Origin of the sequence: Allorhizobium paknamense, assembly GCF_030815125.1 — a bacterium.
Taxonomy (GTDB): domain Bacteria; phylum Pseudomonadota; class Alphaproteobacteria; order Rhizobiales; family Rhizobiaceae; genus Allorhizobium; species Allorhizobium paknamense.
Genome location: NZ_JAUSWH010000014.1, coordinates 56,970 through 114,640 on the forward strand (window position 1 = coordinate 56,970; position 57,671 = coordinate 114,640).

The 57,671-nt window shown below is 61.9% G+C and carries 32 protein-coding genes and 1 riboswitch (2 of these 33 cut by a window edge); of the genes, 15 read left to right on the forward strand and 17 right to left on the reverse strand.

Annotated elements, in window-relative coordinates; translation table 11 throughout:
- Positions 1-828 carry the 5' portion of a flavodoxin-dependent (E)-4-hydroxy-3-methylbut-2-enyl-diphosphate synthase gene (gene ispG / locus QO005_RS18510; RefSeq protein ID WP_307159546.1) on the reverse strand. Its footprint begins 423 nt before the window's first position, so 828 of the gene's 1,251 nt are visible here — the first part of the coding sequence; the start codon lies at positions 826-828; its stop codon lies beyond the left edge, outside the window.
- Positions 829-1,132: 304 nt separating this feature from the next.
- Positions 1,133-2,329 carry an MFS transporter gene (locus QO005_RS18515; protein ID WP_307159547.1) on the reverse strand — a complete coding sequence of 399 codons (1,197 nt, stop codon included), beginning with the start codon at positions 2,327-2,329 and terminating at the stop codon, positions 1,133-1,135.
- A gap of 286 nt (positions 2,330-2,615) precedes the next feature.
- Here QO005_RS18515 and QO005_RS18520 point away from each other — a divergent pair, with 286 nt between their 5' ends.
- From QO005_RS18520 to QO005_RS18530, 3 genes are all read left to right on the forward strand, one after another.
- Positions 2,616-10,103 (forward strand): type I polyketide synthase, encoded by a 7,488-nt coding sequence (locus QO005_RS18520; protein ID WP_307159548.1) that lies wholly within the window; start codon positions 2,616-2,618, stop codon positions 10,101-10,103.
- A gap of 280 nt (positions 10,104-10,383) precedes the next feature.
- Positions 10,384-11,760, forward strand: a complete 1,377-nt coding sequence (locus QO005_RS18525; RefSeq protein WP_307159549.1) for an aminotransferase class I/II-fold pyridoxal phosphate-dependent enzyme — start codon at positions 10,384-10,386, stop codon at positions 11,758-11,760.
- A 7-nt stretch (positions 11,761-11,767) separates the two neighbouring features.
- Positions 11,768-12,562, forward strand: coding sequence for an SDR family NAD(P)-dependent oxidoreductase (locus QO005_RS18530; protein ID WP_307159550.1), 795 nt, complete (start codon positions 11,768-11,770; stop codon positions 12,560-12,562).
- A gap of 6 nt (positions 12,563-12,568) precedes the next feature.
- On the opposite strand, the gene QO005_RS18535 is transcribed toward QO005_RS18530, so the two are convergent.
- Positions 12,569-13,882 (reverse strand): capsule polysaccharide biogenesis protein, encoded by a 1,314-nt coding sequence (locus QO005_RS18535; protein ID WP_307159551.1) that lies wholly within the window; start codon positions 13,880-13,882, stop codon positions 12,569-12,571.
- A gap of 119 nt (positions 13,883-14,001) precedes the next feature.
- On the opposite strand from QO005_RS18535, the gene QO005_RS18540 reads away from it, so the two are divergent.
- The gene (locus tag QO005_RS18540) at positions 14,002-15,363 is read left to right on the forward strand and encodes a capsule polysaccharide biogenesis protein (protein ID WP_307159552.1); all 1,362 of its coding nucleotides are present in this window, start codon (positions 14,002-14,004) and stop codon (positions 15,361-15,363) included.
- Positions 15,364-15,649: 286 nt separating this feature from the next.
- Here QO005_RS18540 and purH read toward each other — a convergent pair whose 3' ends face one another.
- The 4 genes from purH to htpX form a co-directional block, all read right to left on the reverse strand.
- Positions 15,650-17,266 (reverse strand): bifunctional phosphoribosylaminoimidazolecarboxamide formyltransferase/IMP cyclohydrolase, encoded by a 1,617-nt coding sequence (gene purH / locus QO005_RS18545; RefSeq protein WP_307159553.1) that lies wholly within the window; start codon positions 17,264-17,266, stop codon positions 15,650-15,652.
- 165 nt (positions 17,267-17,431) lie between these two features.
- Entirely contained in the window at positions 17,432-19,105 is a 1,674-nt protein-coding gene (locus QO005_RS18550; protein WP_307159554.1) for a heparinase II/III family protein, read from the reverse strand.
- A gap of 121 nt (positions 19,106-19,226) precedes the next feature.
- Complete coding sequence (locus QO005_RS18555) at positions 19,227-20,630, reverse strand: RsmB/NOP family class I SAM-dependent RNA methyltransferase (RefSeq protein WP_370878108.1); 1,404 nt, start codon at positions 20,628-20,630, stop codon at positions 19,227-19,229.
- Positions 20,627-21,682 (reverse strand): zinc metalloprotease HtpX, encoded by a 1,056-nt coding sequence (htpX, locus tag QO005_RS18560; RefSeq protein WP_307159555.1) that lies wholly within the window; start codon positions 21,680-21,682, stop codon positions 20,627-20,629. The genes QO005_RS18555 and htpX overlap by 4 nt, the downstream gene beginning before the upstream one ends.
- Before the next feature lie 110 nt (positions 21,683-21,792).
- Between htpX and QO005_RS18565 the strand changes: the two genes are divergently transcribed.
- The 6 genes from QO005_RS18565 (at position 21,793) to QO005_RS18590 (ending at position 28,151) form a co-directional block, all read left to right on the forward strand.
- A complete protein-coding gene (locus QO005_RS18565) occupies positions 21,793-21,996 on the forward strand; it encodes a DUF1674 domain-containing protein (RefSeq protein ID WP_307159556.1) in 204 nt (67 codons plus the stop codon).
- A 119-nt stretch (positions 21,997-22,115) separates the two neighbouring features.
- Entirely contained in the window at positions 22,116-23,546 is a 1,431-nt protein-coding gene (locus QO005_RS18570) for a murein hydrolase activator EnvC family protein (protein ID WP_307159557.1), read from the forward strand.
- Positions 23,536-24,870 (forward strand): S41 family peptidase, encoded by a 1,335-nt coding sequence (locus QO005_RS18575; protein WP_307159558.1) that lies wholly within the window; start codon positions 23,536-23,538, stop codon positions 24,868-24,870. The genes QO005_RS18570 and QO005_RS18575 overlap by 11 nt, the downstream gene beginning before the upstream one ends.
- A gap of 100 nt (positions 24,871-24,970) precedes the next feature.
- Positions 24,971-26,143 carry a divergent polysaccharide deacetylase family protein gene (locus tag QO005_RS18580; RefSeq protein WP_307159559.1) on the forward strand — a complete coding sequence of 391 codons (1,173 nt, stop codon included), beginning with the start codon at positions 24,971-24,973 and terminating at the stop codon, positions 26,141-26,143.
- Positions 26,144-26,342: 199 nt separating this feature from the next.
- The gene (locus QO005_RS18585) at positions 26,343-26,861 is read left to right on the forward strand and encodes an RNA pyrophosphohydrolase (RefSeq protein ID WP_307159560.1); all 519 of its coding nucleotides are present in this window, start codon (positions 26,343-26,345) and stop codon (positions 26,859-26,861) included.
- 429 nt (positions 26,862-27,290) lie between these two features.
- Positions 27,291-28,151, forward strand: coding sequence for an RNA polymerase factor sigma-32 (locus QO005_RS18590; RefSeq protein WP_307159561.1), 861 nt, complete (start codon positions 27,291-27,293; stop codon positions 28,149-28,151).
- A 179-nt stretch (positions 28,152-28,330) separates the two neighbouring features.
- Here the strand turns inward: QO005_RS18590 and QO005_RS18595 are convergent, their stop codons facing one another.
- The 4 genes from QO005_RS18595 to thiB form a co-directional block, all read right to left on the reverse strand.
- Complete coding sequence (locus tag QO005_RS18595; RefSeq protein WP_307159562.1) at positions 28,331-29,848, reverse strand: M48 family metalloprotease; 1,518 nt, start codon at positions 29,846-29,848, stop codon at positions 28,331-28,333.
- Positions 29,849-30,115: 267 nt separating this feature from the next.
- Positions 30,116-30,838, reverse strand: coding sequence for a thiamine ABC transporter ATP-binding protein (locus QO005_RS18600; RefSeq protein ID WP_307159563.1), 723 nt, complete (start codon positions 30,836-30,838; stop codon positions 30,116-30,118).
- Complete coding sequence (gene thiP / locus QO005_RS18605; protein WP_370878111.1) at positions 30,835-32,475, reverse strand: thiamine/thiamine pyrophosphate ABC transporter permease; 1,641 nt, start codon at positions 32,473-32,475, stop codon at positions 30,835-30,837. Before thiP ends, QO005_RS18600 begins: the two co-directional genes overlap by 4 nt.
- Before the next feature lie 75 nt (positions 32,476-32,550).
- Positions 32,551-33,531: a thiamine ABC transporter substrate binding subunit gene (gene thiB / locus QO005_RS18610; RefSeq protein WP_307159564.1), complete on the reverse strand. Its 981-nt coding sequence runs from the start codon at positions 33,529-33,531 to the stop codon at positions 32,551-32,553.
- Between the two features lie 182 nt (positions 33,532-33,713).
- Positions 33,714-33,815, reverse strand: a riboswitch (TPP riboswitch).
- 207 nt (positions 33,816-34,022) lie between these two features.
- On the opposite strand from thiB, the gene QO005_RS18615 reads away from it, so the two are divergent.
- Together QO005_RS18615 and QO005_RS18620 are read left to right on the forward strand one after the other, a co-directional pair.
- Positions 34,023-34,742 (forward strand): hypothetical protein, encoded by a 720-nt coding sequence (locus tag QO005_RS18615; protein ID WP_307159565.1) that lies wholly within the window; start codon positions 34,023-34,025, stop codon positions 34,740-34,742.
- A 135-nt stretch (positions 34,743-34,877) separates the two neighbouring features.
- Entirely contained in the window at positions 34,878-36,653 is a 1,776-nt protein-coding gene (locus QO005_RS18620) for an ABC transporter ATP-binding protein/permease (protein ID WP_307159566.1), read from the forward strand.
- Between the two features lie 160 nt (positions 36,654-36,813).
- Here the strand turns inward: QO005_RS18620 and QO005_RS18625 are convergent, their stop codons facing one another.
- The 3 genes from QO005_RS18625 to QO005_RS18635 form a co-directional block, all read right to left on the reverse strand.
- Positions 36,814-38,643, reverse strand: a complete 1,830-nt coding sequence (locus QO005_RS18625) for an ABC-F family ATP-binding cassette domain-containing protein (RefSeq protein WP_307159567.1) — start codon at positions 38,641-38,643, stop codon at positions 36,814-36,816.
- Between the two features lie 4 nt (positions 38,644-38,647).
- Complete coding sequence (locus QO005_RS18630; RefSeq protein WP_307159568.1) at positions 38,648-39,301, reverse strand: thiamine diphosphokinase; 654 nt, start codon at positions 39,299-39,301, stop codon at positions 38,648-38,650.
- Positions 39,302-39,559: 258 nt separating this feature from the next.
- Complete coding sequence (locus QO005_RS18635) at positions 39,560-40,294, reverse strand: LuxR family transcriptional regulator (protein WP_307159569.1); 735 nt, start codon at positions 40,292-40,294, stop codon at positions 39,560-39,562.
- 259 nt (positions 40,295-40,553) lie between these two features.
- Between QO005_RS18635 and QO005_RS18640 the strand changes: the two genes are divergently transcribed.
- Positions 40,554-42,305 carry a glucan ABC transporter ATP-binding protein/ permease gene (locus QO005_RS18640; RefSeq protein ID WP_307159570.1) on the forward strand — a complete coding sequence of 584 codons (1,752 nt, stop codon included), beginning with the start codon at positions 40,554-40,556 and terminating at the stop codon, positions 42,303-42,305.
- A 261-nt stretch (positions 42,306-42,566) separates the two neighbouring features.
- Here QO005_RS18640 and QO005_RS18645 read toward each other — a convergent pair whose 3' ends face one another.
- Complete coding sequence (locus tag QO005_RS18645; RefSeq protein ID WP_307159571.1) at positions 42,567-43,730, reverse strand: M20 aminoacylase family protein; 1,164 nt, start codon at positions 43,728-43,730, stop codon at positions 42,567-42,569.
- A gap of 128 nt (positions 43,731-43,858) precedes the next feature.
- Between QO005_RS18645 and QO005_RS18650 the strand changes: the two genes are divergently transcribed.
- Positions 43,859-44,170: a hypothetical protein gene (locus tag QO005_RS18650; RefSeq protein ID WP_307159572.1), complete on the forward strand. Its 312-nt coding sequence runs from the start codon at positions 43,859-43,861 to the stop codon at positions 44,168-44,170.
- A 69-nt stretch (positions 44,171-44,239) separates the two neighbouring features.
- Positions 44,240-52,741, forward strand: coding sequence for a glycoside hydrolase family 94 protein (locus tag QO005_RS18655; protein WP_307159573.1), 8,502 nt, complete (start codon positions 44,240-44,242; stop codon positions 52,739-52,741).
- 65 nt (positions 52,742-52,806) lie between these two features.
- On the opposite strand, the gene QO005_RS18660 is transcribed toward QO005_RS18655, so the two are convergent.
- Together QO005_RS18660 and QO005_RS18665 are read right to left on the reverse strand one after the other, a co-directional pair.
- Positions 52,807-54,186 carry an MFS transporter gene (locus QO005_RS18660; protein ID WP_307159574.1) on the reverse strand — a complete coding sequence of 460 codons (1,380 nt, stop codon included), beginning with the start codon at positions 54,184-54,186 and terminating at the stop codon, positions 52,807-52,809.
- A gap of 45 nt (positions 54,187-54,231) precedes the next feature.
- Positions 54,232-57,671: the 3' portion of an NAD-glutamate dehydrogenase gene (locus QO005_RS18665; RefSeq protein ID WP_307159575.1), read on the reverse strand. 1,318 nt of this gene lie beyond the right edge of the window; 3,440 of the gene's 4,758 nt are visible here — the last part of the coding sequence; the start codon falls outside the window, past its right edge; it ends in the stop codon at positions 54,232-54,234.

The window sequence follows — 57,671 nt, forward strand, 5'->3', positions numbered from 1 at the left end:
GCCGTTCGGCTCCGGCGTCAAGGACACCCGGATGGTATCGCCGATGCCCTGTTGCAGCACATAGCCCATGGCAGCAGACGAGGCGACAATGCCCTTGGAACCCATGCCCGCTTCCGTCAGCCCCAGATGCAGGGCATGGTCCGAGCGTTCCGCCAGCATGGAATAGACGGCGATCAGGTCCTGCACCTGGCTGACCTTGGCCGATAGAATGATGCGGTTGCGCGGCAGGCCGATCTCCTCGGCCAGCTCCGCCGACAGCAGTGCGGACTGACAGATGGCCTCATGCATGACCTGCCGGGCCGAGAGCGGCGAGCCGTTCTGCTGGTTTTCGTCCATCAGCCGGGTCAACAGATCCTGATCGAGCGAGCCCCAGTTGACGCCGATGCGCACAGGCTTGTCATAGCGGATCGCCATTTCGACGATCTCGGCGAACTGCTTGTCCTTCTTGTCCTTGAAACCGACATTGCCGGGATTGATGCGGTATTTCGCCAGAGCCTCGGCGCAGGCCGGGTGATCGGCCAGAAGCTTGTGGCCGATATAATGAAAATCCCCCACCAGCGGCACATCGATACCGAGCCGCAGCAACCGCTCGCGAATTTTCGGCACGGCAGCGGCACTTTCATCGCGATCGACCGTGATGCGAACGATTTCCGAACCGGAGCGATGAAGGGCAGCCACCTGCGCAACGGTGGCATCCACATCCGCCGTATCGGTATTGGTCATGGACTGCACCACAACCGGCGCGCCGCCTCCGACAATGACGCCGCCCACATCGACGGCAACCGAGGCACGGCGGGGTTTGGGCTCATATTCTGCGGCAGACGCCATGATCCTGATCTCTTTGAGGGCTGTTTCTCCTTCAGGTGGATCAATCATGGCGGCTTGTCAACATCATGACAGCATCAGCCCTTATACCAAGCGTCATTGAAAATGACTCTTGGTATTCTTCTTTCGAATATCTCAAGCCACTGACGCAATTGAGATATTCGAAATTCTTTCAAGGCGAGGAGGCTGACGCATCTTCGAGCCTTGGTATTACAGCGCCGTGCGTTTTATCAAACGCACAAAGGACGCTGTAACACTTTAAAGCTGCTGCATAATTTTCACCTTAAATCCACTCCGATTTAAGGAATTATGCAGGAGCATGGGGCTCGGGCTTGAACGATGCCGCGCGCTTGTCCTCGGCCCGGTCCGCGTGGCGGGCAAGCCCCGACAACAGCAGCACCACGAGCAGCAGAAGCGGCAGCCCCCGGAAGACGAGGCCGAGCGAGGTATGCTGGGCAATGAAGCCGATCAGCGACGGTGCGACCAGAATGCCGGAATAGCCCATGGTGGTTACCACCGAAAGCCCCACCCCCGGCGCCAGCCCCGGCAGGTTGCCCGCCGCCGAAAAGGCGATCGGCACCAGATTGGAAATACCGATGCCTGCCAGCGCAAAGCCGAAGAGGCAGAGGATATTATTGTCGGCAAAGCCGATGATCAAAAGACCGGCCATGGCCGCAGCCCCGCAGCCCCGCAGCGTTGCCACGGCACCGAAGCGGTCGCGCACCAGATCGCCCGCAAAGCGCATGATCGCCATGGTCAGCGAAAACGCGGCATAGCCATAACCGGAAAAGACGACATCGGCACCGCGTTCCCGGCCAAGATAGAGCGCGCCCCAGTCCAGAACGGCCCCTTCCGGCACCATGGAAAACAGTGCCACGAGCCCGATCAGCCAGGGAAGCGGGGTCAGCGGCAGACGGCCCGCCGGCGTTTCCTCGCCCGGATGCGGCGCATCCGCAAGAATCATTGGCCAGGCGATCAGGAACAGGATGGCGGCAATGACGGTCACGGCCAGCACATGACCCAGCGGGCCTGCGGCGGTGATCAGCCAGCCGCCGAGACCCGCGCCAAACAGGCCGCCCAGGCTCCAGAAGGCGTGGCAGGATGACATGATCGAACGGCCCATGGCCTTCTCGGTCTCCACCGCATTGGCGTTCATCGCGACATCCATGGCTCCGGTCAGGCCGCCGAACAGAAACAGCGCCACGGCGGCAAGCGGAATATTCGGCGCCAGCACCGCCAGAAGCAATGTCGGCAGATAAAGGATGGTCGAAACGACGCTGACGCGCCGGGAGCCAAAACGGGCAATGCGGCTGCCAGCCACCGGCATCATGACGATGGAGCCGATGCCAAAGACCAGAATCATCACGCCAAGAATGCTTTCCTGCAGCCCAAGCTTTTCCGCAAACAGCGGAATCCGCGTTGCCCAGGAGCCCATGATGAAGCCGTTGAGGAGAAAAAGCAGCGAAACGGCAAGCCGTTCCCGTGTTACCAATGATGATGTCATGCTCTGCCTCCCTTTGGCCCCAAAAGCTAGCCAAACCGCTTTGGAAGACAAGTGTGCCCGCACCACATCATCATCACGTTTGATGTTGGACGGTTACGACAGGTCGTAAAAGGGGCAATCTCGGGACGTTCATCATGCGGAAGCAGCATTGGCGGCAGCCTCCAGAATGGCGAAGCGCAAGGTTGATGATTGACGCTTGCCGGGTGCTTCTCTAATTGGAGGCTTCAACTTGCGTAAAGTGCGTAATGTCCGGTTCTGCCCAGACTGCTGAAACCCGAAAGACCAGATGACGGTAGAGATTATTGGGCGCGCCTGCGCCGCGCCGGGAGCCGGATCTCCCGAGGAATTGTTCGAGCTTCTCAAGGCCCGCGCCTGCACGGTGACGACCATGCCGCGCGACCGGTGGGATATTGCCCGTTACTGGCACCCGGAGATCGGCACGCCCGGCAAGTATTATACCTTCGCCGCCGGTATTCTCGATGGCATTTATGATTTCGACCCGGGCCTGTTCGGCATGTCGCGGCGCGAGGCCTCCTTCATGGACCCGCAGCAGCGCATCCTGCTGGAACTGACCTGGCGTGCGCTGGAAGACGCCAATATCCCCGTCGCCAGCTTGCAGGGCGAAAATGTCGCCGTCTATGTCGGCGCGTCGAACATCGACCATGCCAATCTGGCTGCGGAAGACCCTGCCGGGCCTGGCCCGCATTTCATGACCGGCAACACGCTCTCGGTGATTTCCAACCGCATTTCCCACGTCTTCGGCCTGAATGGACCGAGCCTGACGGTCGATACCGCCTGCTCCTCCTCGCTGGTGGCGCTGGATCATGCGGTCAGGGCAATCAATTCCGGGCTGGTGGATACGGCCATTGTCGCGGGCGTGAACGTTCTGGTGCATCCGTTGCCCTTCGTCGGCTTCGCCCAGGCGCGCATGCTCTCCATCGACGGGCTGTGCAAGGCCTATTCCAATGACGGCATCGGCTATGTGCGCGCCGAGGGCGCCGCCGTGCTGGTGCTGCGCGCCAGCGACAAGGCCGCCCGGGAAAAGGACCGCAGCCACGCCACCATTCTTGCCAGCGGTATCAATGCCGCAGGCCGCACCAACGGCATTTCCCTTCCCTCCCGCGAGGCGCAGGCCGTGCTGCTGCGCGCCGTGTACGACGGCAACGGCCTGAACCCCGACAGCCTTGCCTTCATCGAAGGTCACGGCACCGGCACCAAGGTCGGCGATCCGGCGGAGGTCTGGTCGCTCGGCACCGTGATCGGCCAGCGCCGCCGCGAGCCCATTCTCGTCGGCTCGATCAAGAGCAATATCGGCCACTCAGAACCCGCTTCCGGCCTGCTGGGCGTGGTCAAGGCGATGATGGCCCTGGAGCAGGACTATCTGCCCGCCTCTCTGCATTGCGAGGAATTGAACGACGCCATCGATTTCGATGGCCTGAATGTTCGCGTTGCCCGGGAGCCGGTGACGCTTTCCCGTGGCGCGGAGCGGCGGCTTGCCGGGATCAACTCCTTCGGCTTCGGCGGCGCCAATGCCCATATCGTCATTGCCGATCCGCTTGCAGACGCGGCACCGGCCGCAGCAGCACCCGGCGAAACGGTGTTTCTCGCCAGCGCCCACACGGCTGACAGCCTGAAGCGGCTGCTTTCAGCCTATGCGCAAGCGCTGGAAACCGAAACGGACGCCGCCCGGCAGGCAAGCATGCTGGCAGCGGCGGCGGCAAACCGCACTCCGCAGCGGCATCGCTTCGTTGCCAAGGGCAGTGTCGAGAGCATTCGCGCCGCCATTTCCGAGCGGCTGCAAACGGGCAAGACCGGCGGCGAGACGGGTGAAAGCCTGTCGCGCCACGGCAAGCTGGCCTATGTGTTTTCCGGCAATGGATCGCAATGGGCGGGCATGGGGCTCGCGGCCTATCGCGCCAATGCCGGTTTCCGCGCAAGCTTCGACCGCGTCAGCGAACTCTTCAAGCGGCATTCGGCGGTCGACCTCGCAGAAGCCCTGCACGATGCAGCGCTTGAGGAGAAGCTCGGCGATACGCAACTGGCGCAGCCGCTGCTGCTGGCCGTTCAGGTGGCCTTGGCGGATGTGCTGACCGCAGGCGGTCTGGTGCCCTCGGCAACCTATGGCCATTCCGTCGGCGAAGTGGCCGCCGCCTATGCCGCCGGCGCGCTGACGCTGGAGGATGCTGTTGCCGTCATCGCCAAGCGGTCGCTGCATCAGGCAAGCCTTGCCGGTGAAGGCACGATGGCCGCCGTGAAGCTTGGGGAAAAGGCCGCCCAGGAACTGCTGGCCGAGCTTGGCTTCACCAGCCTTGTCGTGGCTGCCGTCAATGCGCCGAACTCGGTCACCGTCTCCGGCGACAGGCAGGAGATCACGGCACTGCGCGAAATGCTGCGCAAGCGCAAGGTGCCGGCCCAGGTTCTGGATATCAACTATCCGTTCCACCATCCGCTGATCGACAAGGCGAAATCCGCCTTCTTCGCCGATGCGCCGCAGATTGCTCCGCGCGATGGCGATATTGCCTTCATTTCCACCGTCACCGGCGGCGCGCTCGAAGGTCATACGCTGGATGCCGACTACTGGTGGCGCAATGTCCGCCAGCCGGTACAGTTCCATGCCGCCACCGAAGCGGCGATTGCGCTTGGCTGCAGCGTCTTCCTGGAAATTTCGCCGCGCGCCATTCTCGGCAGCTATGTGGCCGACAGCGCGCAGCAGGTGTCCGCGCCCATTTCCGTCGTGCCGACGCTCAACAAGGAAGAGGTGCCCGAGGGCGTCGATCCGGTTGCGCAATCGCTGGCGCGCGCCATTGCCCATGGCGCGGAGCTCCGCGAGGCCGCCGTCTTCGGCGCGCGCCGTGCGGAAATCGCACTGCCGGGCCTACCGCTGGAGAAGAGCACGATCAAGCCGGACCCCACCAGTGACCGGGCCGATCTCTACGGCCGCTTCGGCGACAACACCTACCGCCTCAATGGCTGGCGGGTCGATCTGCAGGCTCCGCATTGGAAAAACCATCTCGATGCCAAGCTTTTCCCGGATCTGGCCGAGCATGTGGTGGATGGCCGCGCCATCCTGCCTGGCAGCGGCTTCCTGGAGATCGCGCTTTCGGCGGCTCGCGCCTATTACGCCACGGACGCACTGGAAATCGCCAATGTCGAGATCCTTCGTCCGCTGGAACTGAGCGACAGCCGCATGGTCGAACTTTCGACGCTGATGTCGCCGGAAACCGGCGATATCCAGATCCGCTCGCGCGAGCGCCTGAGCGATGACGACTGGACGCTGCATGCGGTCGCCCGCGCCCGCAAGCTGACGGCATCGGAAGAGACCGAGCTTCCGGCCTTCGCCCTGACGAAGGAGCCCGTGGTTCTGGATGCAGAGGCGGCCTACCGCACGGCGCTGAGCTTCGGCCTGACCTATGGCCCGCGCTTCCGCCTGCTCGACAAGGCCTTCCTGCATGGCGAGCGGCTCGTAGAGGTCTTCCTGCATCCGGCAGCCCCGCCCGGCCATCCGCTGGTGGAATTCAACCTCAACCCGATGAGCGTCGATGCCGTGTTCCACGGGCTCGTGGCGCTGTTCGACCGTTTGAGCGGCGAGCGGGGCGGCGCGCCCTATATTCCGGTGCGCTTCGGCCGCGTCGTCAGCCGCAGCATGGGCGAGCCGGTGCATCGCGCCGTTATCGAAATCGAGCGGATCAGCCCCACCTCGATCAAGGCACATTTCCATCTGTTCGGACAGGACGGAACACATCTTGCCTCGCTGAAGGAAAGCCGCTTCCGCCGCACCTATCTCAAGCAGCACAAGACGCTGGAAAGCCTTGCCTTCCACTACGAGGCCGTTCCAGTGACAGCGCTCGATGCGCGCCCGGCCGACGCCATGCGCCTGACGCTGTCCGCTCCGGAATGTTTCGGCGTCGCCCGCCAGGAGGCGGATAATGCGACGCTGCTGATTCAGGCCGCCACGCTCAGCGCCATTCACGGTCTAGCCGGGCTGTTGCAGAAGGACGGCAAGGTGCACTTTGCCGATCTTCCCGGACAGGAACGGCTGCGCGCCTTCCTGGCCAACAGTCTGCATCTTCTCGCCGATGCCGGTTTTGCCAGCTTCGAGAATGGTCTCTGGTCCATCGATGCCGATGCGGGCCTGCCGCCGGTGGAAGAACTGTTACGGGAACTCTATCGCGATCATCCCGACCGCACGGTCGAGCTGGTGATGATCAACGATGTCTTCCACGCCGTCGCAGACGCCATTGAAACCCAAGGCGAAGACCCGGATTTTCCGCTCTCCGAGGCAACCGTCGAGCATTTTGCGGTGCATGCGCCCCTGGCGCGGGCGCGCATCGACGCGCTGCTGGCAGCCCTGCAACAGGCCCTCGACGCCTTCGAGGCGGAGGAGCCCCCGCAGGTGCTGGAACTGGGCGCCATTTCGGTGCATGTCAGCCGCAAGCTTTCGGAAGCGATCTGTCGCCAAGGCGGCATGCTGTCGATCTATGAGCCGGATGGCGGACGCCGTCGCAATCTTGAACTGGCCTTCGAGAACGATCCCGCCGTGCGGGTGCTGGGCGAGGCCGATCTCGACCGCCTGAACGGCATCGACCTCATCGTCAGCGGCAGTGAAGATCTGCGGGGATTGATCGAGGGCGACCAGCGCGTGCGGCTGGCCGCTGGAGCACTTGCCTCCGCCACCCGGCTTATAGCCGTGCAGCCCGCGCCGCAGGTCTTCGCCGATTTCGTCTTCGGTCTGGACGATGGCTGGTTCCTGGCGGGGGGACTGCCGGAATATCCCTTAAGCCGGATCGCCGATGCCGGAAGCTGGACGAAGCTTCTGGAAAATCTCGGCTTCGCCCCCGTCGAGGCAGAGGCCTTCGAGACAGCAGGGGGCAGCCTGATCGGGCTTGCCGCCTCGCGCGCCGGAACACAGAAGGCAGTCGATGCCGCCATCCTCTCTCATCTGAGCGGACCGGTGCTGGTGCTGCACGATGCGGCTGTGGAAACCTCGGCGCTGACGGCTGCCACACAGGCGCTTGCAGGCGGCACCCTTCAACCTCTGGCGATGACCGGGGATGCGCAAACGGATGGTGAAAGGCTGAAAACGGCCTTCGCTGAGGCCGGAGAAGCGCTGGCCGGGGCCGTGTGGCTGGCCGCCGAGCCCGCAAAGGGCCTGGAGGCGGCGGCAAGCGATCCTTCGCTGCTGTTGCAAAACCGCGTCCTGTCACTCAGCACGCTGGCGCTTGCCTGGAATGCCTGGCGCGAGGGCAAGGGCGAAAAACAGCTGAAGCTGGTTCTGGTGGCTCCGGGGGGTGCGCCGGTGACGGAAGGGGCAAGCCCGGTCAATGCCGGGCTCTGGACCTTCGCCCGCGTGCTGCGCAACGAATTCGACAGCCTCGACATGGGTGTTGTCGATACGGGACCTGCCCGCAACACCCCGGAAATCATGCTGGATCACGGCCTGAGATTGCTCTCGCAGGCCGCCAGCAATCGCGAATTCCTGGCCGATCCCGAAAGCGGCGCCTGGAAGGAACTGCGCGCCGTACCCGGCCCGCTTCCCCGCGCAAGCCGCCAGACGGTGTCCTACCCGGCGGCAACGATCCGCCAGCAGGTGCCCTCGCAAGTGACCAGCATCCGCTGGGAAAGCACGACGGTTCCTGAACCCGGCCCCGAGGATGTCGTGGTCAAGACCGCGGCCACCGGCCTCAATTTCCGCGACGTCATGTGGGCCATGGGGCTTCTGCCGGAAGAAGCGCTGGAGGATGGCTTTGCCGGTGCCTCCATCGGCATGGAGTTTTCCGGCGAAGTCGTGGCCACCGGCAAGGCTGTCACCGATCTTCAGCCCGGCGACAAGGTCATGGCCATTGCCGCCAGCGCCTTTTCCACCCATGTGCGGGTGGACCGCGCAGGCGTGGCGAAACTGCCGCTCGGCGTCGATGCGGTAGCTGCCGCCACCATTCCGGTCGTTTTCCTCACCGCCTATTACGCCATGCACGAGCTTGGCCGCATCCGGGCGGGCGAAAGCATTCTCATCCACGGCGCGGCAGGCGGGGTCGGCCTTGCGGCAATCCAGGTCGCCAAGCATTTCGGCGCCACGGTGATCGCCACCGCAGGGACCGAGGAAAAGCGTGCTTTCCTGCAAACGCTCGGTGCTGACCATGTCTTCGACAGCCGCTCGCTCGGCTTCGTGGAGGACGTGCTTGCCGTCACCGGCGGCGGGGGCGTCGATCTGGTGCTGAACTCGCTGTTTGGCGAGGCGATGGAAAAATCGCTGTCGCTGGTCAAGCCGTTCGGACGCTTCCTCGAGCTTGGCAAGCGCGATTATTATGCCGACAGCAAGATCGGCCTGCGGCCTTTCCGCCGCAATATCAGCTATTTCGGCATCGATGCCGACCAGCTTCTGGTGTTGCAGCCCACATTGTCACGGCGGCTGCTCGGCGAGATCGGCCAGCTCTTCGAACAGGGCGTGTTCACGCCGCTGCCGTTCCGCGCCTTCGAGCATGACGAGATCGGCGATGCCTTCCGGCTGATGCAGAATGCCGGACACATCGGCAAGATCGTCGTCCTGCCGCCGGTTTCCGGCAAGGACAGCGTGGTTTCGGCAAAACCGGCCCGGCTGGCTCTCGATCCCGATGGCATGCATCTCGTAATCGGCGGCATTGGCGGCTTCGGGCTGGCCGCTGCCGACTGGCTGGTGCAGCAGGGCGCGCGCCATGTGGCGCTCTCCACCCGCCGTGGCATTCCCGACGCCGAAACCGAGGCGGCCATCGCACGCTGGCGAAAGCTTGGCGTCACCGCCCATGTCCATGCCTGCGACGTCACCGAAGAGGCCGATGTGGAGGCCCTGCTGGCGAAGTTGCGCGCCGTCGCGCCGCTGAAAACGGTCATTCACGCCGCGATGGTTCTGGATGACGCCTTCATCAGCAACCTCAATCGCGACCGCAACCGGCCGGTTATCGACGTCAAGGCGGCAGGCGCGGTGTTCCTTGACCGTCTGACGCGCCAGGACAGGCTCGATCACTTCATCCTGTTCTCCTCCGTGACGACGCTGGTGGGCAGTCCGGGCCAGGGCAATTATGTTGCCGCCAACGGTTTCCTCGAAGGTCTTGCACGAGCCCGCCGGGCCGAAGGCCTGCCCGCGCTTGCGGTCGGCTTCGGCGCCATTGCCGATGCCGGCTATCTCGCCCGCAACAGCGAGATCAACGAGCGCCTGGGACGGCGCATCGGCAAGACGGCGCTGCAATCCCAGGAAGCTCTGGACAGCGTGGCCGCCTATCTGGCCCTGCAGCCCTTGAACGCCGATTCCGCCGTGGTGACGATTTCCGATTTCGACTGGGCCACGGCCCAGTCGCTGAGAGTGATCCGTGAGGATCTGTTCGAAGTGGTCATGCGCCGCGTCGGGCAGATGACGGCAGGCACCGAAGGCGGCGAAATCGATCTGGTGGCGCTGGTGGAGGGCAAGGCCCCCGCGGCGGCGCAGGAGGCGCTGTTCGCCATCCTCGCAGGCGCCATTGCCGAAACGCTGCGCGTGCCCAAGGAAAGCGTGGGACTGGACAGCGTGCTGAAGGAAATCGGCCTGGACAGCCTGATGGCGGTGGAGCTCGGCATGAATTTCGAGCAGATGACAGGCTTCGAAATTCCGCTGAGCAGCCTTGGCGATACTGCCAGCGTGGGCGACCTGACGCGGCGGCTTTACGAAAAAGTCAGCGCGCGAGGCCGCTCGGCAGGCGAAGACGGACCGGCAGAGGCAAAGATCATGGACGAATTGAGCCGCCGTCATACAAGCCAGGCGAGTTGAAACAGGCCTTCCGGGGCGTGGTTTGACGATTTGTCGTCGCAAATCGGTGCGTGCGCTGTTGCGCAACAGCAAAAAAAGCGTCACAACCGCGTGAAGCATGAAGAATTTTAAGAATGTCCGGACCTGATACAAAAGCTGGTTTGAGTCCGGACATGCAAAAGAACAATAAAACGCGTTTCGCACAAACGCGGAAACATTCGAATGTGGGCCGGGGGAACGGACGGACGAAGCGCCTTTTCGGGAAGAGAAAGGCCTTCATGGCAGGACAGGTTTGCTGCGAATGAATGAAAACAAGCGTCAGGATCTTCTGGCCCGCATGCGCGGCCTCAAGCAGAATGTGGAGCAGGGCCGCCAGTCGCGCAGTGAACAACTGCAGCAAAGCGTGATCCGCAAGCAGCCGGATTTTGCCGATCTTCCGGAATACAAGCAGGTCAGGATGCAGGAAATGGCCAGCCAGCAACTTGGCATGGCCAATCCCTTCTATCGCGGCCATGAGGGCACGAGTGGTGCAACCGCGCTGATCGGCAATCGCAGCTACGACAATTTCGCATCCTATGACTATCTCGGCCTGAACGGCGATGAGAGGGTGCAGAAGGCCGCCGCCCGCGCCATCGATCGCTATGGAATTTCCGCCTCCGCCAGCCGGGTCGTGGCCGGAGAGCGCACCATCCATGCCGAACTGGAACGGGCGATCGCCGAGAATTACCGCACCGAAGCCGCCGTGTGCTTCGTCAGCGGCTATCTCACCAATGTCGCGGCCATCGGCTGTCTGATGGGGCCGAAGGATCTCGTCATCCATGACGAGTTCATTCACAACAGCGCCCTGACCGGCATCAAGCTGTCGGGCGCCAACCGCCGTCTTTTCAAGCACAATGACATGGCCGACCTGGAGCGGATCCTCTCGACCATCGCCCCTGCCCATGAGCGCGTGCTGGTCATCTCGGAAGGCATCTTCTCCATGGACGGCGATTTCGCCGACCTGCCGGGCCTGCTGGCGCTGAAAAAGCGCTTCGGCTTCTGGCTGATGATGGACGAGGCCCATTCGCTTGGCGTGCTGGGCGAAACAGGACGCGGGATTTTCGAGCATTTCGGCCTTGATTCTGCCGACGTCGATATCTGGATGGGAACCCTCTCCAAGACCACCTGCAGCTGTGGCGGCTATATTGCTGGCAGCGAGGCGCTGGTGACGCTCCTGAAGGCGCAGGCCGGCGGCTTCGTCTACAGCGTCGGCCTCGCGCCGGCTCTGGCGGCGGCGGCGCTCGAAAGCCTCGCCATCCTCAAGCAGGAACCGGCGCGCGTCCACGCTTTGCGCAATAACAGCCGGATTTTCCTGGAGCGGGCACGCCAGAAGGGGCTCGATACCGGGCTCAGCGAAGGCTATTCTGTCATTCCCGTCATCGTCGCGGATTCGCTCAGAGCCGTGGAACTCTCCAACCAGCTCTTCGAAGAGGGTGTGAACGCCCTGCCAATCATCTATCCCGCCGTCCCGGAGGGGCTGGCACGGCTGCGCTTCTTCATCACCAGCGCCCATAGCGAAGAGCAGATCCATCGTGCGGTCGATCTGACGGCGGAGCGGCTGTCGGCGCTTGTCCAGCGCAATTTCGGTATCGGTTCCATGGATGTACAGAGTATTCTGGCCGCCATGGCGGGCCGCTGAGGGCAAGATGCGTCTTTTGCGGGCAGCACCGCTAACGCCTTCGCATGTCATCATCACCGGGGGATCCAGCGGCATCGGACTGGCGCTGGCAAGGCTCTATCTCGAGCGTGGAGCCAGCGTCACCCTCATCGCCCGTAGCGCAAAGCGCCTTCAAGAGGCGGCAGTGCTGCTCGGCAATGGGCCAAAGCTCGGCCATCAAAGCGCCGATGTGGCGGATTTTCAGGCTCTGACAGCCGCCATCGCGGCGGCCGAGAGCCAGCACGGCCCCTGTGACCTGCTGATCACCTCCGCCGGTGTCGTCCGCCCCTCGCCTTTGCAGGCCATGGATGTCACTGAGGCGCGCACCCAGATCGAAACCAATCTTCTCGGTACGATCCATGCCGCGAAAATTCTCTGGTCCGGCATGGCGGACCGGGGTGGCCGGATGGTCTTCGTCTCCTCCGGCGCAGCCTTTATCGGCCTGCACGGCTATGCCCCCTATTGTGCCTCGAAGGCGGCGCTGGTGGGGCTTGCGGATTCGCTGCGCCAGGAGGCCGCAGGCACGCGGCTTGGCATTTCCATCTGCTTTCCGCCCGATACCGATACCCCGCAACTGGCCGCCGAACTGCCGCTGCGCTCCCCGGAAGCGGAAAAGCTGATGGGCCGCGTCGCGCCCTGGTCAGCGGATGATGTGGCGACAGAAATCGACCGGCAGCTCGCACGCGGGCGCAGCGAGATCCATTTCGGCCTGACGCTCTGGTTTCTGGCGCGCTTCGGCTCGCTGGCCCGCCCCTTCATCTATCGCTTTCTGGCAGCGCGATAAGCGCCGTCACGGATAAGCTTGAGGGTCGGGCTGCGATTGAAACGCTGCCCGCAGCTCCGCTTCATAGCGGAATATCGCACGTTCTGGAGCCGGACTGGAGGGCAGCATCGGCGGTGAGAACAGCCGCTCGGCCATGGCTTCCGCGCCATCGATCACGGATTGCCGGTCCAGAAAGCCACCGCGCACCTGTATCGTGCCGGTCATGGCACGCAACAGCGCCTGCAAGAGCGTGGCATCCGGCTGTTCCGGACGGGTCCAGAAGGTGGCGAGCGGCCCCTGATGTGTCAAGCCGGGAACGTCATAGATGGCAGGCGCCAGTGCAATGACCGGTCTGTTGGCCTGAAGCGCGGTCAGGCCTACGGTGGAGTTGACGGTCACCAGACCTTGCGACGCCGTGATCAAGGCGTCGAGATCGCCACCCTCGATGAAATCCACACGCTCGGCGACGCCGTGACGGCTGGCCATGGCGGCAATCCGGCTCTGCCAGCGGTTGAGGCCGTTGTCGATCGGATGCACCTTGAAAAGCAGCCGGACATCCGCCTCGGCATGGCGGGCAAAGGACGCCATGGTGGCTTCCATGATGGTCAGGAGATTGCCGGTCGGCGCATGGCGGCGGATCTGGTAATCCCCGGGAAGTTGCAGGGGAAACAGGAAAAAGCGCGGTTTCCTCCCCAGATAAAAATCCTGAAGCGCTGCGACATTTCGATGCCGCTTGCGCATCGTCAAGGCCTTGCCAATCCATCCCGCATATTCTACCGCTGGATGCACCGGCCCATGGGCGCGATAATGCGGATGCACCAGCCAGCCGAGAAGCACGTTCGGAACATGGAAGCTCAGATCATACAGCGCATAGGTCAAGAAACTGGCACGATAGCGCCGCGACGTTTGCGCAGGCGGAGCGACCTTCGCCGCCAGCTGCCGGATCGCGTGCGGATCGGCTGGGAAGCAGGACTGGCTGGACATGCCGAAAGGCTCCAGCGTCAGCCAGTCGGGCCGCAGATAGCCATGCTCGAAAATATGCACGCGAAGGCCGAGCGAGCGGGCAAGCGCAATCGCTGCTGCATGTTTTTCCCGGCCATCGCCCAGCATCACCAGATCGGTGATGGCGTGCCGGTACAGAAAATCGTCAAGATAGGCCTTCCAATCCGTATCCGGGCCGCGATAGACATGAATTGGCCACCTTCTCCAAAAAAGGATATCGCCCAGACAGACATTGATCTTGTGCACGCTGGCGCCACGGCGTTCCAGCGCGGCGGCGAGGTGACGCAGGAAGGGCGAGGCCGGGCCTTGCAGAAAAAGAAAATTGCGGGTCTCTGTCACGCTTTGTAAAGACTTGCTTAACGAATTGAAGGCTTCTGTGGTGTTTGGGTCATACGACAAAATCATAACATGGCCTATAAGATGCCGCCGGAAAGTGTAAAAAGAGGGGTCGATTTCGCATGACAGTGTCTGCTGCCGACAAGGCTGTGCTGTTTCTTCAAGGCCCACCCTCGATTTTCTGGACGGAATTTGCCAGGGCTTTCGAAACCGCAGGGGTCAAAACCCTGCATGTAAACTTCACCTTGGGCGACCGGATTTTCTGGCGCAAGCGCGGCGCGAAGAATTATCGCGGTACGCTGAAGGGCTGGCCGCGCTATCTGCGCCAGTTGATCGAAAAGCACGGGATCACCGACATCGTCTATTATGCCGACCGGCTGCCCTACCATCAGGAAGCGGCGCGCCTCGGCAAGGAGATGGGCGTTCAGTGTCACGCGGTGGAATGGGGCTATCTCAGGCCCGACTGGATCACGCTGGAACGCGGCGGCATGGGCCGTTTCTCGCATTTCCCGAGCGACCCGCAGACCATTCGCGAGATCGCCGCCAAGGTTGAGCCCGCCGATGTCGAAGTGAAATATCCGCACACCTTCGGCCAGGAAGCCTTCAATGAGGTGATCTACAACCTCCTCAACTTCTTCGGACGCCCCTTCTATCCGCTCTATACGGCAGACAAATATTACTCGGCGCTGGTGGATTACCTGCCGTGGCTGCTGAAATTCGGCAGCAAGGCCAAGACCTTGCCGGAGACCTTCCTGGAAGAGCACAACCAGGATTTCTTCGTGGTGGCGCTGCAATTGCAGAGCGATTACCAGATTAGAGCCAATTCCTCCTACCGGCATCTGAAGGACATGATGCGGCAGGTGATTTCCTCTTTCTCACGGCATGCGAAGAAGAGCAGCCGCCTCGTCTTCAAGCAGCACCCGCTCGACAACGGGCTGGAGCGCTGGGACCGGCTGGTGGCCAGCATCAGCCGGGAATTCGGCGTGCAGGATCGCGTGCTGTTCATCGATGAAGGCAATCTCCACGCCATGCTGGACCACGCCAAGGGCGTGGTGGTGGTCAATTCCACCGTCGGCCTGCACAGCCTGCGGGCGCTGAAGCCCACCATCGTTCTGGGGGCGGCGGTGTTCGATGTGCCCGGCCTGACCCATCAGGGCCGCCTTGACGATTTCTGGAAAAAACCGCAGCCGGTGAATGCCGATCTGGCCGCCGATCTGGTCAAGGCGCTGGCAGGCACCATCCAGGTCAAGGGCGATTTCTTCAACCGCGAAGGCCGCAAGGCGGCCATCGATGCCATGGTGACGCGGATCGTCGAAAGCCGGGTCAACATGCCAGGTGCCTTTATCGACCCGCCGCCGCGCCTGTCCTGGGCCAAGGGCATCATTGCCAAGACCGGCACCGCCACCCAGCCGGCGCTCCAGCCGGAATGGGAAACCGATGCCGTGCCGGAATTGGGCTATGCCCGGATCGGGCCATCCTCGTAAATTCTGCGATATGGGATTTGAAAAAAGCGGCGGAGGGAAACCTACGCCGCTTTTGTCATTTTCGTCCATCTTTTCAGGAAACCGGTTCCCGCATTTCCGGCGGAAAACCGGTTCCCACTTTTCCTGAAAATGCTCTCTTGTTTACGCATTTCCGGACGGAAAACCGGTTCCCACTTTTCCTGAAAATGCTCAAAGCATAATTCGACCGGAGTGAAACGAGGATCGATAAAATTATGCTTCAAAAATAAGCGTTAGAGTGCTGATCTGATTCAATCAGATCAGCACTCTAATGCCGGAAATGCCGGATGCCGGTGAAGACCATGGCGACGTTGTGCTCGTCGGCGGCGGCGATCACCTCTGCATCCCGCATCGAGCCACCCGGCTGGATCACGGCAGTGGCGCCAGCAGCAATCGCGGCCAGGAGACCATCGGCGAAAGGATAGAAGGCTTCCGAGGCCACCGCTGAGCCGCGCGTCAGCGGTTCGGAGAGGCCAAGCGCCTTTGCGGCATCCTCGGCCTTCTGGGCCGCGATCCGGGCGGAATCGACCCGGCTCATCTGGCCTGCGCCGATACCGGCGGTCTGGCCGTCCTTGGCATAGATGACCGCATTGGACTTCACATGCTTGGCGATTTTGAAGGCGAATTTCATGTCTTCCAACTCACTCGGCGTCGGTGCCCGTCTGGTGACGACCTTGAGGTCGAGGTCTTCCACCACGACATTGTCACGGCTCTGCACCAGCAGGCCGCCCGACACCGTCTTGGCGGTCAGGCCAGAAGCACGCGGATCGGCCAGCCCATCCGTTACCAGCAGACGCAGATTGGCCTTGCGGGCGATGATCGCCTGCGCCTCGTCCGTCACGCCGGGCGCGATGATGACTTCGGTAAAGAGCTTGACGATTTCCTCCGCCGTCTCGGCGTCAAGGATCTGGTTCAGCGCAATGATGCCGCCAAAGGCAGACACGCTGTCACAGGCCAGCGCCCGGCTATAGGCATCCTTCAGGCTCTTGCCGACGGCCACGCCGCAGGGATTGGCATGTTTGATGATGGCGCAGGCCGGACCGTTTTCCGGCAGGAACTCGGAGACAAGCTCGAACGCGGCATCGGTGTCATTGATGTTGTTGTAGGAGAGTTGCTTGCCTTGCAGCAGGCGGGCGGTGGCAACACCCGGACGCTTTTCGCCCGTCACGTAGAAACCGGCCTTCTGGTGCGGATTTTCGCCGTAGCGCATCTCTTCCTTCAGCAGGCCGCCCAGCACGCGGTGGCGCGGCATGTCGATGGCCAGCGCCTCGGCAAACCAGTTGGAGATGGCGGCATCATAGGCGGCGGTGCGGGCATAGGCCTTGGCGGCAAACTGCTGGCGCAGGCTATAGGGCGTCTGGCAACCATCCTTGTGCAGGGCGTCAAGCAGCGCCTCGTAATCGGAAGGATCGGTGACGACCGTTACATAGGCGTGGTTCTTGGCCGAGGCGCGGATCATGGCCGGGCCGCCAATGTCGATGTTTTCCACCGTGGTCGGGTAATCGCCACCAGCGGCACGAACTTCCTCGAAGGGATAGAGGTTGATGACGGCCAGATCGATGGCGCCAATGCCGTGCTTTTCCATGGCGGCAAGGTGATCGGCATCGTCACGGATGGCGAGAAGACCACCATGCACATTGGGATGCAGCGTCTTGACGCGGCCATCCATGATTTCCGGAAAGCCGGTGACCTCGGAAACGTCGGTGGCGGCAAGGCCAGCCTCGACCAGCGCCTTGTAGGTGCCGCCGGTGGAGAGCAGTTTCACGCCCATATCGGCCAGCGCCCGGGCGAGATCGACAATGCCCTTCTTGTCGGAAACCGACAGCAGCGCGGTCTTGATGCGCACTTTGTCTGGAGCGGGAATTTTCTTGGAAGCGACGGCCATGGATGCTCTCCGGTCAGGGCAATGACGCAGGATGGCCGAAAATCAACGCCTGTCTCCGGCACGATCCCGCAGGACGAATGTGATGCCGCCCGCCTATCACAGCAGCGCTGAAGAAGAAACCGGCAAGAGACAGAAACCGGGGTCTTATCCTTTCGAGCCTTGGTATTATCGGCGCTTGGAGAAGAACCACCAGATTTCCGGAGCTTCCAGCAGCAGTTCGATCTGCTCGCTCGGCTGGATGCCGGAAAGACCGGCAAAGAACACATCCTCGGCGATGATGGGAAAGCCGGTGGGCGCGGAAAACACCCAGGCATCGCCGCCCGGGGCTTCCAAAAGGATGTTATGCTCATCCTCCTGGGTCAGCCGCACCTGCGGGTGGATGTGAAACCGCAGCATGGCGGCAGCAGGCAAGCCGCCCTTCAGCGCCTCGCCCTTTTCCGAGAGCAGCCGGTCATGGCCCACCAGTTTCGTACCGGTGGCGTTCAGCCGCAAATCCCGCTCATGCAGCACGCCGAAGCGCTTCAGATAGCCGTCATGCCGGGCGGAAAGCTGATCGCTCTCATCCTCGCCATTGCGGCGCAGAACCGCCACCTCGCTGACACCGCCGAGCATGACAGGGCCGAGCAGGCGCGATTTGGAGATGCGACAGGAGGATTTATCGCCCAGGATGAGTGTGGAATGGGCCGCAGTGGCGCGCGCCATCTGGCGGTAGCGCTCGCCCGCAAAGCGCGGCTGGCCGGAATTGACCACGAACCGGTGACGGCCAGCGGAAAATTCGAAGGAAAGGCAACCGGCATGGGCGCTGGCGCTCAATTCGCCTTGGGGAGACGGCCCGGTATCGGCAAGAACCACCGTTCCGCCTGCACTCAAGCGCTGATAGCGGCTGTGCGGCAGGGCCTTGAAGGTCTGGCCACCACTTTCGTCATAGCGCAGCACCGACATCAGATCATTGGCCAGCGTGGCGCTGGCGCCGTTGAACAGCGCCAGATCGCCATCCTGATGGCGGAAGAAGCGCAGCGCCGGATACATGCGGTCGATGGTGGGAATGAGCCGCGTCGGCACGTCCTGACCGAGATTGACATAGGTCTGGCGCAGCGGCAGCAGATCGAACAGAATGCTGAGGGCTGCCTGCGGATTGCGCGAGACATGGCCGCCATCCGGCAGGATCTGCCGTTCCAGTTCCAGGTCCAGCGCCCGCGAAGCTGCCCGGATGCGCCGGTCCGGGGCGGCCATGGCAAGGGCGGCCATGGCAAGGGCGATCTTCAGCTTCAGCCGCGGCAGGCCATCCGGGGCGTCCTTGGCGATGATGCGGGCGTGATGCACCTGCTGGCCGAGACTGCGCAGGAAGCGGCGATAGAACCCGCTTTCGCAATCCTGAAGCACCACCGGCGAATGGGAAAGCCAGGAAATGATCCGCTGGCCCAGCACCTCCGCCTCCCAGGCAATACCCCGGCGCTTGCTGTTCTGGCGCATCCAGCTATCGAGGATGAACCGGGCACGCGCTGCCGATTCCCGGGTGCGATGCGCCCGGATATGCCTGAGCCAGGAAAAGGAATGCAGCCGGGCGGCAAAGGCCTGCGAGGGCAATTCCAGCGTGAAGGGAGAGGCCTTGCCGAAATCGAGAATGCGCCCGGCCAGCGGAAAGCGGCCATCGAGGATCTCATCGGCCACATGCGGGTCCACCACGCGCAGATCCGTTGGCGCAACGAGCAGCTTGAGCCCGCGCTGCGGCAGGAACTGAGCTGTGCTTCGCGCCGTACGGCGGCCATAGCGTTTGGTGCGCCGCCATGCTTCGCTGAGATAAAGGGCGGGTAGAAACGGCCCCCTTTTCTTTGGCATGACCATCCTGTCGGGCAAAGCCCTGCAAACTCAAAACAAAAAGATGAAATCCAACCCCCGGACATCCTTTGCAAAAAAGATGCCCATTGGACCATCAGTGACCAAATGCGTAAAAATTTCTTTAAATTTTCAGCAGTTGGCAGGCGTAAAAGCCATCGAGACCGGAAGAATAGGGGTGCGGCAGGCTCAACATGGCCGGGGTGGTGCGGAATTCGCCTTCAGAACTGATGGCCTGTTCCAGACCCGGCCATTCCTGCCGGTCAAGCGGCAGGCGCTGAAAATCCGGATGATCGGCCAGAACCCGGGCCACCATCTCCTCGCCCTCCTTCGGATCGAGGGAGCAATTGGAGAAAACCAGCCTGCCGCCGGGATTGACCAGCGTCAGCGCATGGCGCAGCAGTTTTTCCTGAACGGTGGCGAGTTTTTCGATATCGGCGGGCCCCTTGGTGAACAGCACATCCGGATGCCGCCGCGTCGTGCCCGTGGAAGAGCAGGGGGCGTCGAGCAGAACGAGATCGAAGCCATGGCCGGGGTTGAAGTTCAAAAGGTCGGAATGCACCAGTTCGGCCTCGAAGCCAAGGCGATCGAGATTGCCCTTCAGCCGCTTCAGGCGGTTGGCCGATTGCTCGACGGCGGTCACCTTCGCGCCTTTCGCCAGCAATTGCGCCGTCTTGCCCCCCGGCGCAGCACAGAGATCGACAGCAGTCTTGCCCGCCACCTCGCCGAACATCAGCACGGGAAGGGCGGCAGCCGCATCCTGCACCCACCAGGCCCCGTTCTCATAGCCGGGCAGCGCCGTGACCGAGCCCTCGAAAGCGGCAAGCCGCAGACTGCCATGGGGCAGGACATGACCGCCGAGCTTTTCGGCCCAACCACCGGCATCGGATTTGACGGTAAGATCAATCGCCGCCGGCAGCATCTGCGCCTCGGCAATGCGCCGTGCTTCCTCCGCACCATAAACGGCAGTGAGCCGGTTCAGGAACCAGTCCGGCACGCAAGGCAGGCTGCGTGTATCCTCGATCAGCGCCTGCTTTTCCCGGCCCATGCGGCGCAGCACGGCATTGACCATGCCGGCAAAGCGGCGGCTGCGGGGATCGCGATTGGCCTGCTCCACCGCCAGATCGACGGCGGAGTGATCCGGTACGTCGAGATAGAGAATCTGGGCCGCCGCCGTCACGAGAAGATGGTAAAGCGAGCGGGCACCCGCGGGCAGCGGCGCGTCCAGCAACCCGTTCAGCATGGCCTCGATACGGGGAAGAAAGCGCAGCGAGGTGGTGACGATGGCACGCACCAGCCCGCGATCGGCTTCGCTCAAGGCGGTATAGGCCGGATTGCCATGCTCGCCATCCATCAGCCCGTCGAGCGAGACCTTCTTGTCCACCACCGCCGCCAGCATCTTGGCCGCCGCCATGCGCGCCTCAAGCCCGGGCTTGTCGGCATGGGAGGGCTCAACCGGCTGTTTCGCCTTCTGGCGATGCGGGGCAGGCCTGCCCTTCTGGCCGGGATGCTTCGTCTTCTCTTTCAATTCCAGGGTCCCTTCGGGGCTTGATCGTCCGGACCGCGTCCCGTCGAAGGGACGGATCGGGTCTTGCGGCGGGTCGTTTCCGCGCCCGCTCTATCACCCCAGGGGTTGGGCGTCGAGCTTTGCTGCGCATCCGAACCCCAGACACCATGGGCGCGGGGCGTTTCTTCTTGCCGGTGCGGCGGAGCGGCGGGGTGGGCAGCGACATTGCTGCCGGTCTGGCGCGCAAACGCCTCCAGCGCGGCAATGCGGTTTTCGGTGTTGGGGTGCGTGGAGAAGAGATTGTCCATCCGCTGCCCGGAGAGCGGGTTGATGATGAACATATGGGCCGTGGCCGGGTGCTGCTCGGCGGCATAATTCGGCTGATGCGAACCGGCGATCTTCGCCAGCGCCGAGGACAGCCAGAGCGGATTGCCGCAGATTTCCGCACCGCGCCGGTCGGCGGCATATTCGCGGGTGCGGCTGATCGCCATCTGCACCAGCATGGCAGCAAAGGGTGCCACGATCATCGCCACCAGCGCGCCGATCATGCTGCCGCCATTGCCGTTTTCATCCCGCCGCCCGCCGAAGAAGAAGGCGAAATTGCCGAGCATGGAAATCGCACCCGCCAGGGTGGCGGTAATTGTCATGGTCAACGTATCGCGATGTTCGACATGCGCCAGTTCATGGGCCATGACGCCCGCGACCTCCTCCGGCGAGAGCGCCTGCAACAGCCCGGTGGAGGCGGCAACGGCGGCGTTTTGCGGATTGCGGCCCGTGGCGAAGGCATTGGGCTGCGGGTTGTCGAAAATGTAAACCTTCGGCATGGGCAGATTGGCGCGCGCGCTCAACTCCTGCACCATTCGGTAGAATTCGGGAGCGGTGCGCTCATCCACCTCCTGGGCGCGATAGGCCGAAAGCACCATGCGGTCGGAGTTCCAGTAGGAAAACAGGTTCATGCCGCCCGCAATCAAGAGGGCGATCATCATGCCGCCCTTGCCTCCGATCAGAAAGCCGACACCCATGAACAGGGCGGTCATGAAGGCCAGCAACAGGGCGGTGCGCATGATGTTCATGGGGCATCTCCAGTGGACGGTTCTTTTCACGCAGGCGGTGGTTTCTTCCTGCCGATGGCTTAGATATAGGGAATGCGAATGGATGCTTTCAATCTCCGGGAGATTTGTCCATGACCGACGGTCACGACGAAACGCAGCAAACCGCCCCGCAAAAAGAGCTGTCACCGGCAGCCCGGCGCGCGCTGGATGAGGCTGAAGCCCGGCGCAAGGCCGAAAAGGCCGCCGCCATGCCGAAAGAAATCGGCGGGCGGGGCGGTGCTGATCCCGCCCGCTTCGGCGACTGGGAAATCAATGGCCGCGCCATCGACTTTTGACATTGCGAACCGGCGGCTGTGATTTCGCCGCAATTCATTCCGATGGAAGCCCCGATATGGTAGGGTCATTCCCCACCGAGATTCGCGGGCGCACCAGCTTGATGGCTAAGGACGGGAGAATGAGGCAGGGAGGGCTGCGGGCATTATTGCTCGTGGCGGGCTTTGTCGCGACCTTCTCTCCGCTTGCGCGCGCTGAGGAACCGCAGCCACAACTGGCAGCGCCAGAGGCCGGTTCCCCCTCCCCGGCTTCGCCAGCCGGTCAGGCCGCACAAGCGCCCGCGCCGGTGGCAGACGATCCGGCGGCAGCGCTTCAGGCCAAACGCGATCAGGTTTCAAAGGAACTCACCGCACTTTCAGAGACGATGAAGCTCTCGACCGACAAGGCCGATGAGCTGCGGCGCAGCATCGACGCGTTGGACAAAAGCAGCGCCAGCCTGAAAGAAGCGCTGATCTCATCCGCATCCCGGCGCAAGGAGATCGAGCAGAAGATCGCCGACGGCGAAAAGAAGCTTGCCGATTACGGCGTGCGGGAAGACGGCATCCGAAAATCCTTTCGCGCCCGCCGCGCCGTGCTGGCGGAGGTCTTGGGTGCGCTGGAGCGGATGGGCCGCAACCCGCCGCCTGCGCTGCTGGTGAAGCCGGAGGATGCGCTGGGCGCGGTGCGCACCGCCATTCTCCTGGGCGCGGTGGTGCCGGGCATGCGCAAGGAGACCGAAAAACTTGCCCACGACCTGCAGGAACTGGCCGACCTGAAAAAGGCGACGGAAACGGAGCGCGAGGCGATGACCGCGAGCCTGAAGAGCCGGCAGGAGGAAGAGGCCCGCATGGACATGCTGCTGGGCGAAAACGCCCGGCTCAGCGAAAAAAACAGCGCCGAACTTCAGGAGGAAACCCGCCGCGCCGAGGCGCTGGCGCAGAAATCCACCTCCCTGCAGGGGCTGATTTCCGGGCTGGAAAGCGAAATTGCCTCGGTGAAGGCGGCAGGCGAGCAGGCAAGGCTGGAAGAGCAGAAACGCCAGCAGATGACGGATGAACAGCGGGAAAAGGCAAGGCAGGATGCGGAGGCCATGGTGCCCGATAAAAACCGCATTGCGCCCGCATTTTCCTTCGATGAGTTGAAGGGCAAGCTGCAATTGCCCGCCGTGGGTGACGTGCTGCGCCAGTTCGGCGATCCCGATGGAACCGGTCACGATGCCAAGGGCATGGTGCTGGCCACGGGGCCGGGGGCGGTGGTGACGGCGCCTGCCGATGGCACGGTGGTCTATGCAGGGCAATTTCGCAGCTATGGCAAAATGGTGATCCTGAATACCGGCGAAGGCTATCACGTCATTTTGTCCGGCATGGACCGTGTGACCGGTCATGCCGGACAATTCGTGCTGTCAGGAGAGCCGATTGGTGTTATGGGTGAAAAGAGAGTGGCGAGCGCTGCCGCTTTCGCGCTGGAAACAGATCGCCCAACCCTTTACATAGAATTTCGCAAGGACGGCAACTCGGTTGATTCCCGACCATGGTGGGCGAAGGACGCCGGAAAGGTACGCAATGATTCGTAAGGCTTCTTTTATGGTGGTTGGCGCGCTGTTAGGCGCGACGGCAATGAGCGTCATCTATTCGGCCGGAGTGCCGGCCCAGGCGGCCAGCAATTCCACCTATAAGGAACTGGCGATCTTTGGCGACGTATTCGAACGCGTGCGTGCCCAATATGTAACGCCGCCGGATGAGAAGAAGCTGGTGGAAGCGGCCATCAATGGCATGCTGGCCTCGCTGGACCCGCATTCGAGCTACATGAATGCCGAGGAAGCGGCGGACATGCAGACCGAAACCAAGGGTGAGTTCGGCGGCATCGGCATCGAAGTCACGATGGAAGACGAGATGGTCAAGGTCATCACGCCCATCGACGACACGCCCGGCGCGCGCGCCGGCATCCTTGCCGGTGACCTGATTTCCGAAATCAACGGCCAGCCGGTGCGCGGCATGCAGCTTTCCGACGCCGTCGAGAAGATGCGCGGCCCGGTCAACACGCCGATCAAGCTCACCATTCTGCGCAAGGGCGCGGACAAGCCGATCGAGCTTTCCGTCACCCGTGAAATCATTCCGATCCGGGCCGTGAAGTCGCGCGTCGAGGGCGATGTCGGCTATCTGCGCATCATCAAGTTCAGCGAAAAGACCTATGACGACCTGGAAGCGGCGATCAAGAAGATCAAGACCGACGTCCCGGCCGACAAGCTGAAGGGCTATGTGCTCGACCTGCGCCTCAATCCGGGCGGCCTGCTCGATCAGGCAATCTACGTGTCGGATGCCTTCCTGCAGAAGGGTGAGATCGTCTCCACCCGCTCGCGCGATCCGGAAGATACCCGCCGCTTCAATGCCACCGCAGGCGACCTGACCGATGGCAAGCCGCTGATCGTGCTCGTCAACGGCGGTTCGGCCTCGGCCTCGGAAATCGTCGCGGGCGCCTTGCAGGACCTGAAGCGGGCAACGGTCGTCGGCACCCGCAGCTTCGGCAAGGGCTCGGTTCAGACCATCATCCCCATGGGCGACAAGGGCGCGCTGCGGCTGACCACGGCGCTCTATTATACGCCGTCCGGCAAGTCGATCCAGGGCACGGGCATCCATCCGGACGTGGTGGTGGAACAGCCGCTGCCGCCGGAATTGCAGGGCAAGGTGCGGGCGGAGGGTGAATCCTCGCTGCGCGGCCACATCCAGGGCCAGAGCGAAACGGAAGAAGGCTCCGGCTCCTTCGCCTATGTGCCGCCGGAAACCAAGGACGACGTGCAGCTCAACTATGCGCTCGACCTGCTGCGCGGCACCAAGACCGATCCGTCCTTCCCGCCGGACCCGGCCAAGGCCGTGGTCGAGAACATGAAGAAGAAGTGATCCATACAATGCCGGTTCTCACGAACCGGCATTTTTCTTGAACGGCGCGTTCGGCGCGGGCATGGTCTGACCCATCGCAAAGCTGATTCGGGACAGAATTTTGGGCGTCGATCTTCACGCACCGCTGGGGCAGCAGGACCGGTCGCGCAAACGCCGCAACCGGGCATGGCAGCATGGTCTGTGGGCCGGCCTGCTCGGCCTCGGCGTGCTTTCGCTTTCCCTCTATACGGCCTTGCAGCCGGTGGCGCTCTCAAGCGTCGCTGCCCTTCGCGATCCCGGTCCCGCGCCCGAAAAGCCAGTGGTGCAGGACAAAGGCGCCATGCCGACCACCATCCAGCGCTCCCCCACCTCCGGCGCCAATATCCAGCGGTCCACACTGGCGGATGGCTCGGTCGTGACGACCTACAAGCCCGCCGCGCGGGACGGCAATGGTCCTGCGCTGATGAGCGCGAGCCGGATCGGTCAGGACCCGCGTTCGGCCACTCTTCCCAATCCTGACCTGCTGGAGGAAAGCCCGGTGGGCCGCCTGCCGGTGATCGGGCCGGACGGCCTGCGCCCGGTGGAGCAATATGCAAGGCCCTGGTCGGGCGCCCACGGCACCCGCATCGCCATTGTCGTCGGCGGCCTTGGCCTCAGCCAGACCGGCACCCAGAAGGCAATCAAAACACTGCCGGAGGAGGTGACGCTGGCCTTTGCCGCCTCGGGCAACAGCCTCAGCCGCTGGATGCAGGATGCGCGGCGCGGAGGCCATGAAATACTTTTGCAGGTGCCGATGGAACCGCTGGGCTATCCGGGCAACAATCCAGGCCGTGGCACGCTGCTGGTGGACAGGCAGGAGGCGGAGATCTTGCAGGAGCTGCACCGCGCCATGGCGAGCATGACCAATTATACCGGCCTGATGAACTATATGGGAGGCCGTTTCCTCTCCAGCACGCAAGCCCTGGAGCCGGTGATGCGGGACATTGCCGGGCGCGGATTGCTGTTTCTGGATGATGGCGGCTCCGCCCAGTCGCTCAGCGACGGCGTCGGCAAGGCGCTGAACATGCCACATGCGACGGCGGATGTGCTGCTGGACGACCAGTTGCAGGAGCAGGCCATTCTGAAACGGCTCGATGAGTTGGAACGGGTGGCAAAGCGCAATGGAGCGGCCATCGGCGTCGCCTCGGCCTTTGACGAAAGCATTGCCGCCATTGCCAAATGGGCCCATGAAGCCAAGGCGCGGGGCATTGAGATTGTCGGTGTTTCCGCCATTGCGTTGCAGGCGCAGGAATGAAGCTGTGTTTTTACGCTTTTCTCGGGACAATGCTCTAGGGTGTGTGGGGCTTCAGTTTTGGGGGAGGCGAAAACGGTGATTTTCGAGAACCGGAGCGGAGTGTACTTGAGTACATGAGCACCGGAAGCGCAGGAAATTGCCGTTTGCAGCCCGCCCAAAGCTGAATACCCACACACCCTAATTTGAAAGTGAGACGGCTATGACCCCCATCAAGGCAGAAGACCTTCCCTACCGCCCCTGTGTGGGTATCATGGTGCTGAACAGCCAAGGGCTTGTCTGGGCGGGACGGCGAATTCCGCTGGAGAATTCGGAATATGATGGCTCGCCGCAGCTCTGGCAGATGCCGCAGGGCGGCATAGACGAGGGCGAAGATCCGCTGGCGGCGGCCTATCGCGAACTTTATGAAGAAACCGGCATGCGCAGCGTGACTCTGCTGGCCGAAGCCCCCCGCTGGATCCATTATGACCTGCCGCCGCAATTGCTCGGCATTGGCCTGAGAGGCAAGTATCGTGGCCAGACGCAGCGCTGGTTCGCCTTCCGCTTCGAAGGCGACGAAAGCGAAATCGCCATCAATCCTCCGCCCACCGGAGAGCATGCCGAATTCGACGCCTGGGCCTGGAAGCCGATGCGCGAATTGCCGGAGCTGATCGTGCCTTTCAAGCGTGCCGTCTATGAGCAGGTTGTCGAGGCATTCCGGCATCTCGACCCCACGGCGTAATACGCCGGTCCTGAGGGGCTTTTCCGGGCTATATCCCAAAAATAAGCTTCCCTTCCCTACTGCATAATTCCTTAAATCGGAATCGATTTAAGGCTAAAATTATGCAGCAGATTTAAGTGCTACAGCGTCCTTTGTGCGTTTGATAAAACGCACGGCGCTGTAGGGAACAAAAGCACCTGCCATACGTTTCCTTGGCATCTTCGCAGGATTTTTATCCCGCAGAGATCCAAGCGGCATTCTGCTGCGTATATCAGACTGACGGAACATTTTAACGGTGTGAAGGTGCTCACACCATGATGGGGTCAGCCGTCCGCATCGCGGACGGAAACCGGATCTGCGGGTGGATCAACCATCCCGTACGGTTTGCCACCCCGTTTTGGTCGCCGCTCCCACTTCAGACGCCCTGCCCCGTTCCGAATGGAGGAAGCAATGAATTCCGTGCAGGCAGACAAGAAGCTCATCAAGTTCGCCATGGCCGCGCCCTATCTGGAGCGGGATGAGGAGAAGGAACTGGCATTGCGCTGGAAGGATTCAGCCGACCAGAATGCCCGCAATCGCATTGCCCTTGCTCACATGCGCCTCGTCATCGCCATGGCCTCCAAGTTTCGTGGCTTCGGCCTGCCCTTGAGTGACCTTATACAAGAAGGTTACATAGGGCTTCTTGAAGCCGCGGCAAGGTTTGAACCTGCGCGCGATGTACGTTTTTCTACCTATGCCGGTTGGTGGATCCGCGCCTCCATGCAGGATTACATTCTACGCAACTGGTCGATCGTGCGCGGCGGCACGAGTTCCTCGCAGAAAGCGCTGTTCTTCAACCTGCGCCGCCTTCGCGCCAAGTTGGCCCAGGGCGACCAGCGCCTGACCGATCAGGCCATTCATGAGGAAATCGCCACGGCGCTTGGCGTCAGCGTTGCGGATGTGCAAGCCATGGATGCCCGGCTTTCAGCCAACGACACCTCTCTTCAGGCCCCGGTTTCCCAGAACAACGGGGGGGACGGGATCGAGCGGCTGGACATGCTGGCCAGCGACGAGCCGCAACCGGACGAACAGGTGACAGACATGATCGACGGCGAGCGGCGCCTGCGCTGGCTGAAGGGCGCCATGAATCGTCTCAATGAACGCGAGACACGCATCATCCGCGCCCGCCGTCTGTCCGAAGATACCGCGACGCTTGAGGAACTGGGCAGCGAGCTTGGTATTTCCAAGGAGCGCGTCCGCCAGATCGAAACGCGGGCGTTGGAAAAACTGCGCCACGCGCTGGTCGAAGCCCATCCCGAAATGGCGGGATGAGCAAACTTCCTTTCGGCGTTAGAGCATTTCCAGGAAAAGTGGAAACCGGTTTTCCGTCCGGAAATGCGTAGAAACAAAGAGCTAGAGCGCCGATCTGATTGAATCAGATCGACCCTCTAACGTTTTCTTTTTGCAGCATAATCTTGATCATCCTCGTTTCACTCCGGTCGGATCATGCTCTATTCCGAGACGATCTTGACCCGGCTTCCCGGCGGCGGCGTCTGGCCGACGGGAATGGCGTTCATGACGCGGAAAAGTTCAAGCTTCCGGTCGGTGCCCATCATCCGCGATGACAGGGTGGCCAAAGTATCTCCCTGGCCCACGGTGATGACCCGCACACGCAAGGGCTTCAGCGTCTGCGCCTCCTGCGGCGTGATCCGCCGGAAGGTGCGGCGCAGTGTGTCCGCCGTCGATTGCAGTTGATCGCTGCCCTTCGGCACGGCGGTCAGGAAACGGAAGATCTGGTTGCCCAGCCGAATGACGGTAATATCGAAATCCCAGCGATCCGCCGAGGCGCGGGCGGTGGCGGCCTCCATGCCGTTCACCGTGGTCTGTTGCACTGTTTCCGGCAACAGGCCGGTGACCCAGCCACTGGAAATATAATTGGTCAGGCTGCGGTTTTCGGTATCCGCCACGCCGTCGAAGCGGATGGCGACATCGCCGGGGCCGGTCGCCATCACCGCTTCCACCTTGTTGTCGATCTGGAAACCGTCCGGCACATCGAAGCGGATGCCGAGCGTGCCGTGCAGGAAGGTCTGGCCACGCACATAGCCTTCCTGCGGACTGTCGCCATAGAGCAGACCGTCGATGCCGTCGAGGAAGTAATCCCGCCCCTTGTCGCCGGTGGACCCCTCGGGGCCGAAGGCGCGGGCATGGGCGCGGGCCAGTTCCACGCGCTGCGGCGTGGAAGGGTGGCTGGAAAGGAAGTCCATGCTCTGATCCGCTGTCGGATCGGTGGAATTGAAATGCTGGTAGGCGGCCATGGAATCCAGGAAGCGCGCCGCCGCATAGGGATCATAGCCAGCTTCGCCCAGAGTGCGGATGCCGATCATATCCGCCTGCAATTCCTGCTGGCGGGAAAAGGCCGCCAAGCGCAACTTGCCGCGCGCCAAAGCCTGCTTGCCTGCCAGATCGGAAGACAGCACCTCCGCCACCACGCGGCTGGCAATGACCTCCGCCTCTTCGCGGCGCTGCCGCTCAATGCCGTGATTGGCGGTGACATGCGCCATTTCATGCGAGAGCACTGCCGCCACTTCCGAAGCGTCATTGGCAAGCGCCAGAAGACCCCGGGTGACATAAAGATAGCCACCCGGCAGCGCAAAGGCGTTGATGGCGGGCGAATTCAGGATGGTGATGCGATAGGACTGTTTCGGATTTTCCGACACGGCCGTCAGCGCACCGGCAATCTTGGCCACCAGCCGTTCGGTCTTCTGATCGTGATATTCGCCGCCATAGCTTGCGACAATGCGCGGGTGCTCGCGGGCTCCCATCTGGGCACGCGGATCGTTCTTCTGCACCTGCTCGACGATCTGCGGCGTCGAGGAAGGCGAAACGCTGGCCTGATAGGATTGATCGAAAAGCGACTGGCAGCCACCCAGCGCCAGAATGAGCGCAAGCCCGCCAATCTGGCCCGCCCGGCGGTGGCGCAATGGCCAGCCAGTGCGTGACGCAGAATGCTGTGGTCCGGACAGGGTCATGGTCTGCCCTTTCCCGACGCGGTCTTCAACCCCCAGCCTGTCACTCGAACTCCTGTCTCCTGTTTCGCTGCGCTCCGCTTCAGAGCCGATCCCGGCGTTCTGAGCGGATACTTAACATCATATTATCGAATTGGATAAAACCGTGCTCGAAACAAGATGGAGTGATTGGATAAGAAATTATTAATAACCGCCTCTTTTCGTGCGATCTGCCCCTATCGCATGCCAGTTGTCCACGTCCAAAATAAGGCTGCCGCTTTTTGGCTCCGGTCAGCTTTTTCCAAGAAAGCGTTGCACCTCAGGTACATCCCGCATTGCGAAGAATTGGTTCTGGGGCACGAGGAAATCAAGCCGCCCCTGCTGCAGAAAGGCCACCTCGTCGGCAAGAGCCGCGACATCCTGCGGATTATGCGTCACCAGCAGCACCGTGCTGGCGGTTTGACGCTGGAGGCTGAGCAACAACTCCCCCATTTCCGCCCGAAGCCCCGGATCGAGCGCGGCAAAGGGTTCGTCCAGAAGCAGGATCGGTTTTCTGCGCACCAGCGCCCGCGCGAAAGCCGCCCGCTGGCGCTCGCCGCCGGAGAGCGTGGCAGGCTTGCGCCGCTCATAGCCGGCCAGACCGACATCGCTCAGTGCCCGGCTGATGGAAGCCCGGTCCTCAGCGTCCAGTTTCAGGCCGGGATGGATGCCAAGACCTATATTGGTGGCGAGATCGAGATGGGCGAAGAGGTTATTGTCCTGAAAGATCAGCGAGACTGGCCGAAGCCCGGGCAGCTGCGCGGTCAAATCCGCACCGGAAAACAGAATACGCCCCCGGGCCGGGCGCTCAAACCCGGCAATCAGATTGATCAGCGTCGATTTGCCAGCACCGGAAGGGCCGGTGATGGCCGTGATGGCGTTGGGTGCAAAGCGGGCATCGAAATGAAAATCGCGCGCGCCCAGTTGCAATTCGACGCCTTCAAGGGCAAGCGCGTCTTTCTCCCGTTCGGTCATCGCCGGTTCTCCCCCGCCCGTCCCGGCTGACCGATCAGCGTCAGCAGCAGGCACACCAGACCGAGCAACAGCGCCAGCCCATCCGCATCGGCGCTGCGGTAATGGCCGAGACGGCTGAAAATCAGCCAGGGCAACGTCGTCAGACGGTCCGCCCCGAAGAGGGCGACAGCGCCGAGATCACCGAGGGAAAGAGCCATGGCGAAGGACAATGCCGTCAGCAGCGGACGTTTCAGACCCGGCCAATCCACCCACCGCAGCCGGGAAAACCCGCTGAGGCCCAGGCTTTCCGCCAGCCGGTCATGACGGCGGTGATGAACATCCACGGCTGGTTGCAGCACGCGCATGGCAAAGGGCAGCGCCATCATCGCATTGATCAGAATGACGACCGGGGCCGCAAAGATGGCCACATTTCCGAAGCGCCTGAGCAGCAGGAACCAGCCGGTGGCAATCACGATGGCAGGCACAAGCAGCACCAAAGAGGAGGCAGCACCAATCCCGGCTTTCAGCAGGCGGGCGGGCAGGCCCGAAGCCCGCGCCAGCGCGATGCGAGCGCGGCTGAAGGCGAAGCTGAGCAGCACCGCCACCAGACCGGAGGGAAGCGCAATGCCAAGGCTGACGGCGAGCGCCTGGTGAACGGCAGGATCGCTGAGCAGGCTGACAAGATTGGAGCGAAGGCCGGAGAGAAGGACCTGCGCCAATGGAGCCGCCAGAAACAGAAAGGCGAGACCCAGCCACAGCCCGTCCTTGAGCCTTGCAGACCAGCTTTCGCCATCGAACCGGCGCGTCGGACGCTGATCGGTCAGCCCCACCTCCGGCGGCGCGGGCCAGAGGGTCAGAAGCAGCAGCATGAGCGCCGTGACGGCAAGCTGAAGCGCGGCCAGCGCCACGGCCTGAGGCGGATCGAAATCGAACCGCAGTGCCTGATAGATCGCCACTTCCAGTGTGGTCGCGCCCGGCCCGCCGCCCAAAATCAGCACGAGGGTGAAGCTTGTGGCGCAGAGCATGAAGATCAGCCCGGCAATCCCCGGCAGAAGGCCGCTGACGGCTGGCCATTCGATCAAGCGGAAAATGGCGCGGCGGCGCATGCCGAGACTTGCCGCCATCTGCCAATATTCCGGCGGCAGCCGTTCCAGTCCCGCCAGCATCAGCCGTGCGGCCAGCGGCATGTTGAAGAAGACATGCGCGAGCAGAATTCCGGCAAGCCCGTAGATGCTCACCGGCGCCTGCACCCCCAATAATGCCAGCCCCTGATTGATGACGCCGTTGCGTCCCCAGATCCCCAGGAGGCCCAGCGCACCGATCAGCACCGGCAGCCCCATCGGCACCGCCATCAGCCGGATCAGCAGCAGCCTGCCAGGAAAACGCCGCTGACGCGCCAGGGACAGCGCCACCGGCAAGGCAAACACCACCGACAGCAGTGTGGACAGCAGCGCCTGCCACAGCGTGAAACGCAAAATGGAGAGCGTGGCGGGCGCAAGCACGGGCAGGCCATTCCCCGCCGTTTCCATCAGCAGGGAAGCAAGAGCAACACCGATGAAGAACAGGAGCAGGACAAGCCCGATCAGCCCCCCAAGTGCTGCGGCTCGCCCATGAGCGCTTTCCGATCTGACTGAATCAGATCGGCGCTCTAACGTTATATTTTTGAAGCATAATCTTGATCGTCCTCGTTTCACTCCGGTCGGATTATGCTCATGCCGGAGGCCGGTCATGACCTATTTCGCCATGGCGGCCTGCCACTCCTCGATCCATTCCTTGCGGTGGGCAGCCACCTCCTCCGACGACATCAGGAAGGTCGTCTTCGGCTGGATCAGTTTGGAGAAGGCATCCGGCAAGGGCTGAGACGTCCGGGCCACCGGCATCATCCAGTTGTTGGTCGGAATTTCATCCTGAAAACCGGGCGTCAACATGAATTTCAGGAAGTCGCGGGCAAGATCCTGATGCTTTGCGTCTTTCAGCAAACCAGCAACCTCGATCTGGATGTAATGCCCCTCGGAAAATTCGGCAGCCTTGTAGCGGTCGGTATTTTCGGACACCATGTGATAGGCGGGCGAGGTGGCATAGGAAAGCACCATCGGCGCTTCGCCCTTGGTGAACAGCCCATAGGCTTCCGACCAGCCGGGCGTGACTGTCAGCACCCGGTTCTTCAGCTTTGCCCAGGCGGCGGGCGCATCCTTGCCATAGACCGACTTGACCCAGAGAAGCAGACCAAGCCCGGGGGTTGAGGTGCGCGGGTCCTCGATGACGATCTTCTGCGAGGGATCTCCCTCCACCAACTCCTTCAGGCTTTTCGGCGGGCTCTTCAGAGTCTGGCTATCATAGACCACGGCAAAGTGGCCGTAATCATAGGGCACGAAGACATCATCCTTGAAACCGCCCGGTACGCTGGCAGCCGAAACATCGATGCCATGCGGTGCGAAGAAGCCGGTTTTCTTTGCCTCTTCCGTCAGGCTGGTGTCCAGGCCCAGAACCAGATCCGCCTTGGTGGAGGCCCCTTCCAGCTTGAGGCGATTGAGCAGTGCCACGCCATCTTCCACGCCGACGAAATCGACCCGGCAACCGCAGGTCTTTTCAAAGCTCGCCTTGACCTTCGGACCCGGTCCCCATTCCGAGATGAAGCTCTCATAGGTGTAGACGGTCAGGACCTTGTCTTCGGCGTCAGCGGCATGCGCCGTTCCAGAAAGCGCAGCAGCCATGATGGCGGCAGTGATTTGGAGTGTACGGCGTAGAGCGCCTTTCGATCTGACTGAATCAGATCGGCGCTCTGACGGCTTATTTTTGAAGCATAATCTTGTCGATCCTCGTCTCGCTCCGGTCGAATTATGCTCTAGAAACATCATAGCCCCCTTGTTCAAATGGATCGTGGGATGAGGGCGTGTTGGATGACGCATCTAATCCCTCCGCCGGTATGAGCCGGATCAGGTTCCGCGGGTTGGCTGGATGCCTCTCAGCAAGAAAACTTGCACCCCGTTAGATATAAAGCTGATTTAGCGGCAGTGTATGGCGCTGGCAAGAGGCCCGCCGCAAGCAGCTAGGACCGGCTTCCCGGACCGAACGCCTCGGCCAAGAAAAAGAACTAAAATATTTGCGTCAAATTTGGCGCAAACGAGATATTTATTGACATTTGAACGGGAAGGCCGACCTATTGAACACTTCGCTTCCCGCATGTTCGATGGAGGAACATGACATGCCCCTGGAAAAACGCGAGATCGACTTCATCTGCAACAGTGTGCGCTTCGTCGGCAATCACACCGATCATGGCGGCACCTGGTCCGATCTGCAGATCATGACGCTGGCCAAGGCCAGAACCATGGACAAGGGCGGCCGGGCCGAGCATTACCTCAACCACTATCTTGAAGGCTCGGGCGAGCCCATCTACTTTTCGCTCCGCACCCTGATGGATGAAGACCCAGGCGTGCGCGCCCGCATCATCAGCACCATCAATGCGCTGCGGCGCGCAGGCGAAGGGGATGGTCGCAATGCCGCGATCCTGTCCTCGGTGCCGAAAGCGGGGCAGATCCCGATACCCCAGACCGTTTTCCAAAATCACGACTGGCAGTTCGCCACCGGTTCCTTGAATGTGAACTGGCGTTTCATCGAAGAGATCAATCGAAACGGAACGAAGATGATGAAGGTGGAACTCTGGACCACCAATATCTATCGCTGGCATCCGACGGAAGGCCGGCGGACGCAATGCGTGCATCAGGCGGCGGTCAATCTTCAGCACCCTCAACAGGAAAGCTACTTTCCCATGGATGACCGCATTCATGGCAGCGGCATGGTTCCGGGCATGGTCTGGCCGGATTTTTCGAAAAAGAAGACCACGAATTACAAGGCAGCCAAGGATTTTCCGATGATCGCCAAGCCGGAAGCTGTGTTGATTCCAAAGACGGCGCCGTATCGCTGAAAGGAACACAAGGCTTTTCTACTGCATAATTCCTAAATCGATTCCGATTCAGGAATTATGCAGTAGGCAGTGGCACAAAATCACCAACCGGGGCATGATGGGGGACGCGATTCCCTTCACGGCCAAACATTCTTGATGAGCGCATCCAAACTCCCGGTTTTAGACGAGGCTGCCAACCCACCCGATTTAACCTTCGGCGAACAATTGCGCATGGCCGGGCAATCCTTCTGGGCAAGCCGGGTTCGCGGTCGGCTCATCCTGCTCTCGATTGCGCTTCTGGCGGTCATCCTGCTTTTGACCTATGGGCAGATCCTGCTCAACCGCTGGAACCAGCCCTTTTACAACGCCCTGGAAAACCGGGATCTGCCTGCCTTTTGGCAGGAACTCAGGAATTTCTTCTTCATCGCCGCCTTCCTGCTGGTGGTCAATGTGGCGCAAACCTGGTTCAGCCAGACCACGGCGCTTTACATGCGCGAAGGCCTGGCGCGCGACATGGTGGATCAGTGGCTGAAGGGCCGCCGCGCCTACCGGCTGTCCGTGTCGAGCCCGCTCGGCGTCAATCCGGACCAGAGGCTGCATGAGGATGCGCGCAAACTGGCCGAAACCACCACGTCGCTGACCATCGGGCTTTTGCAATCCACCATCCTGCTCATCAGCTTCATCAGCGTGCTCTGGCAGATGTCGGGCGACTTTTCGATCCCGCTGTTCGGGCATCAGATCGCCATTCCCGGTTACATGGTCTGGGGCGCGCTGATCTATGCCGGAGGGGCAGCAGCGGCCTCCAATATTGTCGGCGCGGCGCTGACACGCATCAATGCCGACCGCTATGCGCGGGAGGCGGAAATGCGCGCCGCCCTGATGTGGACCAATGAGCATCTGGAACCGATTGCCCTCGCCCGGGGCGAGGCGGTGGAGTTGCGGGCCATCCACGCCACCATCGACAATGTGCTCAAGGTGATCTGGAAGCTCGCCATGGGGCTGACCAATCTCACCTGGGTTTCCGCCGCCTTTGGCTGGCTGGCGCTGATCGTGCCGGTGCTGATTGCTTCGCCTGCCTATTTCTCCGGAACCATGACCTTTGGCGGGCTGATGATGGCGGCTTCGGCCTTCACCCAGGTCTATACGGCGCTGCGCTGGTATATCGACAATTTCGGAGCCATTGCCGATTGGAAGGCCACGCTGCTCAGGGTCATGGTGCTGCGGGCGGCGCTGACGGAACCGGCGCTGACGGAAGATTGCGCCGGGCAGATCGTCGTGGAGCCCGGCAAGCCGGGCGAGCTTGCCTTCGAGGATGTCTATATCCGCACACCGAGCGAGGCGGAGGCTCGGTGGGGCGGCTATCATATCCGCGAGGAAGCACCGGTCATCCACGCTGGCGAGCGGGTGATGATCAACGGCGACCCCGGCGTCAACCGGCGCCAGTTCTTCAATGCCATGGCCGGGCTCTGGCCCTATGGCGAGGGGCGGATCGTGCTGCCGGAAGAAGACCATATCCTCTTCCTGCCTCAGACACCCTATATGCCCGAGGGCCGGCTGATCGATATCCTTGCCTATCCCGAGGAGGTTGCGGCCTACCGGGAAGAGGATGCGCTCGCCGCCCTGAAAGCCGTCAAGCTCAGCCGTCTTGCCCCGCTGCTCAAGGACCGCAAACGCTGGGACCGGGTGCTGGACAAGGAGGAGCAGATGGCCCTCACCTTTGCCCATCTCCTGCTGCGACAGCCGAAATGGGCCGTGTTCAACGACGTGCTGGAAGGCCTGGAACCGGAAACCGTCAAGGTTCTGACCGGCATTATGCAAAGCCTCGACCAGACCACCCTGATCTATCTCGGCCGCTCCCAGGCCTTTCTCGAGGCGCTTTCACCGCGGGTGCTGCATCTGGAACGGATGGATGTGCCGGTGCCGGAGGTTTAAAGCACGTTGCGGCTTATCAGCCTCATGAAACGTGCTTTAAATTCTTGTTTTAACGCATGTCGTTATCGCAAAACCGCTGCACACTTTTGCGCGACATGCTTTAGAGCATTGTCCCGAGAAAAGTGGGAACCGGTTTTCCGTCCGGAAATGCTTTAAGGGATTACCCCTCCAGCTCCTCGCGCAGCATTTCCAGCTCAAGCCATTCCTCTTCCATGCGGGTCAGGCTGTCGCGTAGCTTTTCCAGCTCGGCGGCCAGCTTGTTGAAGGTCGCAGGATCCTTGGTGAAGAGAGTGGGATCGGCCATTTTCGCCTCGCGGGCGGCAATGTCCTTTTCGGTCTTTTCCATCTCTTTCGGCAGGTTTTCCAGCGCAAATTTCTGCTTGAAGGAGAGCTTGGCCTTGCCCTTGCCGCTCTGATCGGCAGGCTTGGGGCTTGTCGCCTCCACCTTGGCTTTTTCCGCTTTTTCCGCCCGCTTGCGCTCGTCCTCCGCCCCCTTGCGCTGGGCCAGCATGTCGGAGTAACCGCCCGCATATTCGATCCAGCGGCCATCCGGCTCCTCCGGATTGGCCGGCGCGATGGTCGAGGTCACGGTACGGTCGAGGAAGTCACGGTCGTGGCTCACGAGAATGACCGTGCCGGAATAGCCGGCGACGATTTCCTGCAACAGATCCAGCGTCTCGATGTCGAGGTCGTTGGTCGGCTCGTCGAGGATCAGCAGGTTGGAGGGCTTGGCCATGATCCGGGCCAGCATCAGCCGCGCCCGCTCGCCGCCGGAGAGGTTGCGGATGGGCGTGCGGGCCTGTTCCGGCTGGAACAGGAAATCCTTCATATAGCCGGTCACATGCTTCTGCTCGCCATTGACCAGCAGGTTTTCGCCGCGCCCGTCGGTCAGATAATGCGCCAGCGAATCATCCGGGTTAAGGTCTTCGCGCTTCTGGTCAAGCACGGCAATGTCGAGATTGGTGCCGAGCTTGATCGTGCCGCTGTCGGGCTCGAGCTGGCCGGTCAGCATTTTCAGAAGCGTTGTCTTGCCCGCGCCGTTCGGGCCGATCAGGCCGATGCAATCGCCGCGATGCACGCGCAGCGAAAAGGGTGCGACAATCACCCGTTCGCCGTAGGATTTGGTGATCTTCTCCGCCTCGATCACCAGCTTGCCGCTTTCCTTGCCTTCGGTGGCGCTGGCCTGAATGGTGCCCTGCGGCCCCTTATGGCCGCGATAATCGGCGCGCATCTGCTGCAACTGCCCCAGACGGCGCATATTGCGCTTGCGGCGCGCCGTCACCCCGTAGCGCAACCAGTGCTCCTCCCGCTCGATGGCCTTGCCGAGCTTGTGCTGGGCCAGTTCCTCCTCCTCCAGCACCTTGTCGCGCCATTCCTCGAAATGGGCAAAGCCGCGATCGAGCCGCCGCGATGTGCCGCGATCCAGCCAGACGGTGGCGGTGGAGATTTTTTCCAGAAAACGCCGGTCATGGGAGATCAGCACCAGCGCGCTGCGTGTCTTTTGCAACTCACCTTCCAGCCATTCGATGGTCGGCAGGTCGAGATGGTTGGTCGGCTCGTCCAGCATCAGAATGTCCGGTTCCGGCGCCAGAACCCGGGCAAGAGCTGCCCGGCGGGCCTCACCGCCGGACAAGCTTTTCGGGTCTTCCTGCCCGCTCAGCCCCAGATGCGACAAAAGATAAGTGACGCGGTAAGGATCATCCCCCGGCCCGAGCCCCGCTTCCGCATAGGCCTGAACGGTGGTGAAACCGGCAAAATCGGGTGCCTGCTCCAGATAGCGGATGGTGGAGGAGGGATGGCGGAACACCTCGCCAGACTGCGCCTCCACCAATCCGGCAGCAATTTTCATCAGCGTCGATTTGCCAGAACCGTTACGGCCGACAAGGCAGATGCGGTCTCCCGGCTCCACCTGCAGGTTTGCGCCATTGAGAAGCGGCGTGCCGCCGAAAGAGAGGAAGATGTCATCGAGTTTCAGAATGGGCGGGGCCATGGGCTCAAGCTCCGGTCAGGTCATAGGGGCGGGCAAGGATGACGGCATCACCGCTTGCAAGCGAGAGCGTCACGGCGCCTTCCGCCACGTTGGAAATGGTGCGGGACGAGCCGAAGGGCAGCTCGAAATTCTGGAGGGGGTAGCGCGCACCCGCTATAGAAAGCCCTTTCAGCTCGGAAAAACCCAGAACGGAAAACAGCGATGCGGGCGGCAGATCAAGCGTCATTGGCTGCGCGGAAAGAAGCGGCCATGCCTCCTCCTCGCCGGAGGTGAGATGGACATCGAGGCCCTGATTGGCAAGGGTCACGGACAGGATGAGATGCATCAGCGCCTGGTCGGACCGCTCGCCCCCCAACGCACCCACCAACACAAGCCGGGTCGCGCCGCGGCTAAGCGCCTCTTCAATAGCGATTTCGCCATCCGTCAGGTTTTTGCGGGGCGGATGCGCCTGACGCGGAACATCGGCAAAATCATCCTGCGACAGATCCTCGGAACTGTCGAAATCACCAACCCACAGTTCCGGCTTCAACCCGAGCGGCAAGGCGTGGCGCATGCCGCCATCGGCAGCGATGACACGGCTTCCGGCAATCGCGGCCTCAAGGCGCGGCGTAACACGGACAGGCCCGCCGAGCAGAATGGTGAAGGTGCTTTCGTTCATGGCCCTGCCATAGCCTATCTCGGGCAAAAAGCAAAAGCCAAGCCTCGTGAACCCTGCCGCATAGAGCGGCTTCTCACCTCTAAAGCCCGTTGCGGCTTATCAGCCTCATGCAACGTGCTTTACGTTCTTGTTTTAACGCATGTCGTTATCGCAAAACCGCTGCACACTTTTGCGCGACAAGCTTCAGGTTTCCCTGTGGCGGGGGCAGCCACCAGAAAACCGGGCAAGGCCATCTTGCAGTGGCAGGATCATCGCGTGTTAGTTGATCAGCCCCAGGCGGATCGCCAGCGCCACCATGTGCTGGCGGTTCTTGGCGTTCAGCTTGTCCTGCAACTCGTTCACATACCAGTCGACCGTATGATTGGAGATGTCCAGCATGCGGCTCATCTCGTTCGAGGTCATGCCGTCACCGAGATAGTTCAGGATCTCAAGCTCGCGGCGTGTCAGACGGGCATCCGCCTTGGGAAGCGTGGGCAGGGAGGCACCGGAAAGACCGACCATCGCCCAGAAGACGCATTTGGCAACACTGTCGAACAGCATGATCTCCAGCGGCGACAATTCCAGAGGCCGTCCACCGATACTCATATTGCCGAGCAGGCCGCCGCGTCCGTGGATGGGAAAGACATAACCGTCTTCCAGCCCGACGCGCTGGGCCTCAACCATCATGCGCTGCATGCGCTTGAAATGCGGATCTTCCTTGAAGGCCATCAGCGCATCGCTCCAGCGGAAAGGCAATTGCGCCTGCGCGAGATAGCGGATCGTCGGATCGATCAGCACGAACTTCTTCGCCACATAGACCTGCGGCCATTTTTCCGGCCAGCGCCCGGCCAGAACCAGCGACAGCGGATTCTGATCCGGCTTCGGCGTGCGCACAAGGCCATAGAAATCGACATTATAGGCGCTCAGCAGCTTTTCGAACTCCTGAACAAGCTCTTCCTGCGTTCGGCAGCCCTGCGAAACGATCATGAATTGCAATAAATGATTAACGCTCACATTTCCCCCAATCGAAATCGGCTAATGAGCCAAAAACTGCAAAAAATTAACGGGTCCCGTGCATCCACCTGGCATCGTTAATCTTATGCGTGCGTTAATGCTCCCATCCAAGATTTCGCACCCTATGTCACGGATAAAGAATGACCCTACGGAAAATTACGAGGGAAAACCCTCGCCGTATAGGCAGCGTTCAGGTTCGTCCCATTAAAATAGTGGGCAAATCGGTAAAATCACCGAAAAACATGGAGAGCTACAAAAAGTGTCCCTCTTCCAAATTTATTGGCGAGCCTTGCAATATCTTGGCGCCTATCGCCTGAAGGTCAGCATCGTCGTTGCCGCCAACATCATCCTGGCGGTGATCACGATTGCCGAGCCCATCCTGTTCGGCTGGATCATCGACGCCATTTCGGCCGGCAAGCCGGTGACCGACATTCTGCTCATGTGGGGCGGCTTCGGTATTTTCAACACCATCGCCTTCGTGCTGGTGGCGCGAGAGGCCGACAGGCTTGCCCATGGCCGCCGCGCCAGCCTGCTGACGGAAGCCTTCGGGCGCATCATTTCCATGCCGCTCAGCTGGCATCACCAGCGGGGCACGTCGAACGCCCTGCATACCCTGCTGCGCGCCAGCGAGACCCTGTTCGGGCTCTGGCTGGAATTCATGCGCACGCATCTGGCCACCGCCGTGGCGCTCGGCCTTCTCATCCCCACCGCCTTTTCGATGGACGTGCGGCTGACCCTGGTGCTCCTCGTGCTCGGCCTGATCTATGTCGTCATCGGCAAGACCGTGATGAACAAGACGAAGGATGGCCAGGCTTCGGTGGAAACCCACTACCACACCGTCTTTTCGCATGTCAGTGATTCGATCAGCAATGTTTCCGTCGTTCATAGCTACAACCGTATCGATGCGGAAACCAAAGCCCTGAAAAAATTCACCGGTGAATTGCTGGATGCACAATATCCCGTTCTCGACTGGTGGGCTATCGCAAGCGGGTTGAATCGTATTGCCTCCACTGCATCCATGCTGATCATTCTGGTCATCGGCACGCTGCTGGTGCAGCAGGGTGAATTGCGCGTCGGCGACGTGATCGCCTTCATCGGCTTCGCCAACCTGCTGATCGCCCGTCTCGACCAGATGCGGCAGTTTTCCACGCAGATCTTCGAGGCCCGCGCCAAGCTTGAGGATTTCTACACGCTGGAAGATTCGGTTCAGGAGCGCGAAGAACCCAAGGGTGCACGCGATCTCGGCCAGGTGCGCGGCGATGTCGAATTCCGTCACGTCTCCTTCGATTTCGCCAATACCACCCAGGGCGTGAAGGACGTGAACTTCACGGTCAAGGCCGGACAGACCATCGCCATTGTCGGCCCGACGGGCGCTGGCAAGACGACGCTGGTCAACCTGCTCCAGCGGGTGCACGAGCCGCAGGCCGGCCAGATCCTGGTCGATGGCGTCGATGTAACGACCGTGACCCGGCAATCGCTGCGCAACTCGATTGCCACCGTCTTCCAGGATGCCGGGCTGCTGAACCGCTCGATTGCCGACAATATCCGCCTGGGCCGGGAAAACGCCTCGGATGACGATGTGGCGGAAGCCGCCGCCGCCGCTGCCGCGACCGACTTCATCGAAAGCCGTCTCAACGGTTTTGAAACCCAGGTGGGCGAGCGCGGCAACCGGCTTTCCGGCGGCGAGCGTCAGCGAATCGCCATTGCCCGCGCCATCCTCAAGGATGCGCCGATCCTGGTGCTGGACGAAGCGACCAGTGCTCTGGACGTGGAAACGGAAGCGCGGGTGAAAAATGCCATCGACCGGCTGCGCCGCGATCGCACCACCTTCATTATCGCCCACCGGCTGTCGACGGTGCGGGAGGCGGATATGGTGCTGTTCCTCGACCATGGCCGCATCATCGAAATGGGCAGCTATGACGAGTTGAGCGCCAAGGGTGGCCGTTTTGCAGCCCTCCTGCAGACGAGCGGCCTGCTCAAGGAAGATGAGAAGATCGCCATCCGCGCCTGATCCCGCGGTGAAACCATCTCGGTATTTCACGGAAATACTGAAACGCTTTCATTCTTTGTTTTTACGCATTTCCGGACGGAAAACCGGTTTCCACTTTTCTAGGGACAACGCTTTAGGGGCGAGGGGGTCCGTTGCCATTGGCGGCGGGCCCTCTTTTACTGCATGATTCCTTAAATCGGAATCGATTTAAGGCGAAAATCATGCAGCAGATTTAAAGCATTACAGCGCCGTGCGTTTTATCAAACGCACGGCGCTGTAATGTCACGCCTTCTTCAGGAAATCTTCCGCCAGTTCCACCCAGAAGCTGACGCCGAGGGGGATGATCTCGTCGTTGAAATCATAGCGCGGATGATGGAGCGGCGGATCGTTCTCGGTCTTTGCCGTTCCAAGCAGGAAAAAGGTGCCGGGGCGCTCCTGCAGCATGAAGGAGAAATCCTCGCTGCCCATGATCGGACGCTCCATATCGCGCACCTTGTCCTCCCCGGCAAAGCGGCGTGCCAGGTTGCGCACATAATCGGTCTCGGCCTTGTGATTGATCGTCGGCGCATAGCCGCGCTCGTAATCGATCTCGACACTGAGCCCATAGCTTGCCGCCTGCCCTTCCACGACGGCGCGGATACGCCTTTCCAGCTCGTCACGCACCTCCGGCGTCAGCGCCCGCACGGTCACGGCCATTTCCGCCTTTTCCGGAATGACATTGCTGGCAACGCCGGCGTTGAAAGCGCCGACGGTGATGACGGCGGATTCGAGCGGATGGATATTGCGGGCAACGATGCTTTGCAGGGCAAGAACGATGCTTGCTCCGGCCAGAATCGGATCGGCGGCAGCCTGCGGCTCGGCACCGTGACCGCCGCGCCCGATGACGGTGATCTTGCACTCATCGGCAGAGGCCATCATCGGCCCTTCGCGGAAGACGAAGTGGCCGAAGGGAATGGAGGGGTCGTTGTGCAGGCCGAAGACGGCATCGCAGGGGAAGCGTTCGAACAGCCCGTCCTTGATCATCAGGTGGGCGCCCGCGTAATTTTCCTCCGCAGGCTGGAAGATCAGGTGGATCGTCCCGTCGAAATTACGCCGCTCTGCCAGGATTTTTGCAGCACCCATCAGCATGGCGGTATGGCCGTCATGGCCACAGGCATGCATGAGGCCGGGATGCAGGCTCTGATAGTCGACGCCGGATTGCTCGTGGATCGGCAGGGCATCGAAATCGGCACGAAGCCCGATGGCGCGGCTGGAGTTTCCATTTCTGAGAGTTGCCACGAGACCGGTGGTGGCAAGGCCGCGGGTCACCTCATATCCCATCTCCACCAGCCTGGAGGCGACGAAATCGGATGTCTTGACCTCCGAAAGCCCAAGCTCCGGGTGCTGATGCAGATAGTGCCTGTAGGCAACGACGTCAGGCATGATGTTCGGCTGGTGGATGGACATGGAAAAAGCGATCCTTGGGAGGGAAAGGGGCGGCCGCAAAGGCAGACAAGTCTGGCATTTGTTCAGCTTGGGTTCAAGCTCGGCAGGGCAATGTGCCGCCCTTGAACTCCAAAGGACCCGCCTGCTCCATGGTGAATGAAGCCTTAACGGTTTTCTGCAACAAGGATGGCATGCACGCTACGATGACAGGTTTTCGCCGCTTGGCTACAGGATTGTCCTTCCCCCTGCACGGGCTTGATTCCGGCCCGCTTTGCCGGAGGCTGGCCGCAAAAGGGCTGATTCGCCTCGGCAAGCCGGATGGTCATCTTGAAAAGCCCTGCGGAAAGGCCAGTATTACTGATCGACCGTCGCAAGCCCTGCCAAACGCCCCGCCCATCATGCGGCGCGGTCAGACGATGACCCGCCAAAATTTTTCTGTTCGGAGCCGGAAAGCGACATGACCGAGTTTTGACACCACGTTTCGCTCCGACCCACTCCATTCACTCCCGCTGGTAACAGATACGAGAGCCATGTCTTCAACCATTACGCCCACTGCCGCGCCCAAAGACGCCGAGAGCAAGATCCTCGATTACAACGATTCGATCCGCGCTCCCTATCTCACAATCGATGAATTGCGGGACAAGGCAAGGACGCTGGCCACCGAACCGCTGAAGGAATTGCCGGGCTATTCCGCCTTCGATTTCATCGCCCGCCACAAGGAAAACGAACGCGAGATCCTTCGCGTTTACCGCACCGTGGCCGTGGATGTGGAAGCAGGCGCGACAATTACGCCCGCTGCCGAATGGCTGCTCGACAACCACTACATCATCGAGGAAGCGATCCAGGAAGTTCGCCGCGACTTCCCGCGCAAATTCTATAACCAGCTGCCGATGATCAGGTTCAACGGCGTGGAAATCCCGCGCGTGCTGGCGCTGGCCTGGACCTATGTGGCCCATACCCACAGCACCGTGACCCGGGAAACCCTGACGGCGCTGGCCGAGGGCTACCAGTCGGTGCAATCGCTGGAAATCGGCGAGTTGTGGGCCTTGCCTTCCATGGTGCGCTTCGTGCTGGTGGAAAATCTCCGCCGCATCTCCACCCGTGTCGAGCGGTCACGCCAGATGCGCCGCAAGGCCAACGAGGCGGCGGATGAGGTGATTCGCCTGAATGACGAGACCGCCTGCGCCAGCTACCTGAAGACGCTGGAGCCGGTCGCCTCCGACAATACCTTCGCCACGCAGTTCCTCTATCGCCTGCGCAATGGCTCGCAGACCTCCGCCATGGCGATCGAATGGCTGGAAAAGCATCTGGAAGCGGCTGGCCGCACGCCCGAAGAGGCGATGACCGCCGAGCATAACCGGCTGTCTTCCGGCAATGTCAGCATGGGCAGCATCATCAAGGGGCTGCGCACCATCGACGACACCGAATGGTCGGTGTGGGTCGAAGAAGTCAGCCATGTCGACAAGATCCTGCGCAATCACAGCGACTATGAGGCGCTGGATTTCGGCTCGCGCAACAGCTACCGCACCACCATCGAAAAGCTCGCCCGCCGCTCCGACAAGACGGAGCTGCAGATTGCCCAGGCCGCCATCGACCTGTCGCAGCAGGCGGCAGCAGCCTCCGGCGAAGGCGGGCTCGATGCGCCCTCCAATGTCGGCTCCTTCCTGGTGGGGGACCAGCGCGAAGTGCTGGAAAAGGCCATCGGCTACAATGTGCCTTTCCATGTGTCGTTCACCCGCGCCTTCAAGCGGCTGCACTGGCTGGCCATTGCCGCGCCGGTGCTGGCGCTGACGGCGCTGGCGCTGCTGATCATCGCAGGTTACCTCGGCAATGCCGGTCTTTCGGTGCCGGTCATCATTCTTCTGGTGCTGCTGTTTGCGCTTCCGGCCTCGGAAGGCGCCACGGGCCTGTTCAACACGCTTGTCACCTTCATCATGAAACCCGCCCGTCTGGTGGGCTACGAGTTCAAGGAAGGCATTCCAGAGGACGCGCGCACGCTGGTGGCGGTGCCCTGCCTGATTTCCAAGCGTGACCATGTGGACGAACTGGTCCGCAATCTCGAAGTCCATTATCTCACCAATCCGCGCGGCGAGGTCTATTTCTCGCTGCTCAGCGACTGGCCCGACAGCAAGGTCGAAGAGACCGAAGCCGATATCGAGGTGCTGGACTATGCCAAGCGCGAGATTGCCGCGCTGAACGCCCGCTACAATGACGACGGCAAGACGCGCTTCTACCTTCTGCACCGCCGCCGCCTCTACAATCCCCAGGAAGACTGCTGGATGGGCTGGGAGCGCAAGCGCGGCAAGCTGCATGAGCTGAACCTGCTCTTGCGCGGCGACAAGGACACCTCCTATCTGCCGGGCGCCAATATGGTGCCGGAGGGCGTGCAATATGTGATGACGCTGGATGCCGATACGCGCCTGATGCGCGATGCGGTGACCAAGCTGGTCGGCAAGCTCTACCATCCGATCAACCGTCCGGTGCATGATGAAAAGACGGGCCGCGTCATCAGCGGTTACGGCATTCTGCAGCCGCGTGTGACGCCGTCGCTGACCACGGGCAAGGATGCCTCTGTCTTCCAGCGCGTCTTCTCGATCAATCGCGGTCTCGATCCTTACGTCTTCACCGTCTCCGACGTCTATCAGGACATTACCGGCGAAGGCACCTTCACCGGCAAGGGCCTCTATCACGTCGATGCCTTCGAACGCGCCATCAAGGGCCGGATCGATGAAAACACCATTCTCAGCCACGACCTCCTCGAAGGCTCCTTCGCCCGCTGCGCGCTGGTGACGGATGTGGAACTGGTGGAGGATTTCCCCACCCGTTACGAGGTGGAAATCTCGCGCCAGCATCGCTGGGCACGGGGCGACTGGCAGCTCCTGCCCTATATCTTCGATCCGAGCCGGGGCATTACCGCCCTTGGCCGCTGGAAGATGGTCGATAACCTGCGCCGGTCGCTGACCCCTATCGCCTGGTTCGGCGCGTCCGTCATCGGCTGGTTCGTCATGGACCCGATGACCCTGCTGATCTGGCAATTGCTGCTGATCTTCAGCCTGTTCGTCGCGCCCACCATTTCGCTGATCAATGCGCTGGTGCCGCGCCAGACCGATATCGTGCCGGCAGCCCATTTCCAGTCGCTGTGGAACGATGCCAAGGGCGCCAATGCCCAGGTGGCGCTGCGGATCGTCTTCATTGCCGACATGGCCTGCATGATGGCCGATGCCATCATCCGCTCGGCCTACCGCCTGACCGTCAGCCGCAAATTCCTGCTGGAATGGCGCACCGCCGCCTCCATCCAGTCGGTGGCGCAGGGCAGCATCCTGACCTATTACAAGACCATGCGCTATGCGCCGGCCCTGGCGATTGTCGCCTTTGCGCTGGCCTTTTCGATTGCCGGCTACGGCGCGCTCATCGCCCTGCCCTTCACGCTGATGTGGGTGCTGTCGCCGGTGATCGCCTGGTATGTCAGCCAGTCGGCGGAAACCGAAGACCGCCTGTTCGTGCCGGAAGAAACCGTGCAGGAACTGCGTCTCATCGCCCGCCGCACATGGCGTTATTACGAGACCTTCGCCAATGCCGGGGAACATTTCCTGCCGCCGGACAATTTCCAGGAAACGCCGGAACCGGTCGTGGCGCGGCGCACCTCGCCCACCAATATCGGCGTCTATCTGCTGTCCATCGTCTCGGGCCGCCATTTCGGCTGGCTGAGCTTCGAACAGACGCTGGAAAAGCTGGAACAGACCATCGGCACCGTCGAGAAGATGGACAAGTTCCGGGGCCATATCTACAACTGGTACCACACCGACACGCTGAAGCCGCTCGGCAACCGCTATATCTCGGCGGTGGACAGCGGCAACCTCGCCGGTCACCTGATCGCCGTGTCATCTGCCTGCCGCCATTGGGCGGAAGCGCCCTCGGCGCATCTTCAGGGCAATCTGGACGGCATCGGCGATGTCGGCGCCATCCTGATGGAAACTCTGAAGGAACTGCCGGACGACCGCAAGATGGTACGGCCGTTGCGCCGCCGCCTGCATGAGCGCATCGTCGGCTTCAACAACGCTCTGGCTGCGGTCAAGCGCGAGCACGAATTCGCAACCATCCGCGTCATCAACCTGGCGGTTCTCGCCCGCGACGTGCTGAAGCTCGCGCAGAACCTGCATCACGAGGTGCGTTCCGACAAGACCACGGAAATCACCCGCTGGTCGGAATCGCTGGTGGCCGTCTGCGAAGCCCATATCGCCGATGCATCCTTCGACCTCTCCAATATCGAGCCGCTGCGCCAGCGTCTGGCGAGCCTGCGCGACCGCGCCCGCAATCTCGCCTTCTCGATGGATTTCGCCTTCCTGTTCCGCAAGGAGCGGCGTCTGCTGTCCATCGGCTACCGTGTTGAAACGATGGAGCTGGACGAGGCCTGCTACGACCTTCTGGCATCGGAAGCCCGCCTCACCTCGCTGTTTGCCATTGCCAAGGGCGACCTGCCCACCGAGCACTGGTACAAGCTGGGCCGTCAGGTGGTGCCGATCGGCTCCAAGGCCGCGCTCGTCTCCTGGTCGGGCTCGATGTTCGAATATCTCATGCCGCCACTGGTCATGCAGGAACGTCATGGCGGCATCCTGAACCAGACGAACAATCTGATCGTCAAGGAACAGATGAACCACGGCAAGCGGCTGAACATCCCCTGGGGGATCTCGGAAGCGGCCTTCAACGCTCGCGACCATGCGCTGGCCTATCAGTACACCAATTTCGGTGTGCCGACGCTGGGCCTGAAGCGCGGCCTCGGCCAGAACGCGGTCATCGCCCCTTACGCATCGATCCTCGCCAGCCAGTACGATCCGAAGGCGGCGGCGGAAAACCTGCGCAAGCTCAGGGCGCTCGGCGCGCTTGGCCAGTACGGTTTTCATGATGCGGTGGACTTCACCCCCACCCGCGTGCCGAAGGGCAAGCCCTGCGCGGTGGTCTACAACTACTATGCCCACCACCACGGCATGTCGATCGCGGCCATCGCCAACGTCACCTTCAACGGCCTGCTGCGGGAACTCTTCCATGCCGATCCGGTGATCGAAGCCGCCGAACTGCTGCTGCAGGAAAAGGCGCCGCGCGAAATTCCGGTGATGAGCGGCAAATACGAGCCGCAGACCCCCGGCAAGGGCCAGGCCGACCTGATGCGTCCGGAAGTGCGCACCATCACCGATCCGCTCTCCAAGGATCGCGAACTGGTGCTGCTCTCCAACGGCCATTACTCGGTGATGCTCACCGCCACGGGCTCCGGCTTTTCGCGCTGGAATGGCCTTGCCGTCTCGCGCTGGAAGGCGGACCCGACGGAAGACCGCGCCGGTACCTTCATCTTCCTGCGCGATACGGCGTCAGGCGAATGGTGGTCCACCACCGCCACGCCGCGCCGGGCCGCGGAGGAAAAGACCCGCGTCGTCTTCACCGACGACAAGGCCGAATTCTCCAAGACCGTGGGCGACATCACCTCCACCGTCGAATGCGTCGTCGGCACCGAGCATGATGCCGAAGGCCGCCGCGTGACGCTGCTGAACACTGGCACGGAAGACCGCTTCATCGAAGTGACCTCCTATATGGAACCGGTGCTCTCCAGCGACGACAACGACAATGCCCATCCGGCCTTCTCGCGCATGTTCGTGAAGACCGAGCTTGGCCGTCGCGGCGATGTGATCCGCGTCGAGCGCAACAAGCGGTCGCCGGGCGATCCGAATGTCTGCGTCGCCCATCTCGTGTCGGATGATTCCGGCTCGGGCCGCGCCACGGAATTCGAGACCGACCGCTACCGCTTCATCGGCCGTGGCCGCACGCTGGCCACTGCCGCCGCCTTCGATCCGGGGGCAACACTCTCCGGCACCGATGGCTTCACGCTGGACCCGATCGTGTCGCTGCGCCGCGTCGTGCGCGTTCCGGCGGGCAAGAAGGTCAGCCTCGTCTACTGGACGATTGCCGCACCGAGCCGTCAGGAAGTCGATGCCGCCATCGAGCAGTATCGCCACGCCGAGGCCTTCAACCAGGAAATGCTGCATGCCTGGACCAGAACCCAGGTGGAGATGCGCCATATCGGCATCACCTCGCAGCAGGCTGCCGCCTTCCAGCATCTGGGCCGCTATCTCGTCTATCCGGACATGCATCTGCGCGCCGATCCGGAAACCGTCCGCGCCGGTCTTGCCTCGCAATCGGCGCTGTGGCCCAACGCGATCTCGGGCGATTACCCGATGTTTGCGCTGCGCATCAACGACGAGATGGACACAGAAGTCGTCAAGGAGGCGCTGTCTGCCCAGGACTACCTGCAACGCCATGGCGTCGTGGCCGATCTCGTCATTCTCAACGAGCGGGCCGAATCCTACGCGCAGGACATGCAGCATGCGCTGGAACAGCTGGCCGAAGGGCTGAAGCACAAGCAGGCCGAAAACGGCATGCAGCATGTCTTCACCGTTCGCCGTGACCTGATGGACGATAGCGGCTGGAATGCCGTTCTCGCTGCCGCCCGCGTGGTGCTCCATGCCCGCAACGGCAAGATTTCCGATCAGGTCACGCGTGCTGCCGAACTCTTCGCCGCCCCGCGCGGCGCGGAAGCGACGGAAGCCGACTGGTATCCGCCGGTGCCGAGCGTTCAGGTCAATGACGATGCCCCCGTGATCACCATGGATGGCAGCGATCTCGATTTCTGGAACGGCTATGGCGGCTTTGCCGACGAAGGACGCGAATATGTCATTCGTCTGGCGCCCGGCCAGTCTACCCCGCATCCGTGGATCAACGTCATTTCCAATGACAATTTCGGCTTCCACGTTTCTGCGGAAGGTGCAGGCTTCACCTGGAGCAGCAACTCGCGTGACTACCAGCTGACGCCCTGGAGCAATGATGCCGTCACCAACCGCACCGGCGAGGCCTTCTATGTGGCCGATCTGGAGAGCGGCGAGGTGGTCAGCCCGATCCAGGCCGCAAGCAACCGCCGCGATGCCGGTTTCGAAACCCGCCATGGCCTGGGCTACTCGGTCTTCAAGACCGAAGCCGCCGATCTGGCCGTGGAACTGACCGTGACCGTCGATCAGGAAAAGCCGGTGCGCTTCACAAAGCTTGCCGTGCGCAACACCGGCTCTGCGCCGCGTCGCCTGCGCTCCTATGGCTATGTGGAATGGATTCTCGGCAACAACCCGCAAAAAACCACGCCCTTCGTGCTGACCTCGAAGGACGAGGACAGCGGCGCGTTGTTTGCGACGAACCCCTACAGCATCGATTATTCGGGCCGTATCGCCTTCTTCTCCGGCGTGGAGCAGGCCTCCGGCTTTGCCTCCAGCCGCCGGGAATTCATCGGTCGGCATGGCTCCATTCAGATGCCACAGGCGGTGGCACGCGGTGCGCGTCTCTCCGGTTCCATCGATCCGGAAGGCGATCCCTGCGCGGCTCTTGCCTTCGACATCGAGCTGCAGCCGGGCGAGGAAAAGACCATCACCCTGATCATGGGCGATGCAAAGACGGCGGAAGAGGCCCGTGGCCTCATCGCCGAAGCCAAGGCCAAGGGCTTTGCCGCCGCATTGGCTGAGGCCAAGGGCTTCTGGAGCGACTTCACCGGCCATATCAAGGTGAAGACCGGCGACAAGGCCTTCGACCACATGGTCAATCACTGGCTGCCCTACCAGACGCTCGCCTGCCGTATCAAGGCGCGTGCCGGCTTCTATCAGGCCTCGGGCGCTTACGGCTTCCGCGACCAGTTGCAGGACAGCCTTGCCTTCCTCACCACCCGCCCGGAACTGGCGCGCCGCCAGATCCTCAACGCCGCCTCCCGCCAGTTCAAGGAAGGCGACGTGCAGCATTGGTGGCTGCCGCATAATGGCGCGGGCATCCGCAGTACCATTTCGGATGACGTGGTGTGGCTGGGCTATGCCATCCATGCCTATGTCACCTCGACGGGTGAAAAGTCGCTGCTGGATGAGGAGGTAAGCTTCCTCGACGGCCCGACGCTGGCGCTTGGCCGCCACGATGCCTTCTTCAAGCCGGATATTTCGGACGAGAAGGCGCCGCTTTACGAACATGCCGCCCGGGCGCTGGACCTTGCCGTCAGCCGCACCGGCACCAACGGCCTGCCGCTGATCCTTGGCGGTGACTGGAATGACGGCATGAACCGCGTCGGCGTGGCCGGTCGGGGGGAAAGCGTCTGGCTGGGCTGGTTCCTCGCCAATGCGCTGACCCTCTTCCTGCCCTTTGCCGAGGAGCGCAAGGACGGCGAACGCGTCAAACGCTGGAAGAAGCATCTGGAAACGCTGAAGGCGGCGCTGGAAAAGGCGGGCTGGGATGGCGAACACTATCGCCGTGGCTATTTCGACGACGGCGACCCGCTGGGCTCCGACCAGTCCGACGAATGCCGCATCGACGCCATTGCCCAGTCCTGGTCGGTTCTCTCGGGCTTTGCCGAGCCGGATCGCCAGCAGAAGGCCATGGATGCGGTGGAAAAGCGCCTCATCGATGACGAGGCAGGCATTGTCCGTCTGTTCACGCCAGCCTTCGAAAAGAGCCGTCAGGATCCGGGCTATATCAAGTCCTATCCGCCGGGCGTGCGCGAGAATGGCGGCCAATATACCCATGCCGCCATCTGGACCGGTCTGGCGCTGGCCAAGCTCGGCCGCACCGACAAGGCGTGGAAGGTCTTCTCCATGCTGAACCCGGTTCACCATGCCGAGACCACCGAAGCTGCCGATGTCTACCGTGTCGAACCCTATGTGGTTGCCGCTGATATCTATGGCGGCCCCGGCTATCAGGGCCGTGGCGGCTGGAGCTGGTATACGGGCTCGGCAGGCTGGCTCTATCGCTTCGCGGTCGAAGGCTTCCTCGGCATTCATCGCGAGGGCGAAAACCTGGTGGTCAAGCCCGCCCTGCCCGCCGGCATGGAGGCCTATGAGGCGGAGGTGACCGTGAATGGCAAGGTGATCGCCCTCAAGGCCAGCCGTGCTGGCGATGGCTACAGCGTCACCGCCAATGGCGCGCCGGTAGACGGCGGTACGGAAGGCTTCCGTGTCAGTCTCTGAAGCATGTCCAGAAAAATCTGAATGGCATAAATGACAAAAAAGCCGGTCTCGCGACCGGCTTTTTTTTATGGTTTGTTTGCCGGATAGGGCGTTCGCAGCAAAAGCACCAGCCCGGTCACAAGAAAGACCAGCAGGCTTGCCATCCCGGCCCGGGCCGATCCCAGGCTGGCGGTGATGATGGAGAAGGACAGCGTCGCCATGAAACTGGTGGCCCGGCCCGAGAGCGCATAGATGCCGAAATAGCGGCCCGCCTCCTCGGGTTTGATGCTGCGCGCCAGATAGGATCGGGATGAAGCCTGCACCGGACCGAAGGCAAGGCCGATCAGCACGCCATAGAGGATATAGACCTTCTCCGCCGGAGTGCCGAACAGGCTGCCGGAACTTTCGGTGGAGAGCGGCAACAGGCCGAAGGCCGTGAAGGACAGGCCCGTGGACACAATGCCGACCGTGGCAATGATCAGCAGCACAAGGCTGATCACCACCATGGTCTTGGACCCCAGCGCTGCATCGAGGCGGCTGGCGACGAGGCAGCCGAAGATCGCCACCACGTTGAGAATGATTCCGTAAATGCCGATTTCCATCGTGGACCAGCCGAACAGGCCAGCCGCGAAGACACCGCCGAGGATCAGCAGGCCGTTGACGCCATCCTGATAGATCATCCGGGCGATCAGAAAGCGCAGAATGCCATGGCGCTGCCGTACCTCGCGCCAGGTGGCCACCAGATCGGCAAATCCCTCGCGCACGGCGCGGCGGAGCGGCTCACCCTTTTGCCGGTCCGGGGTGAAGAGAAACATCGGCAGAATGAAGAGAAGGTACCAGGCCGCGGAAATGGGTCCGGTGATGCGGGCATCCTCGCCCAGTTTCCCATCAAGGCCGAAGATCGGCGCGTTGCCGAGAATGGTCTTGCCCGTTTCCGGGCTGGCGGCGATGAACAGCACGACGGCAATCAGCACGATCATGCCGCCAAGATAGCCAAGCCCCCAGGCGGTGTTGGAAAGCCGCCCGACATCCTTCGGCGCCACCAGCGTCGGCATCATCGAATCGTTGAAAACAATCGAAAATTCCGCCGCAATCGAGGCCAGGCTGAAGAGGATCAACGGCGGCAGCATGGGTGAACCGGGCGCTGCCTGCCAGAGCAGCGAAAGCGAGACGATCTTGATTATGGCAAAGAAAGCGATCCACGGCTTTCGCGAACCGCTGCGATCGGCAATCGACCCCAGAACCGGCGACAGCAAGGCGATGACGACGGAAGCCGCCGTCGCCGCATTGCTCCAGGCCGCCTGCGCCCCCACCGGATCACTGGTGAAGCGGGAGGCGAAATAGGGCCCGAAGATGAAGGTGGTGACCACCGTGAAAAAGGGCTGGGCTGCCCAGTCGAACAGCATCCAGCCCCAGATGCCCGCCTTGCCGGCAGGCTTCACCCCCGTTTGAAAAGCTTGTGTCATGTCCCTGCCGCCCAATTTGAAGGATGTGCGGCAGGGACATTGGCATTACGCCTTCACCTGCGCAACATCGGTGAGCAGGCTTGCGGCCACGGTAAAGCGCGAGAGCGTCGGATCGCCTTCACTGAGCGCAATCAACTCGCTGCCGAGACGATTGATCCTGAGCGCATCCGCCGCCCGCCATGCGGCCACGGCATCTTTTGCACCGCCATGCTCGGTGAGTGCGTTGACGACGATGGCGCGCCGGGCGGAGAGAATGAAGTCCAGGCTGCGCAGCAGTGCCAGACTGTCATAATGGTCATTGGTTGTGATCCGCTCCACCTGCGACAGCAGACGGCCAATGCGGAAGATCTGGGTGACGGAATGATAGCTTTCCGCCGCCTTCTGCAGCGAGGCCCCTGCCCGCTCGGCGACCGCCATGATATCCGGCACCACCGGCAGAGCCTTGAGATCGGCAATATCCCGCGCCAGATCTTCCGGCACACCCTTTTCCACCATGGCCGCGGCATCGGCGGCGATGGCGCCGGCGAAATCCTCCGGTGTCACGCTGCGGCTGATGCCACGATAGCTGCGAACCGCCGCCTTCACCTTTTTCACCGCCTCGCCGAGATCACCGGCGGCCACCGCCGTATCCACTGCAAGCTTGGTAAAGGCGCGGTAGACCGTTTCGATCCGCGCATAAAGGTCGTTCTGCACGTCACCGGAAATCTGCCCGTCCAAGGCATCGATCCGGTCCCAATAGGCGGGCAGATCCAGCCCGTCGCGGGTGACGAGTGCCGCCTTGACGATGACATCCGGCCGCGCGCCGGTGGCATCGGCCATGCGGACGATGAAGCCCGGCCCGCCACGGTTGATGACGTGATTGGCCAGAAGCGTGGCGATAATTTCCCGCCGCAGCCGGTGACCGGCAATATCGGCGGCGTGGGCCTTGCGCATTTTCTTCGGGAAATAGCTTTCCAGAATGGCGGCGCAATAAGGCTCGTCCGGCAGGCTGCTGTCCACCAGATCGTCGAAGAGGGAAATCTTCGCATAGGAGAGCAGCACGCCGATTTCCGCACGGGTCAATGCCTTGCCCGCCACGTAACGCTCGGCCAGCGCCGCATCGTCGGGCAGGGTCTCCACCTTGCGGTTCAGCCGGCCGGAGGTTTCCAGCACCGTCATCAGGCGGGAAAGGTCTTCCCGATTGGCTACACCCTGTCGTTCGGTAAGCGAAATCGCCAGCGATTGCAGATAGTTGTTGCGCAGCACCAGCTCCGCCACCTCATCGGTCATCGAGGCCAGCAGCTTGTTGCGGGCGGCCATGTCCAGCCTGCCGGACGTTACCGCCGTCGAAAGCGCGATCTTGATATTGACCTCCACGTCGGACGAATTGACGCCCGCCGAATTGTCGATGGCGTCGGAATTGCAACGCCCGCCCTTCAGGCCGAAGGCAATACGACCTTTCTGGGTGACGCCAAGATTGGCGCCCTCGCCGATCACCTTGGCGCGCACCTCGTCCGCCGTGACGCGGATGGCGTCATTGGCGCGGTCGCCCACCTCCAGATCGGTTTCGGAAATCGCCTTCACATAGGTGCCGATACCGCCGAACCACAGAAGATCGACATCGGCCTTCAAAATTGCCGTCATGATCTCGAACGGCGTCGCCACGGTCTTTTCAAGGCCGATGGCGGCGGCAGCTTCCTTCGTCAGCTTCACGGATTTTTCCGTGCGGGAGATGATCATTGCGCCCTTGGAGAGCGTCTTGCGATCGTAATCCTGCCAGCTCGAACGCGGCAGGGCGAACATGCGCCTGCGCTCGGCAAAGGATTTCTCCATGTCTGGATCGGGATCGATAAAGATATCGCGGTGATCGAAGGCGGCAATCAGCCGGATCTTGCGCGACAGCAGCATGCCGTTGCCGAACACGTCGCCGGACATGTCGCCTACGCCCACCACGCTGAAGGGCGTGGTCTGGATATCGACATTGATTTCCCGGAAATGCCGCTTCACCGCCTCCCAGGCGCCGCGCGCGGTAATGCCCATCTTCTTATGGTCATAGCCTGCCGAACCGCCGGAAGCGAAGGCATCGTCCAGCCAGAAGCCCGCCTCGCGCGCCAGACCGTTGGCGGTATCGGAGAAGGTGGCCGTGCCCTTGTCGGCGGCGACGACGAAATAGGGATCGTCGCCATCCAGCCGCACCGTATCGGCGGGTGCGATCACTTCGCCTTCGCGGATATTGTCGGTGATCGACAACAGGGTGCGGATATAGGTCATATAGGCTTCACGCCCCAGCCGCAGATACTCCTCGCGATTGGCGGGGCTTGGCAGCTGGCGCGGGTAGAAGCCGCCCTTGGCCCCCACCGGCACGATCACCGCATTCTTCACCTGCTGCGCCTTCACCAGGCCCAGTACTTCGGTGCGGTAATCCTGCGCACGATCCGACCAGCGCAGGCCACCGCGCGCCACCTTGCCGAAGCGCAGATGCACGCCCTCCACCTCCGTGCCGTAAACGAAGATTTCCCGGAAGGGACGCGGCTCGGGCAGGCCATCCAGCAATTGCGGATCGAACTTGAAGGCCAGCATCGGCTTGATGCGCTGACCATTGCCCTTCTGGAAGTAGTTGGTGCGCAAGGTGCTGTCGATGGCATTCTGGTAGCGGCGCAGAATGCGGTCTTCATCGAGGCTCGGAACGGCGGCCAGCGCCTCCTCGATCTCGCCGCGCAACTCCGAAAGCCGCTTCATCCGCGTCTTGTCTGAGAGTTTCGGATCGAAGGATTGCAGGAAGAGCCTGACGAGCAACGCGGCGATGGCCGGATATTTGCTGAGCGTTTCGGCCATGTAAGTGGCGGAGAAAACCAGGCCGCCTTGCCGGAGATAGGCTGCATAGGCCCGGAGTACCGCAACTTCAGCCACCGACAACCCGGCATTCAGCACCAGCCGGTTGAAGGCATCATTGTCCACCACGCCTGCAAAGGCGGCGAGGAAAGCCTCTTCCACGGCGGGCGCCTGATCCGTGAGACTGAAGCTGCCGCCAGCGCGCAGGCCAAGCTCCATATCATGCAGCACCACCCTTTGCGGCGCTCCGTTCCGTAAGGAGACAGCGAGATCGAAGGTACGTTCGCTGACGACGTTGAAGCCGAGATTTTCCAAAAGCGGCACACGCCGCGACAGCGGCAGATGCTCGCCCGCGTGGAAGACCTTGAGGTAAAGCGCCTGGCGCTCGCCATCCTGGCGCTGGTGGAAGGCAATGGACACGGAAGAGCCGTTCAGGCAATCGGAGACATGGGCGAGGTCCGCCACGGCCTCTTCCGGCGAAAACGCCTCTTCGAAGGCCTGGGTCACCATCAACTGCGGCGCGCCCTCGGGGGCCAGCGTGCGGAAACGGTCTTCCCAACGGGTGGTGATGGCCTTGACCGCCTCTTCCAGCCTTGCCTGCGGTATACGCGGGGTCTTGCCCTCCGAACGGCCAATGATGAAATGCACCCGCGCCACGCCGCCTTCCGGGAAGG

Excerpts from the sequence above, each read along its gene's own strand:
- QO005_RS18550 (WP_307159554.1), bottom strand. The coding sequence starts at position 19,105 with ATGCCAAAGAAAAGGGGGCCGTTTCTACCCGCCCTTTATCTCAGCGAA.
- QO005_RS18595 (WP_307159562.1), bottom strand. The coding sequence starts at position 29,848 with ATGACCCTGTCCGGACCACAGCATTCTGCGTCACGCACTGGCTGGCCA.
- QO005_RS18520 (WP_307159548.1), top strand. The coding sequence starts at position 2,616 with ATGACGGTAGAGATTATTGGGCGCGCCTGCGCCGCGCCGGGAGCCGGA.
- QO005_RS18655 (WP_307159573.1), top strand. The coding sequence starts at position 44,240 with ATGTCTTCAACCATTACGCCCACTGCCGCGCCCAAAGACGCCGAGAGC.
- QO005_RS18630 (WP_307159568.1), bottom strand. The coding sequence starts at position 39,301 with ATGAACGAAAGCACCTTCACCATTCTGCTCGGCGGGCCTGTCCGTGTT.
- QO005_RS18660 (WP_307159574.1), bottom strand. The coding sequence starts at position 54,186 with ATGACACAAGCTTTTCAAACGGGGGTGAAGCCTGCCGGCAAGGCGGGC.
- thiB (WP_307159564.1), bottom strand. The coding sequence starts at position 33,531 with ATGGCTGCTGCGCTTTCTGGAACGGCGCATGCCGCTGACGCCGAAGAC.
- QO005_RS18525 (WP_307159549.1), top strand. The coding sequence starts at position 10,384 with ATGAATGAAAACAAGCGTCAGGATCTTCTGGCCCGCATGCGCGGCCTC.
- QO005_RS18585 (WP_307159560.1), top strand. The coding sequence starts at position 26,343 with ATGACCCCCATCAAGGCAGAAGACCTTCCCTACCGCCCCTGTGTGGGT.
- QO005_RS18620 (WP_307159566.1), top strand. The coding sequence starts at position 34,878 with ATGAGCGCATCCAAACTCCCGGTTTTAGACGAGGCTGCCAACCCACCC.
- QO005_RS18575 (WP_307159558.1), top strand. The coding sequence starts at position 23,536 with ATGATTCGTAAGGCTTCTTTTATGGTGGTTGGCGCGCTGTTAGGCGCG.
- QO005_RS18540 (WP_307159552.1), top strand. The coding sequence starts at position 14,002 with ATGACAGTGTCTGCTGCCGACAAGGCTGTGCTGTTTCTTCAAGGCCCA.
- QO005_RS18615 (WP_307159565.1), top strand. The coding sequence starts at position 34,023 with ATGCCCCTGGAAAAACGCGAGATCGACTTCATCTGCAACAGTGTGCGC.
- QO005_RS18600 (WP_307159563.1), bottom strand. The coding sequence starts at position 30,838 with ATGACCGAACGGGAGAAAGACGCGCTTGCCCTTGAAGGCGTCGAATTG.
- QO005_RS18625 (WP_307159567.1), bottom strand. The coding sequence starts at position 38,643 with ATGGCCCCGCCCATTCTGAAACTCGATGACATCTTCCTCTCTTTCGGC.
- QO005_RS18590 (WP_307159561.1), top strand. The coding sequence starts at position 27,291 with ATGAATTCCGTGCAGGCAGACAAGAAGCTCATCAAGTTCGCCATGGCC.
- QO005_RS18565 (WP_307159556.1), top strand. The coding sequence starts at position 21,793 with ATGACCGACGGTCACGACGAAACGCAGCAAACCGCCCCGCAAAAAGAG.
- QO005_RS18645 (WP_307159571.1), bottom strand. The coding sequence starts at position 43,730 with ATGTCCATCCACCAGCCGAACATCATGCCTGACGTCGTTGCCTACAGG.
- purH (WP_307159553.1), bottom strand. The coding sequence starts at position 17,266 with ATGGCCGTCGCTTCCAAGAAAATTCCCGCTCCAGACAAAGTGCGCATC.
- QO005_RS18530 (WP_307159550.1), top strand. The coding sequence starts at position 11,768 with ATGCGTCTTTTGCGGGCAGCACCGCTAACGCCTTCGCATGTCATCATC.
- htpX (WP_307159555.1), bottom strand. The coding sequence starts at position 21,682 with ATGAACATCATGCGCACCGCCCTGTTGCTGGCCTTCATGACCGCCCTG.
- QO005_RS18650 (WP_307159572.1), top strand. The coding sequence starts at position 43,859 with ATGGTGAATGAAGCCTTAACGGTTTTCTGCAACAAGGATGGCATGCAC.
- QO005_RS18515 (WP_307159547.1), bottom strand. The coding sequence starts at position 2,329 with ATGACATCATCATTGGTAACACGGGAACGGCTTGCCGTTTCGCTGCTT.
- QO005_RS18570 (WP_307159557.1), top strand. The coding sequence starts at position 22,116 with ATGAGGCAGGGAGGGCTGCGGGCATTATTGCTCGTGGCGGGCTTTGTC.